Annotated in this window: 46 protein-coding genes, 1 other RNA gene and 2 pseudogenes (2 of these 49 cut by a window edge); 39 read left to right on the top strand and 10 right to left on the bottom strand. The window is 74.3% G+C overall.

Annotation, left to right across the window (positions count from 1 at the left end):
- The 9 genes from ACIGAQ_RS13245 to ACIGAQ_RS13205 all read left to right on the top strand — a co-directional run.
- Positions 1-11,332, top strand: partial view of an amino acid adenylation domain-containing protein gene (locus ACIGAQ_RS13245; protein ID WP_399782169.1) — the 3' portion only. It extends 1,493 nt beyond the left edge of the window; only the last 11,332 of its 12,825 coding nucleotides appear in the window; the start codon falls outside the window, past its left edge; the stop codon is at positions 11,330-11,332.
- A 141-nt stretch (positions 11,333-11,473) separates the two neighbouring features.
- Complete coding sequence (locus tag ACIGAQ_RS13240; RefSeq protein WP_399782166.1) at positions 11,474-12,025, top strand: O-methyltransferase; 552 nt, start codon at positions 11,474-11,476, stop codon at positions 12,023-12,025.
- 30 nt (positions 12,026-12,055) lie between these two features.
- Positions 12,056-12,373, top strand: coding sequence for a hypothetical protein (locus ACIGAQ_RS13235; protein ID WP_399782163.1), 318 nt, complete (start codon positions 12,056-12,058; stop codon positions 12,371-12,373).
- Positions 12,373-12,741, top strand: coding sequence for a hypothetical protein (locus tag ACIGAQ_RS13230; RefSeq protein ID WP_311687459.1), 369 nt, complete (start codon positions 12,373-12,375; stop codon positions 12,739-12,741). Before ACIGAQ_RS13235 ends, ACIGAQ_RS13230 begins: the two co-directional genes overlap by 1 nt.
- Positions 12,741-14,195, top strand: coding sequence for an FAD-binding oxidoreductase (locus ACIGAQ_RS13225; RefSeq protein ID WP_399782159.1), 1,455 nt, complete (start codon positions 12,741-12,743; stop codon positions 14,193-14,195). Before ACIGAQ_RS13230 ends, ACIGAQ_RS13225 begins: the two co-directional genes overlap by 1 nt.
- Positions 14,192-14,965, top strand: a complete 774-nt coding sequence (locus tag ACIGAQ_RS13220; RefSeq protein WP_399782156.1) for an SDR family NAD(P)-dependent oxidoreductase — start codon at positions 14,192-14,194, stop codon at positions 14,963-14,965. Before ACIGAQ_RS13225 ends, ACIGAQ_RS13220 begins: the two co-directional genes overlap by 4 nt.
- 149 nt (positions 14,966-15,114) lie before the next feature.
- Positions 15,115-16,077 carry a GNAT family N-acetyltransferase gene (locus tag ACIGAQ_RS13215; RefSeq protein WP_399782153.1) on the top strand — a complete coding sequence of 321 codons (963 nt, stop codon included), beginning with the start codon at positions 15,115-15,117 and terminating at the stop codon, positions 16,075-16,077.
- Between the two features lie 49 nt (positions 16,078-16,126).
- Entirely contained in the window at positions 16,127-16,972 is an 846-nt protein-coding gene (locus ACIGAQ_RS13210; protein WP_399782150.1) for an ester cyclase family protein, read from the top strand.
- Between the two features lie 64 nt (positions 16,973-17,036).
- Positions 17,037-18,674 carry an FAD-dependent oxidoreductase gene (locus ACIGAQ_RS13205; RefSeq protein WP_399782147.1) on the top strand — a complete coding sequence of 546 codons (1,638 nt, stop codon included), beginning with the start codon at positions 17,037-17,039 and terminating at the stop codon, positions 18,672-18,674.
- A 152-nt stretch (positions 18,675-18,826) separates the two neighbouring features.
- Here ACIGAQ_RS13205 and ACIGAQ_RS13200 read toward each other — a convergent pair whose 3' ends face one another.
- A complete protein-coding gene (locus tag ACIGAQ_RS13200; protein WP_311687471.1) occupies positions 18,827-19,315 on the bottom strand; it encodes a MarR family winged helix-turn-helix transcriptional regulator in 489 nt (162 codons plus the stop codon).
- A 119-nt stretch (positions 19,316-19,434) separates the two neighbouring features.
- Here ACIGAQ_RS13200 and ACIGAQ_RS13195 point away from each other — a divergent pair, with 119 nt between their 5' ends.
- The 7 genes from ACIGAQ_RS13195 to ACIGAQ_RS13165 all read left to right on the top strand — a co-directional run bounded on the left by ACIGAQ_RS13195 (position 19,435) and on the right by ACIGAQ_RS13165 (position 28,979).
- Positions 19,435-20,988, top strand: a complete 1,554-nt coding sequence (locus tag ACIGAQ_RS13195) for an FAD-dependent monooxygenase (protein WP_311687473.1) — start codon at positions 19,435-19,437, stop codon at positions 20,986-20,988.
- Between the two features lie 107 nt (positions 20,989-21,095).
- Complete coding sequence (locus ACIGAQ_RS13190; RefSeq protein ID WP_311687474.1) at positions 21,096-22,097, top strand: methyltransferase; 1,002 nt, start codon at positions 21,096-21,098, stop codon at positions 22,095-22,097.
- Between the two features lie 104 nt (positions 22,098-22,201).
- Positions 22,202-23,179 carry a zinc-binding alcohol dehydrogenase family protein gene (locus ACIGAQ_RS13185; RefSeq protein WP_399782143.1) on the top strand — a complete coding sequence of 326 codons (978 nt, stop codon included), beginning with the start codon at positions 22,202-22,204 and terminating at the stop codon, positions 23,177-23,179.
- A gap of 190 nt (positions 23,180-23,369) precedes the next feature.
- On the top strand, positions 23,370-24,347 hold the full coding sequence (locus tag ACIGAQ_RS13180) for a zinc-binding alcohol dehydrogenase family protein (protein ID WP_399782140.1): 978 nt from the start codon (positions 23,370-23,372) through the stop codon (positions 24,345-24,347).
- Positions 24,348-24,569: 222 nt separating this feature from the next.
- Positions 24,570-26,135 carry an MDR family MFS transporter gene (locus ACIGAQ_RS13175; RefSeq protein WP_399782137.1) on the top strand — a complete coding sequence of 522 codons (1,566 nt, stop codon included), beginning with the start codon at positions 24,570-24,572 and terminating at the stop codon, positions 26,133-26,135.
- Positions 26,136-26,334: 199 nt separating this feature from the next.
- Complete coding sequence (locus tag ACIGAQ_RS13170) at positions 26,335-27,375, top strand: methyltransferase (protein WP_399782134.1); 1,041 nt, start codon at positions 26,335-26,337, stop codon at positions 27,373-27,375.
- Entirely contained in the window at positions 27,276-28,979 is a 1,704-nt protein-coding gene (locus tag ACIGAQ_RS13165; protein ID WP_399783160.1) for an FAD-dependent oxidoreductase, read from the top strand. The genes ACIGAQ_RS13170 and ACIGAQ_RS13165 overlap by 100 nt, the downstream gene beginning before the upstream one ends.
- 320 nt (positions 28,980-29,299) lie before the next feature.
- On the opposite strand, the gene ACIGAQ_RS13160 is transcribed toward ACIGAQ_RS13165, so the two are convergent.
- A complete protein-coding gene (locus tag ACIGAQ_RS13160; protein WP_399782131.1) occupies positions 29,300-30,952 on the bottom strand; it encodes an FAD-dependent monooxygenase in 1,653 nt (550 codons plus the stop codon).
- 245 nt (positions 30,953-31,197) lie between these two features.
- On the opposite strand from ACIGAQ_RS13160, the gene ACIGAQ_RS13155 reads away from it, so the two are divergent.
- The 17 genes and pseudogenes from ACIGAQ_RS13155 to ACIGAQ_RS13075 all read left to right on the top strand — a co-directional run bounded on the left by ACIGAQ_RS13155 (position 31,198) and on the right by ACIGAQ_RS13075 (position 46,640).
- Positions 31,198-31,647, top strand: a complete 450-nt coding sequence (locus ACIGAQ_RS13155; RefSeq protein ID WP_399782128.1) for a DUF1772 domain-containing protein — start codon at positions 31,198-31,200, stop codon at positions 31,645-31,647.
- Positions 31,644-32,285 carry a hypothetical protein gene (locus ACIGAQ_RS13150; protein ID WP_399782125.1) on the top strand — a complete coding sequence of 214 codons (642 nt, stop codon included), beginning with the start codon at positions 31,644-31,646 and terminating at the stop codon, positions 32,283-32,285. The genes ACIGAQ_RS13155 and ACIGAQ_RS13150 overlap by 4 nt, the downstream gene beginning before the upstream one ends.
- The gene (gene asnB, locus ACIGAQ_RS13145; protein ID WP_399782122.1) at positions 32,282-34,162 is read left to right on the top strand and encodes an asparagine synthase (glutamine-hydrolyzing); all 1,881 of its coding nucleotides are present in this window, start codon (positions 32,282-32,284) and stop codon (positions 34,160-34,162) included. The genes ACIGAQ_RS13150 and asnB overlap by 4 nt, the downstream gene beginning before the upstream one ends.
- A gap of 342 nt (positions 34,163-34,504) precedes the next feature.
- A complete protein-coding gene (locus ACIGAQ_RS13140; protein WP_399782119.1) occupies positions 34,505-36,424 on the top strand; it encodes a BTAD domain-containing putative transcriptional regulator in 1,920 nt (639 codons plus the stop codon).
- Between the two features lie 306 nt (positions 36,425-36,730).
- Positions 36,731-37,102, top strand: a complete 372-nt coding sequence (locus ACIGAQ_RS13135) for a TcmI family type II polyketide cyclase (protein ID WP_311684866.1) — start codon at positions 36,731-36,733, stop codon at positions 37,100-37,102.
- Positions 37,099-37,530: a cupin domain-containing protein gene (locus ACIGAQ_RS13130; RefSeq protein WP_362274135.1), complete on the top strand. Its 432-nt coding sequence runs from the start codon at positions 37,099-37,101 to the stop codon at positions 37,528-37,530. The genes ACIGAQ_RS13135 and ACIGAQ_RS13130 overlap by 4 nt, the downstream gene beginning before the upstream one ends.
- Positions 37,527-38,807, top strand: a complete 1,281-nt coding sequence (locus ACIGAQ_RS13125) for a beta-ketoacyl-[acyl-carrier-protein] synthase family protein (protein WP_311684870.1) — start codon at positions 37,527-37,529, stop codon at positions 38,805-38,807. The genes ACIGAQ_RS13130 and ACIGAQ_RS13125 overlap by 4 nt, the downstream gene beginning before the upstream one ends.
- Complete coding sequence (locus ACIGAQ_RS13120; RefSeq protein ID WP_311684872.1) at positions 38,804-40,072, top strand: ketosynthase chain-length factor; 1,269 nt, start codon at positions 38,804-38,806, stop codon at positions 40,070-40,072. Before ACIGAQ_RS13125 ends, ACIGAQ_RS13120 begins: the two co-directional genes overlap by 4 nt.
- Positions 40,073-40,110: 38 nt before the next feature.
- Positions 40,111-40,374, top strand: coding sequence for an acyl carrier protein (locus tag ACIGAQ_RS13115; RefSeq protein ID WP_362274139.1), 264 nt, complete (start codon positions 40,111-40,113; stop codon positions 40,372-40,374).
- Positions 40,374-40,829: pseudogene (locus tag ACIGAQ_RS13110) on the top strand (SRPBCC family protein); the annotation flags it as partial. The gene ACIGAQ_RS13115 and the pseudogene ACIGAQ_RS13110, both read left to right, overlap by 1 nt.
- Complete coding sequence (locus tag ACIGAQ_RS13105; RefSeq protein ID WP_399783157.1) at positions 40,803-41,570, top strand: SDR family NAD(P)-dependent oxidoreductase; 768 nt, start codon at positions 40,803-40,805, stop codon at positions 41,568-41,570. The pseudogene ACIGAQ_RS13110 and the gene ACIGAQ_RS13105, both read left to right, overlap by 27 nt.
- A gap of 29 nt (positions 41,571-41,599) precedes the next feature.
- The gene (locus ACIGAQ_RS13100; RefSeq protein ID WP_311684876.1) at positions 41,600-42,349 is read left to right on the top strand and encodes an SDR family NAD(P)-dependent oxidoreductase; all 750 of its coding nucleotides are present in this window, start codon (positions 41,600-41,602) and stop codon (positions 42,347-42,349) included.
- A gap of 1 nt (position 42,350) precedes the next feature.
- Positions 42,351-42,677 carry an antibiotic biosynthesis monooxygenase family protein gene (locus ACIGAQ_RS13095; RefSeq protein WP_311684878.1) on the top strand — a complete coding sequence of 109 codons (327 nt, stop codon included), beginning with the start codon at positions 42,351-42,353 and terminating at the stop codon, positions 42,675-42,677.
- Complete coding sequence (locus ACIGAQ_RS13090; RefSeq protein ID WP_399782112.1) at positions 42,674-43,018, top strand: antibiotic biosynthesis monooxygenase family protein; 345 nt, start codon at positions 42,674-42,676, stop codon at positions 43,016-43,018. The genes ACIGAQ_RS13095 and ACIGAQ_RS13090 overlap by 4 nt, the downstream gene beginning before the upstream one ends.
- Positions 43,019-43,020: 2 nt before the next feature.
- A complete protein-coding gene (locus tag ACIGAQ_RS13085) occupies positions 43,021-44,280 on the top strand; it encodes a cytochrome P450 (RefSeq protein WP_362274142.1) in 1,260 nt (419 codons plus the stop codon).
- Between the two features lie 38 nt (positions 44,281-44,318).
- Positions 44,319-45,143 (top strand): SAM-dependent methyltransferase, encoded by an 825-nt coding sequence (locus tag ACIGAQ_RS13080; RefSeq protein ID WP_399782109.1) that lies wholly within the window; start codon positions 44,319-44,321, stop codon positions 45,141-45,143.
- Between the two features lie 6 nt (positions 45,144-45,149).
- A complete protein-coding gene (locus tag ACIGAQ_RS13075) occupies positions 45,150-46,640 on the top strand; it encodes a peptide MFS transporter (protein ID WP_399782106.1) in 1,491 nt (496 codons plus the stop codon).
- A gap of 36 nt (positions 46,641-46,676) precedes the next feature.
- Here ACIGAQ_RS13075 and rnpB read toward each other — a convergent pair.
- The 4 genes and pseudogenes from rnpB to ACIGAQ_RS13055 all read right to left on the bottom strand — a co-directional run bounded on the left by rnpB (position 46,677) and on the right by ACIGAQ_RS13055 (position 49,417).
- Positions 46,677-47,084, bottom strand: an RNA gene (rnpB, locus tag ACIGAQ_RS13070) — RNase P RNA component class A.
- A gap of 115 nt (positions 47,085-47,199) precedes the next feature.
- Positions 47,200-47,946 (bottom strand): annotated as a pseudogene (locus ACIGAQ_RS13065) (DMT family transporter); the annotation flags it as partial.
- Positions 47,947-47,998: 52 nt separating this feature from the next.
- Positions 47,999-48,826: an AraC family transcriptional regulator gene (locus ACIGAQ_RS13060; protein ID WP_399782102.1), complete on the bottom strand. Its 828-nt coding sequence runs from the start codon at positions 48,824-48,826 to the stop codon at positions 47,999-48,001.
- Between the two features lie 24 nt (positions 48,827-48,850).
- Positions 48,851-49,417, bottom strand: coding sequence for a Uma2 family endonuclease (locus ACIGAQ_RS13055; protein WP_399782099.1), 567 nt, complete (start codon positions 49,415-49,417; stop codon positions 48,851-48,853).
- A gap of 136 nt (positions 49,418-49,553) precedes the next feature.
- Here ACIGAQ_RS13055 and ACIGAQ_RS13050 point away from each other — a divergent pair, with 136 nt between their 5' ends.
- From ACIGAQ_RS13050 to eda, 4 genes are all read left to right on the top strand, one after another.
- Positions 49,554-50,321, top strand: coding sequence for a MerR family transcriptional regulator (locus tag ACIGAQ_RS13050; protein WP_311684894.1), 768 nt, complete (start codon positions 49,554-49,556; stop codon positions 50,319-50,321).
- Positions 50,318-50,896, top strand: a complete 579-nt coding sequence (locus ACIGAQ_RS13045; RefSeq protein ID WP_399782095.1) for a hypothetical protein — start codon at positions 50,318-50,320, stop codon at positions 50,894-50,896. Before ACIGAQ_RS13050 ends, ACIGAQ_RS13045 begins: the two co-directional genes overlap by 4 nt.
- Before the next feature lie 43 nt (positions 50,897-50,939).
- Positions 50,940-51,722: a peroxide stress protein YaaA gene (gene yaaA / locus ACIGAQ_RS13040; protein WP_399782092.1), complete on the top strand. Its 783-nt coding sequence runs from the start codon at positions 50,940-50,942 to the stop codon at positions 51,720-51,722.
- A gap of 64 nt (positions 51,723-51,786) precedes the next feature.
- Positions 51,787-52,458, top strand: coding sequence for a bifunctional 4-hydroxy-2-oxoglutarate aldolase/2-dehydro-3-deoxy-phosphogluconate aldolase (eda, locus tag ACIGAQ_RS13035; protein WP_399782089.1), 672 nt, complete (start codon positions 51,787-51,789; stop codon positions 52,456-52,458).
- Here the strand turns inward: eda and ACIGAQ_RS13030 are convergent.
- Genes ACIGAQ_RS13030 through ACIGAQ_RS13020 form a run of 3 tightly spaced genes read right to left on the bottom strand, consistent with a single transcriptional unit; the run spans position 52,433 to position 55,570 of the window.
- Positions 52,433-53,947, bottom strand: a complete 1,515-nt coding sequence (locus tag ACIGAQ_RS13030; protein WP_362274163.1) for a bifunctional RNase H/acid phosphatase — start codon at positions 53,945-53,947, stop codon at positions 52,433-52,435. The genes eda and ACIGAQ_RS13030 overlap by 26 nt on opposite strands.
- A 19-nt stretch (positions 53,948-53,966) precedes the next feature.
- Positions 53,967-54,710 carry a zinc ribbon domain-containing protein gene (locus ACIGAQ_RS13025; RefSeq protein ID WP_399783154.1) on the bottom strand — a complete coding sequence of 248 codons (744 nt, stop codon included), beginning with the start codon at positions 54,708-54,710 and terminating at the stop codon, positions 53,967-53,969.
- Entirely contained in the window at positions 54,707-55,570 is an 864-nt protein-coding gene (locus ACIGAQ_RS13020; protein ID WP_399782085.1) for a Nif3-like dinuclear metal center hexameric protein, read from the bottom strand. Before ACIGAQ_RS13020 ends, ACIGAQ_RS13025 begins: the two co-directional genes overlap by 4 nt.
- Before the next feature lie 199 nt (positions 55,571-55,769).
- Between ACIGAQ_RS13020 and ACIGAQ_RS13015 the strand changes: the two genes are divergently transcribed.
- Both ACIGAQ_RS13015 and ACIGAQ_RS13010 read left to right on the top strand, forming a co-directional pair.
- Positions 55,770-57,254: a hypothetical protein gene (locus tag ACIGAQ_RS13015; RefSeq protein WP_399782081.1), complete on the top strand. Its 1,485-nt coding sequence runs from the start codon at positions 55,770-55,772 to the stop codon at positions 57,252-57,254.
- A gap of 96 nt (positions 57,255-57,350) precedes the next feature.
- Entirely contained in the window at positions 57,351-57,518 is a 168-nt protein-coding gene (locus tag ACIGAQ_RS13010; RefSeq protein ID WP_311684908.1) for a hypothetical protein, read from the top strand.
- A gap of 74 nt (positions 57,519-57,592) precedes the next feature.
- On the opposite strand, the gene ACIGAQ_RS13005 is transcribed toward ACIGAQ_RS13010, so the two are convergent.
- Positions 57,593-57,671, bottom strand: partial view of a 3-oxoacyl-ACP reductase gene (locus tag ACIGAQ_RS13005; RefSeq protein ID WP_399783151.1) — the final stretch only. Its footprint extends 863 nt past the window's final position; 79 of the gene's 942 nt are visible here — the last part of the coding sequence; its start codon lies off the right edge, out of view — the gene reads right to left on this strand; it ends in the stop codon at positions 57,593-57,595.

The following is a 57,671-nucleotide window of genomic DNA, read 5'->3' as shown; positions in this document are numbered from 1 at the left end:
CGGCGCACCGGCGCCCACCAGCGGAGACAGGGAGAAGACACGCATGGAACGTCTACGGGGGCAGGCCGTCTGCCGGGGTCCTGAGCCCGAGCGGACGGGGGACGACCCGGTCGACGCGGTGCGCGCGCTGCTGGGCGCCGCCGGGTCGGCGCACGGCGGGGCCGTCGTCACCGTCGCGTCCGACGGCACGACCGGCTCCCGGTCGTATCCGGAACTGCTGGACGCCGCACGCCGGATGCTCACCGCGCTGCGCGAGCACGGGGTGCGGCGCGGTGACCCGGTGGTGCTGTGCGGGTTGCCGCTGGACGCGTTCTTCCCCGCCTTCTGGGCGTGTGTGCTGGGCGGGGCGCTCCCGGTGGCCATCGCCGAGCACCCCGCGCCGGGCTCCCCGGCCTTCGAACGCCTGGGGCAGACGAGCGCGTTACTCGACGGCCCGCTGGTCCTGACCGACGCACCCGGCGCGGCGGCCCTCGCCCACGCCGCGCCCACCCCGCGGATCGCCCTCGCGGAGGAGTGTCTCGCCGCGGCGCCCGCACGGGACCACGTCGAGCCCGAACCCTCGGACACGGCCCTGCTGATGCTGTCGTCCGGCAGCACCGGAGTCCCGAAGGCGGCACGGCTGACCCACGCCGGGCTCGCGGACTTCGCCGCGAGCAGCCGGCGGATCCTCGACGTCCGCCCGGACGACACGATGGTGAACTGGCTGCCCGTCGACCACAGCGGCGCCTTCCTCCTGTACCACCTGCTCGCCGTGTTCACCGGCAGCACCAACGTCCACGCCCCCACCGAGTACGTGCTCGCCGACCCGCTGCGCTGGCTCGACCTCCTCCACGACCACCGGGCGCGGCACGGCTGGGCGCCGACCTTCGCGTACCGGCTGGTCGCGGACGCGCTGGCCGAGCGGCCCGACCGCCACTGGGAGCTGGGCGGCCTGAAGTCGCTGGTGTGCGGGGGCGAGCGGGTCGTGCTGCCGGTGCTGCGCCGCTTCCTCGACGCGACGGGCCCGTACGGCGTGCGGGCGGAGCACATCGCCCCGGTGTGGGGCATGGCCGAGACGGTCACGGCCGTCACCTACGGCCGGCTGGACCGGCCGGGCACCGTGCACCGGCTGCTCAAGAGCAGCCTGGGCGGCGACCTGGTGCGGGCCGGGGAAGACGTGCCCGAGGCGGACTGCGTCACCTTCGTCGCCTGCGGCCCGCCGGCGCACGGCGTCACGCTGCGCGTCGTCGACGACCGCGGCGACCTCGCCCCGGCGGGCCGGATCGGCCGGCTCCAGGTGCACTCCCCCGCCCGCCTCACCCCCGGCTACGTCCGCAACCCCGACGCGGACACCGCCGCCTACCCGGCCGGGCCGGACTGGCTGGACACCGGCGACCTCGCCTTCCTCGACGGCGGTCAGGTCGTCATCACGGGACGGCGCAAGGACGTCATCATCCTCAACGGCCTGAACGTCTACTGCCACGAGGTGGAGGAGGTGGCCGCCGCCGTCGACGGGGTCCGGCAGGGGGAGGTCGCCGCGTGCGGGATCCCGTCCGCGGAGCAGGGCACGGAGGAGCTGGCGGTGTTCTTCGTCAGCCGCGGCGCCGCCGAGGACGACCGGATCGCCGCGGAGGTGAGGGCGGCGCTGTTCACCCGCCTCAGGCTCACCGCCGCGCACGTCCTGCCCGTACCGGAGGGCGAGTTCCCGCGGACGCCGGCGGGCAAGGTGCGCCGCGCGGAGCTGCGGGACCGGCTGAGCCGTGACGAGTCGCCGGGCGGGGCGGACACCGCCGTGCCGGGGCCGCGGCCGGGCCCGGAGGACGCCGGTGCGGTGCCCCGGGCCGCGGAGGTGCCCGGTGCCGTCGCGGCGGCCCGGACGGCCGAGGTGACCCGGGCCGTGGAGGAGGAACTGTCCGCCGTGCTAGGCCGTCCGGCCGCGGCGGACGTGCCGTTCTGGGAACTCGGCCTGACCTCGGTGCTGTTGGTCCGGCTGCGGAACCGGCTGACGGAGCGCCTCGGCACACCCGTATCGCAGACGGCGTTCTTCGAACACCCCACGATCACGGCCCTCACGACCCACCTCACGAACGCCCCGGCCGCGGAGCCGGCCCCGGCACCCACGCCCGGCGCGCTCCTCGGGGACGAGTGGGCTACGGCGCGGGCCGTTCCTGCCACGCAGCTCGGGAACGAGCCGGCTGCGGCGCCGGCCGTTCCTGCCACGCAGCTCGGGGACGAGCCGGCTGGGGCGCCGGTCGTTCCTGCCACGCGCCCGGCGAGCGCGCCGCCTCCCCCGGCAACCACGCCCGCCGCGCCCCCCGCGAGTGAGCCGTCCGCGACGTCTGCGCCCACGCCCGCCGCGCATCCGGCGCGTGGGACCACCCCGGCTGCGGCCGGGCCCGCTGCGGCGGCCGGCGACGACCACGACGACCACCCCGACAGCCCCCACCCACTCGACCGCAACGACCACCACGAACGCCCCGAACGCCCCGAACGCCCCGACCACCCCGAACGCCGTGTGGCCGTCATCGGGCTGGCCTTGCGGTTTCCCGGCGCGGGGACGGCGGACGCGTTCTGGTCGAATCTGCGGGACGGCGTGGACAGCGTGCGGGTGTTCGGCGAGGCGGAGCTCGCGGCGGCCGGGCTGACCGCGGAGCAGCGCCGTGCCCCGGGCCACGTGCCCGTCTCCGGGGTTCTGGACGGCGTCGAGGAGTTCGACGCGGAGTTCTTCGGGCTGAGCCCGCGGGAGGCCGGGCTCACGCACCCCGCGCACCGGCTGTTCCTGGAGTGCTGCCACCAGGCCCTGGAGGAGGGCGGCCACGCGGCGACCGCCCCGGGCGTGCGGGTGGGCGTGTTCGCCGGATCCGGCATGAACCTCTACGACCACCAGCAGCGGCCCGCGTCCGGCACACCGTACGACCCGGCGGACCCCGCGGCCGGCATGCAGTCGGCCATCGGGCGGGAGCCGGACTTCCTCGCCACGCGCGTCGCCTACCGGCTCGGCCTGACCGGGCCGGCGATCGGCGTGCAGACGGCCTGTTCCACGTCGCTGGTCGCCGTGCACCTGGCGGTCCAGGCGCTGCTCTCCGGCGAGACGGACCTGGCGCTGGCCGGTGCGGCGGCCGTGCACCTGCCCCAGGAGACCGGCTACCACAGCCACCCCGGTTCGATCCTGTCCCCCACCGGCCGCTGCCGGGCCTTCGACGCGGGGGCCGACGGCACCGTCGGCGGCAACGGCGTCGCCGCCGTACTGCTCAAGCGCCTGGACCGGGCGCTGGCCGACGGCGACACCGTGCACGCGGTGATCCTGGGCTCCGCGGTCAACAACGACGGCGCCGCCAAGGTCGGCTTCAGCGCCCCCGGGGTCGAGGGGCAGGCCGAGGTGGTGCGCCAGGCGCTGCGCAGGGCGGACGTGCCGCCGGAGACGGTCTCCTACGTGGAGGCGCACGGCACCGGGACCCGCCTCGGCGACCCGGTGGAACTGACGGCACTGGCACGGGCGCTCACCCCGGACGGCGACAGCGCCCCGGGCTTCTGCGCCGTGGGTTCCGTCAAGCCGAACATCGGGCACCTCGACAGCTGCGCGGGCATGGCCGGGCTCATCAAGACGGTCCTGATGCTGCGCCACCGCACGCTGGTGCCCACCCCGCACCTGACCAGCCCCAACCCCGAACTTCCCGTGCAGGACGGCCCGTTGCGGCTCGTCAGGGAGCTGGAGCCGTGGCAGGTCCCGGAGGGCGTGCCGCGCCGGGCCGGGGTCAGCGCGCTGGGCGTCGGCGGCACCAACGCCCACGTCGTCCTGGAGGAGGCCCCGGCGCCGCGCCCCCGGCCGGTGCCCGACCTGCCCGTCCTCGTGCCCGTCTCGGCCCGCGACGCCGAGTCGCTCGACGAGCTCACGGCCGCGCTGCGCGACCGGCTGCTGGCCCACCCGGACCTGCCGGCCGCCGACGTCGCCGCCACCCTGGCCCTCGGCCGGCCGCACCGCGCGGCACGCACCGCCGTGGCCGGCCGCACGGCCGGCGAACTCGCCCGGGCACTGGCGGACCGCCGGGACCCGGAGCCGGTCCCGCTCGGCCCGGTCGCCTTCGCCTTCACCGGCCAGGGCAGCGCCCGCCGCGGCATGGCCCGGGGCCTGTACGCCGCGCACCCCGCGGCGCGGGCCACGCTCGACCGCTGCGAGGAGCTGCACGTCGGGGAGTTCGGCGGCGGCCTGCTCACCGCACTGCTCACGCCCGGCCCGGACGGTTCCGGCGAGCAGGACGAGACCTGGCCCACCGACACCGCGCAGGCCGCCCTCTTCGCCCATCACGCGGCACTGGCGGACGCCTGGCGGGCGGCCGGCATCCGGCCCGGGCTGCTGCTCGGTCACAGCGTCGGCGAGTACGCAGCGCTGTACGCGGCCGGTGCCCTCTCCCTGGAGGACGGGCTGCGGCTCACCGCCTGGCGCGGCCGTCTGATGCGGGACCGATGTCCGGCCGGGGGCATGCTCGCCGTCCGGTCCGACGGTGCCACCGCGCACCGCGTCGCCGCTGCCGCCGGTGTCGAACTGGCCGCCGTCAACGGCCCGCGGGCCCACGTGCTGTCGGGCCCGCCGCAGGCGCTGAAGGAAGCGGCGCGGCTGCTCGACCAGGAGGGCGTGCGCTGGCGTGCGCTGCCGGTCGACCGGGCGTTCCACTCCGCGGGGGTCGACGACGCACTGGAGGCGTTCCGCGCGGTCGCGGAACGGGTGACGTACCGCGCGCTGCACACCCCGCTGGTGACCACCGCCGACGGGGAGCTGCGCCGGGCGGGCTGGACGGTCGACGTGGTGTACCTGTGCCGCCAGGCGCGGCAGCCGGTCCGTTTCGACCTCGCCATGGCCGCGGCCGCCGCGCAGGGCTGCCGGGACTTCGTGGAGATCGGCGCCGGGCGCACCCTCACGGGGCTGGGGCGGCACTGCGCACCCGGCAGCCGGTGGCTGAACGGGCAGGGCGCGGGGGACACGGCCGCCGAGCAGGCGCACGGCTTCCTGACGGCCCTCGGCTCGCTGTACGGCCGGGGCGCCGGCCTCGACTGGCAGGCGCTCACCGGCGGCGGGGGCCGGGTTCCGCTGCCCGGGCATCCGCTGCGGCGGCGTACGGTGCCGTTCGGGGGCGCGGCTCCCGCGGCTGCCGAGCGCGTGGCGGAGCCGGATAACGATGTCCTCGACTTCATACGGCAGTTGACCGCGGACAAACTCGGGCGTCCGGTGGCCGATGTGACACCGGACGGTTCCTTCTTCGAACTGGGCGCGGATTCCCTGTCGTTGATGAGCATGACGACCGAACTGGAGCAGCGGTACGGCGTCCGGGTCCCCGTCCGCGAGGTGTTCGACACGGCCGACACGCCGGGGAGACTGGCCGAGCGGGTCGCGGAGCTGCGGGGCGCCGAGGGGCGGCCGGTGAGCCGCGCGCCGGAGACGGTGGTGGAGGAGCCGGTCGTCCGGGAAGCGGTCGTCGCTCAGCAGCCGGTGGCGCCCGCCGCCGCGCAGGATCCACCGCGGTCGCCGAAGCCGCCGGAGTCACCGAAGCCGCCGGAGTCACCGGAGTCGCCGCAGTCGCCGCAGTCGCCGCAGTCGCCGCAGTCGCCGGATGGCCTGACCGCCCTGTTCGGGCAGCAGCTACGGCTGGCCGGACAACTCGTCGACCAGGTGGGCGGGATGATCTCCCGCCAGCTCGACGTCCTCGCGACGACCGCAGCCGGGACGGTTTCCCCACCGACCCCCGCCGCGACGGCACCGCAGCAGACCGCCGCCGGAACAGCACCGCCGCTGGCCGCCGCCGGAACAGCACCGCCGCTGGCCGCCGGGACGGCACCGCCCCGGCCCACCGCCGTGACCCCCGCCCCTGTTCCGCGCCCGCGCCCCGCTTCCTCGCCCGCCGCCTCATCCGCCGCCGGGAACACCGACTTCAGTCTCTACTTCTTCGGCGACTACCCCGAGGACACCGACCACGACAAGTACGGCCTGATCATGGCCGCGGCCGACTTCGCCGACCAGCACGGTTTCCACGCGCTGTGGTTCCCCGAGCGGCACTTCAACTCCTTCGGCGCGCTGTTCCCCAACCCCTCGGTCCTGGCCGCCGCCCTCGCCGCCCGGACCAGCCGGGTCCGGCTGCACGCCGGTTCCGTGGTGCTGCCGCTGCACCATCCGGCCCGGGTCGCCGAGGAGTGGTCGGTCGTCGACAACATCTCCGGCGGCCGGACGGGCCTGTGCTTCGCGAGCGGCTGGCACGCCACCGACTTCGCGCTCGCCCCGCAGCACTTCGGCCGGCACCGCGAGGTGATGTACGAGCACCTGGCGACCGTGCGGGACCTGTGGTCGGGGCGGCCGGTGAAGACGACCGCGGGTGACGGCACGCCCGTGGAGATCGCCCTGCATCCGCGGCCCGTGCAGGAGCGGCCGCCGATGTACGTGGCCGTCGTCGGGAACCCGGACAGCTACCGCCGGGCGGCCGCCGAGGATCTCGGCGTGGTCACCAACCTGATGACGCAGACGGTGGAGCAGCTGGCCGAGAACATCGCGCTGTACCGGCGCTGCCGTGCCGAGCACGGTCTCGACCCGGCGGCCGGGCGGGTGGTGGTGCTCGTGCACACGTACCTGGAGGAGGACGCGGAGCGGGCGCGGGCCGAGGCCTACCGGCCGTTCCTGTCGTATCTGCGCTCCTCGCTCTCCCTCTTCGACCAGGTCACCAACAGCCTCGGCTTCCAGGTGGACCTGGAGAACACCCCCGAGGAGGACGTGGAGTTCCTGCTGGGCCGCGCCTACGAGCGCTACTGCGCGTCCCGCGCCCTGATCGGCGACGAGCGCACGGCCGCCGGGACCGTGGAGCGGCTGCTGGCGGCCGGGGCGGACGAGATCGCCTGCTTCGTGGACTTCGGCGTGCCGAAGGAGAAGGTACTGGCGGCGCTGCCGGTCCTGGACCGGGTCCGCCGGGCGGCTCCCGGCACGGGCCGGCCACCGGAGTCCTCCCCCCTGCGGCGACAGTCGGCGCAACCGCCCACCGGGGCCGCCGTCCCGCGGCCCGAGCCGCGCCGCCGCCCGCTCACCCCGGCCCAGCGCCGCATCTGGTTCCTGGAGCAGCTGCACCCGGGCACCGCCATGTACCACGAGCCCAAGGCGATCCGGCTCGACGGCCCGCTGGACGTGGCGGCCCTGCGCTGGGCGCTGGACCGGGTCGCGGACCGGCATCCCGCCCTGCGCACGGTGTTCGGCGACAGGGACGGGGTTCCCTACCAGGAGATACGCGACCGTATGCCGCTCGACTGCCCCGTGGAGGACCTCACGGGTGCGACGGAGCAGGAGGCCCTGCGGGCGGCGCTCGCGGCGGACCACGGACTCGACCTGTCCACGGGCCCGTCGGTCGCGGCCCGGCTGCTGCGCCTGTCCCCGGAGCGCCACCTGCTCTTCCTCCTGGCCCACCACATCGTCTTCGACTCCTCCTCCACGGCCGTGCTGGCCCGCGATCTCGCCGCGTACTACCGCGCCCGCCAGGGCCGGGGCACCGAACCGGGCCCGCTGCCCGGCCTGCCGGAGACGGTCACCCGGCCGGACCCGGCCGCTGTGGACTTCTGGCGGCGTCACCTCGCCGGCGCACCCGAACTCACCCTCCCCACCGACCGTCCCCGTCCACCGGTCAGGTCGGGCGCGGGCGCGAGCCTCACGCACGCCCTCGACGCCGAACTCGCCGACGGCCTGCAGCGGTTGGCGGCCGGACATCGGGCCACCCTCTTCATGGCGCTGACCGGTGCGATCGGCGCGGTCCTCGGCCGGTTCGCGGGGCAGCGGGAGGTGGTGATCGGCACGGCGCTGGCGTCCCGCCCTCCGGGCGCCGAGGACCACGTCGGTCTCTTCCTCGACACCGTCCCGCTGCGTCTGGACCTCACGGGCGACCCGGACTTCCCGGCCCTGCTGCGCCGGGTCCGCGAGAGCAGCACGGCGGCGTACGAGCACAGCGGTGTCCCCTTCGACGAGCTGGTCGGCGCGCTCAATCCGCGCCGCGACCCGGGCCGCAACCCGCTGTTCCAGGTGATGGTGGAGTACGAGAACGAGGGCGGGGCGGAGTTCGACCCGCCCCACCTCACCGCGACCCTGCTCGACGTCCCGAGCGACCGCGCGCCGTTCGACCTCAGCGTCTACCTCACCCGTCACCCGGGCGGCATCCGTTTCATGGTCGAGTACGACACGGCCCTCTTCGACGAGGCCACGGTGCACCGTTTCGTGGACTACGTCGAGCAGGTGCTGCGCCGGGCGCTCGACACCCCCTCCGCGCGGCTGGCGGACCTCACGGCCCTCACCGCGGCGGACCGTGCGCTGCTGGCCGGTCCGGAGCACACCGAGCCGGCCGCGCCGCCCGGCACCCTGCACGAGCTGTTCGAACAGCAGGCCCGCCGCACACCGGACGCCGTCGCCCTGCTCGGCGACGACACCCGGGTCTCCTACGGGGAGCTGGACGCGGCGGCCAACCGTCTGGCCCACCTGCTCCGCGGCCGGGGCGCCGGGCGGGGACAGCGCGTGGCGGTCCTGCTGCCGCGCGGCCCGCGGCTGATCACGGCCCTGCTGGCGGTCCTCAAGACGGGCGCGGCCTATGTCCCGCTGGACCCGTCCCTGCCCGCGCCGCGGCTGGCCCTGCTCCTCGCCGACACGGCACCGGTGCTCCTCCTCACGGCCGAGGGCTCGCCCCACCCGGACACCGAACTGGCCGTGCTGCTGGTGGAGTCGGTGGACGACACCCTCCCCGCCAGCCCCGTGCCGGACGGTGCCGGCCCCGAGGACCCGGCCTACTGCATCCACACCTCCGGCTCGACCGGCCGGCCGAAGGGCGTGGTCGTCCCCCACCGCGGCCCCGCGCACCTGGTCCGCGGCCACCTCGCCCGGCACCCCGCGCTCCGCACCCTGCAGTGGACGTCACCGGCGTTCGACGTGAGCGTCCAGGAGATCTTCACGACGCTCGCCTCGGGGGCGGCACTCGTCCTCGTCGACGACGCCGTACGGCACGACCCGGCGGCGGTGGCGCGGACGGTGCGCCGCCACGAGGTGCAGCGCCTCTTCATGCCCTGCACGCCCCTGACGTACCTGATGGAGACGGCCCCCGAACTGCCCTCCCTGCGCGAGCTGTTCTCGGCGGGCGAGGCCCTGCGCCTCACCCCGGCCTTCCGCCGCTTCCTCGCCAGGCACCCGCGGTGCGCGCTCCACAACCAGTACGGCCCCACGGAGGCCTCGATCGTCGTCACGTCGCACCGCGTGGACCCGCAGGGCGAGGAGTGGCCCCCGATCGGCACGCCGGTGCCGGGAGCCCGCGTCGAGTTGCTGGACGCGGCGGGCCGGCCGGTTCCGGCCGGGGCGGTCGGCGAGATCCACATCGGCGGGGTACCGGTGGCCCACGGCTACCACGACCGCCCCGCCGAGACCGCGGCCGCGTTCGTCGACGACGGCAGGGGCGGGGTGCGCTACCGCACGGGCGACCTGGGCCGCCGGCGCGCCGACGGCACCCTGGAGTACCGGGGCCGGGCGGACGACCAGGTCAAGATCCGCGGTCACCGGGTCGAGCCGGGCGAGGTCCGGGCCGCGTTGACGGCCCTGCCCGCCGTCCGCGACGCGGCGGTGCTCGCGCGCCGCGACCACCACGGCGACATGGAGCTGGTCGCGTATGCGGTCCTGGGCGAGGGAGCGTCCTGGCCCGCCGTGCGCTCCGCGCTGGCGGCCCGGCTCCCCGACCACCTGGTGCCGCGCCGCTGGGTCACCCTGGACCGCCTCCCGGTGAACGCCTCAGGGAAGCTGGACCGCGCGGCCCTGCCGGAACCCGGGGACGCTCCGGCCCAGCCCGCGCGCTCGGAGCCGGCGACGGACCTGGAGAGGGCGCTGCACGACCTGTGGTGCGAGGAACTGGGCACCCGGCGGGTCCCGGTCACGACGCCGTTCTTCGAACTCGGCGGCCACTCGCTGAGCGCGATCCGTCTGCTGAACCGGATGCGCGAGGCGGCGGACGTCGACCTGACCATGGCGGACTTCTTCCTGGACCCCACGATCCGGGGCATCGCCGCCCGCGCCCGGGTCGTGGACACCGCGCCGATGCCCTCCACCCTGCGCCGCCTGTGGCGCCGTCACCACGCGCTCGCCGACCCGAGCGTCTACAACATCGCCCACCGCACGGACCTGCGCGGCGAGCTGGACCCCGAGGTGCTGCGCCGGTCCCTCCAGGACGTGGTGGCCCGGCATCACGCCCTGCGCGCCAGGCCGCTGCGCCGGCCGGACGGCTGCCACGAGATCGAGATCCTGGCCGAGGTGCCGGTGGACCTCCCGGTCACCGACCTGCGCGGGGCCGGCACGTCCCGAGAGCGGGCGGTCGAGGACTGGTGCGCCGCGCGGCTCTCCCTGCCCTTCACGATGGACGAGCCGCCGCTGTTCCGCTTCGCCCTGGCCCGTCCGGCGGACGACCACTGGGTCCTGCTGACGGTCTTCCACCACGCGGTCTGCGACGGCTGGTCCCTCGGCCTGATCCGGCGGGACCTGGCGGAGTTCCACCACGCGCGCAGCACCGGGAGGACACCTCAACTGCCGCCCGTGACACACCAGTTCACCGATTTCGCCCGGGCGGAGCACGGCCTGCCCGACGAGCGCAGGGAGGCCCTGGAACACTTCTGGCGCAAGGAGCTCACCGGCGTCCCCCTGCGCCCGTCCCTCCCCTACGACCACCCGCACCCGGGCACGCTGTCCGGCCGCGGCGCCCTGCACACCCGGACCTTCGACGACGACACCCCGGCCCGCCTCGCCGCCACGGCGACCCGCCTGGGCACCACGCCGTACACGGTCCTGGCGGCCACGTTCGCGACCTGGCTGGGCCGGGTGTGCGGCGCGCCGGACGACGTCGTCCTGGCGGCGTCCAGCGCGAACCGCCTCCCCCGCGACCGGGCGGAGACGGTCGGCATCGTGGGTGACGCGGTCCTGCTGCGGGCCCGCCTGTCCGAGGCGGGCTCCTTCGCCGCCCTGACCGCCCGGCTGGGCACCACCCTCTTCGAGGCCCTGGACCACCAGGAACTCCCCCTGACCGACGTGGTGTCCCTGGTGGACCCGGACCTGACGGAGACCCTGTTCCCGACGGTCCTGTTCACGGTGGTCACGACGGAGCCGCCGACTCTGGACCTCCGCGACGTGCACACCACCGTCCGCGCCCTCCCCGTCCACGGCGTGGCCCGCAACGAGCTCTACGCGGTGATCACCCCGGCGGCGGACACCCTCACGATCACGTTCGAGTACTCGACGGACCTGTTCACGGCGGAGACGGTCGCGGGATGGGCGGAGTCCTTCACCCGGCTCCTGAGCGAGGTGACCGCCCCCTGATCCCACCGCGGCAGCGGGTCTGGGGCGCGGCTGGAATCCCGCTCGGGAAGGCGTCCAGGCCCGTCGCCCACGGTGGCGGGCATCTGTGACGCTCGGCGGGGAGACGTCGCACGTCTCGACACTCGTGACGGGGAGTTCCGCATGTCCAATGCCGTTTCTTCCGCCGGTTCCCCGGTGGGATGTTCCGCCGCGCCCTCCCGGGAGACCGCCACCGCGACCCTGCTGCGGCAGTTGGTGCTGGCCGCCGGGCCGCTCACCGTGCTCCAGATCGGCTGTCCGGACGAGTCCTGCGCCGCGGGGCTCGCGGCGGCCATGAGCGAGAACGGACGGGGCCGGGTCATCTGCTGGGAGCCGGAGGGCGTACACGCCGAAGCCGTCGCGGCCGCCGTCGAGGAGACCGGACTCGGGCCGTACGCCCAGGTGCGGGCGGGCCGTCCCGAGCGGCTGCTGGCGAGCGTGCCCGGGCCGGTCGACCTGCTGTTGCTGGGCGGCCCGCCGGAGTCCTTCCTCGCGCTGCTGAAGCTGGTGGAGCCGCGGATGCTGCCCGGTGCCGTGGTGGTGGCGCACGGGGTGCGGGACGTGTCGGCGCGGTGCGCGGACTTCCTCGCCCACCTCCGCTTCTCCGGCGGTGACTACGTGTCGCTGCCGCTTCCCCTCGACGGCGGCGTGGAGATGGCCGTCCGCGCCGCCTGACGCCTTCGCGCATCCACCACCAGGAGTGCCATGTCCCCACGTCCGTTCGACCCGGAGCTGCTGCCCGAGGGGCATCCCGACAGAATCCCCGTCCCGCCCCGCCCCACCACCTCGGCCACGGTGTGGCGGGGGCTCGTGCGCTACGTCCTGCTGCCGTCGTACCGGGGCCTGGTGGCCCTCGGCTCCACGCACGTGGCCGGGCTCTGGCATCCGGAGTTCGGTCCCCTGTGCCGTGCGCCGCAGCAGGATCCGCCCTCTTCCAGGGCGCCTCGACCGGGCGTCGAGGGCCGGCCGGAAGCCTGGCCGGCACATCCCACTCCGCCCCCGGAGAAACAAGGAGATCAGTGATGAGCGACGCACGGCTGGTCGGCACCTGGACCACGCAGCTGGACGACGACGGCAGGACGGTCCCCGGGCTCGTCTGCTTCTCGGCGGACGGTCTGGTGGTCTCCACCCAGCTCAACACCAAGAACATCGGCCTGGGCTCGTGGCGTGTCACGGGCCCGGACAGCTTCGAGTACGGCTTCCACATCCTGGCCGCCGACCCCGAGGGCAACCACGTGGGCGAGGCGCACGTCCGGGTGTCGGGCGAGTTCGTCTCCGACACCGAGTGGCAGGGCACCGGCGGCGCCGAGTTCTTCGACCCGCAGGGCACGAAGCTGCGCGGGCACGCGGGCTCCAAGGTGACCGCCGGCAAGTTCGGCGTCGACGACTGATGCGTGCGGCGGCGCTGCGGGACCGGCTCGACGGCGACCTGGTTCTGCCCCACGAGCCGGGCTTCGCCCTGGCCCGACAGCTCCAGAACACCGAGTACGACACGGCCGAGCCGTACGCCGTCGCGTACTGCGCCTCCGAGCGGGACGTCGCGCTGTGCGTGCGCCACGCCCAGGAGCACGGGGTGCGACCGCACATCCGGGGCGGCGGCCACAGCTTCAACGGCTGGTCGACCGGTGCCGGACTGGTCCTCGACCTGTCGCGGATCAGCCACGCCGTGGCCGAGGGGCCCGAGGTGCGCCTCGGGGCGGGCGTGCAGTCGCTGGACGCGCTGGACACCCTGCGGCCCCAGGGGCGGCAGATCGTCACCGGGACGTTTCCCACGGTCTCCGCGGGCGGGTTCCTGACCGGCGGCGGCATCGGCTGGCAGACGCGGAAGTTCGGACTGGGCAGCGACCGGGTCACCGCGGCCCGCGTCGTGCTCGCCGACGGACGGACCGTGCGCTGCTCGCCCACCGAGGAGCCCGACCTGTACTGGGCGCTGCGCGGTGGCGGCGGCGGCACCTTCGGGGTGGTCACGGAGTTCCGGGTGCGGCCGGTCGAGGCGCCCGAGCTGACCGGCTTCGAGACGCTGTGGGCGTACGACGACGCCGTGCAGGTGCTGACCGCCTGGCAGGAGTGGGCCGTCGACGGCCCCGACGAACTGGGCACCTCGCTGGTGGTGCTGCCGGGCATGTTCGGGCCCGGCGGGCGTCCCGTGGTCAAGGTCTGGGGGGTGCACCTGGGCCCGGACGAGGTGGTGCACGCCGGCCTGGACGAACTGGCGGAACGGGCCGGGAGCAAACCGCTGAGCCGGTCCGTCGGTGCGCGGGGCGGGTACGCCGAGGTGATGCACGAGGCGCTGTGCGGCTCGAAGACGGTGGCCCAGTGCCGGCGGACCGGAACCGGCCCCGGCGCGGAGGGGCACCGGCATCCGTACACCCGGCAGAGCTACCGGCTGACCGGCCGGGCCGCGACCCGGGCGGAGTCGGCGGCGCTGCTCGACGCCTGGGACCCCGGGCTCGACGCGACGGGCCAGGAGCGCTATCTGCTGTGCATCGCGCTGGGCGGTGCGGCGAGCCGGGTGCCGGGCACCGCGACCGCCTACGCCCACCGGCAGGCACGGTTCCTGGTCGGCTACCAGTTCGCCTGCCGGGAGGTGGCCGCGAACCCGGCGGCGCCGGCACGGCTGACCGCGCTGGCCGACCGGGCGGCGACGGCGCTGGAACCGCTCGCCTGCGGCTCCTACATCAACTTCCCCAGTTCCCGGGTGGCCGGTGACTGGGAGACGGAGTACTTCGGCACGAACCGCCCGCGGCTGCGCGCCGTGAAGCGGGCCTACGACCCGGAGGACTTCTTCCGGCACCGGCAGAGCATCGGCCACCGTGCCCCGACGACGACCGAGGTGGAGTCATGAGGACGGATCTGAGGGACAAGGTCGTACTGGTCACCGGTGCCTCCTCGGGCATCGGCCGGGCCACGGCCGTGGCGTACGGGGAGGAGGGCGCACGGGTCGCGATCACCTACCACAGTGACGAGGACGGGGCCCGGGAGACCGCGCGGCGGGTGACCGAGGCGGGCGGGACACCGCTGGTGGTGCGCTACGACCTCGCCGACGAGCGGTGCATCCGGGACGCGGTGGGGCGGGTCGCCGAGGAGTGGGGCGGCATCGACGTGCTGGTCGCCAACGCGGTGGTGTGGAGCGAGGCGATCCCGCGGCCCGGGCAGCCGGTACCGCGCTTCGAGGACGTACCGGCGAAGCAGTGGCAGGAGGTGCTGCGCACGTCCGTCGACGCCGTCTTCCACACGCTGCAGGCGGCGCTGCCGTGGATGCGCGGGCGGCCGTGGGGCCGGGTCGTGATGCTCGGCGCGGGCCTCGCGGACACCGGCAAGGCCGGGGCCGGTGCGTACGGGGCGGGCAAGTCCGCGTTCTTCGGGCTGATGCGCAGCCTGGCCTGGGAACTGGGCCCCGACGGGATCCTGGTCAACATGGTGGTGCCGGGGCAGACCAGCACGGAGACCGTGCGGGCGCACGTGCCCCCGGGCTTCCTGGAGGAGAAGGGAAAGACCCTGCCGTCGGGCCGGATGTCGGCGCCCGAGGACGTGGCCCGGGCCGTGGTCTTCCTCGGCTCGGCGGCCAACGGCAACACCAACGGCGAGACGCTGCGCGTGACGGGCGGCGCCTGACGGCTCGCCGGCACCCGGCTCCGGCCACGGGCCCCGTCGCCTTCCGGGCACTTCCGGAGGACGACGGGGCCCGTCCCGTTCCCGCGCCGGTGCCCGGTGTCGAGTTGTCCTGGACGGTGCTTCGAGACGTCCGGGCCACGGTGTGGGGCATGGAGATTCGTAGTCTCGACGGCGATGAGCCGGCGGCCATCGCCGCGTTGCTTCCCGGGTTCCGGGAGACCATGAGCCTGGAGCTGCCCGGTGATCCGCCGGTGACACAGGCCCTGCTGGCGCGGCTGTTCCAGCGGCGGCACGGCACCGAGCGGATCGTGCTCGCCGCGTACGACGGGGGCGCACCGGCCGGGGTGCTGAAACTCGGCCTCGACCTGGGGGATCCGGGCGGGCCGGGGCACGGCTCGCTGTGGGTGTTCCCCGGCTTCCGGCGGCGCGGGGCCGGACGGGCCCTGGCGGACGCGGGGCTGACGGCGCTGCGGGAGCGGGGACGGGATCTGCTGCTGGCCGACGCGCCGAGGGCGGAGGCCGGCCGGCGCTTCGCGGCGGAGCTCGGCGCGGACCTCATCGGCGAGAGCGTGCGCCTTCGGCTGCGTCCGGCCGGGCCCGCCCACGCGGTGCTCCAGGCCGCGGCGGCCCGGCCGGTGCCCGGGTACCGGCTGGTCGCGTGGCGGGGAGCCTGCCCCGACGACCTGGTGGAGTCCTATGCGCGGGCCTGGAGCGCGCTGGAGGAACGGGTCAACGGCCAGGCCCGGGTGCGGCGTCCCTCCGCCGGCGACGTACGGGCGCGGGAGGCCGAGGCGGAGCGGGCCGGGCACCTGCCCCATGTGGTCGCGGCGCTGCCCGAGCACGGCAGCGCGATCGTCGGGTACGCCACCGCGTTCGTGCGCGGCGGTCCGATGGCGGACGTCGGCGAGACGCTGGTGCTGCCGGGGCACCGGCGGCGTGGTCTCGCCACCTGGCTGAAGGCCGGCCTGCTGCTCGGGGCGGCCCGGGACGACAGCCGTCTCGCGCTGTTCCAGGTCTTCAACGACACGGCCAACACGGCCGTGGTCGCGCTCAACCGCAAGCTCGGCTTCGAGGCCGACTCCCACTGGTCGACGTACGCGCTCAAGACCTGAGCGGCCCCCTGGCCCTCCCCCCTTTCCCTTGCCGAGCCGAGAGGACCCCATGACCACCGTGATCCCCGCCGGGCAGCGCACGCGCAACGCCGAGCTGGTCCGCGAGCTGTACGGGACGCTCTACCGCGAGCGCCGTCTCGAGGAGACGGGCCGTTTCTTCCACGCCGACTGCGTCGAGCACGACCCGGCGGACTGGCGGACGTCGGACGACGCGTTCCCGCGGCTGCGCGCGGACATCGACCACCTCGTGGCCGACAACGACCGGGTGATGCTCTTCGCGACCTGGACCGGACGCACCCGGTCGGGCGCCGACCTGCGGTTGCACACGGCCGAGTTGTACCGCCTGCGGGACGGTGGGGTGGCCGAGCACTGGAGCGTGGCCGACCGGGACGTGCTCGCCGCGCACGGCGTGGACCCCGGCCCCGAACGCGACGGCCGGCCGGCCGCCCCCGCCCCCGTCCTGCACGGCCCGCACAGCGACACCGAACGGGCCAACGCCGAGCTGGTGCTGGGCGCGTACCGCGACGTCTTCAGCGAGCACCGGCTCGACCTGGCCGAGCGCTACTACCACCAGGACTACCGGCACCACAACATGCGTACGGACGCGGTGCCGGACGGGCTCGACGCGTTCAAGGCGTTCTTCGCCGACAACATCGCGGCCTTCCCCGACCTGGTGACCACCGTGGACCACGTCGTCGCCGCCGACGACCGGGTGATGGTCTTCGTCACCTGGACCGGCACCCTCACCGGCGCCTGGAGCGGGGGCGGCCCCTCGGGTGCGCCCCTGGAGATGCGCACCTGCGACCAGTTCCGCATCGAACGCGGCAAGGTCGCCGAGCACTGGGAGGTCGTGGACTACCTGGCCCTGGGGCGGGCCGGGCTGCCGACCCCGTGAGCAGGACCGACGCCCGTTGCGAGAGCCGATGCCCGAGGCCCGACCCCCAGAGAGGGACTGTGCGATGACCACCGTGTCCGACCCGTCCGACCACGCGCCCGTACTGATCGTCGGCGGCAGCCTCGTCGGGCTGTCCACCGCCCTGTTCCTCGCCCGGCACGGTGTCCGGTGCACCCTGGTGGAGCGCCATCCCGGCACCTCCGTCCACCCGAGGGCGGTCGGCTACCACCCCAGGACCGGGGAGCTGCTGCGTCAGGCCGGGGTCGAGGACGCGGCCGTCCGGGAGGCGGCGGGTTTCGCCACCCACCGCACCCGTGCCGGGGTGACCTCGCTGGCCGGGGAGGTGCTGTTCAGCAAGGAGGAGCTGGAGGGCGACGACGAGCTGGGCGACCTCACGCCCTCCCGGCTGCTCCTGCTGCCGCAGGACCGGCTGGAGCCGCTGCTGCGGCAGCGGGCCGAGGAACTGGGCGCCGACCTGCGGTTCGGTACGGAGCTGCTGTCCTTCGCGGAGGACCCCCAGGGGGTGACCGCCGTCCTCGCCGACGGCGCCGGCACCCGTACCTTCCGCAGCTCCTACCTGGTGGCCTGCGACGGGCCGCGCAGCACCGTGCGGGAGGCGCTGAAGGTGCCCCGGCAGGGGCGCGGGGTGCTGTCCCGCCATGTCAGCATCGCGTTCGGGGCGGACCTGCGGCCGGTTCTCGGCGAGCGCCGCTACAGCGTGGTCCATGTGAAGAACGAGCAGGTCGCCGGCATCCTCGTGCATGACGACACGCTGACCGGCGGCACGCTGATCGTCGGCTACCGGCCCGAGGACGGCGAGAGCCTGGAGGACTTCACCGACGGCCGCTGCGCCGAGCTGGTGCGGGCGGCCCTGGGAGCACCCGGGGTGGAGGTGACGATCCGTTCGCGCTTCCCGTGGGACATGGCGGAGCAGGTGGCCGAGGGCTTCGTGCACGGGCGGGTGCTGCTCGCCGGGGACGCGGCGCACGTGGTGCCGCCGACCGGGGGGTACGGAGCCAACACCGGTATCGCCGACGCGCACAACCTCGCCTGGAAACTCGCCTTGGTCGTCGGCGGCGTGGCGGGCGCCGGCCTCGTCCGGACGTACGACGCCGAGCGGCGGCCCGTGGCGAGCTACACGGCGGAGCAGGGCTTCCTGCAGCTCGCCCTGCGTTCGGGCACGGCCACCCCGCAGCAGCGGGCCGTCGTCGCGGACGCCGTGACGGTGACGTCGGGCCAGGCGTACCGCTCGGCCGCGGTGGTCGCGGAACCGGGCGGCGCGGAGCTTCCCGTCGCCTCCGATCCGCGGGCGCTGCGCGGGGAACCGGGGACCAGGGCGCCGTACGTGATGCTGGCGCGGGACGGTGAACCCCTGTCCACGCTCGACCTGTTCGGGCGGGACTTCGTCCTGCTCACCGGGGAGCGGGGCCTCGCCTGGATCTCGGCCGCCGTCTCCGCCTCCGCCGAGCTGGGCCTGAAGCTCGTGGCCCGCCGGGTGGTGCCCGGCACGGACGGCGGGGCGGGCACGCTCGCCGACCCGGACGGCGCCTTCGCCGGGCGCTACGGCGGTCTGCGCCCGGAAGGCGCGGTGCTGGTCCGGCCGGACGGCGTCGTGGCGTGGCGGTCGGCGGGCGCTGATCCCGGCGGTGAGGAGACGGCGGTGCTGGAGTCGGTGCTGCGCGGGGTGCTCGACAGGGCCTGAGTCGCGGGCGGCACGCCCCCTGCCGCGGTGGGGGGCGCGTCACGCGCGGAGGTGCGTCCGTCATGGCCGGGGCCGGGAGTGTCCTTCACCTTCCCACCCCGGGCGGGCGCACCTTCGGCGCGCGCGGGGCGGCCGGGGCCGGTCCCCGGCGATCAGGCGGAGCCGGAGTCCTGCTGCAACTCGCCCACGGAGTCCACGTACTTGATGAGCAGGCGGGCGAACTCGAGCCGCTCCTGCTCCGGCCAGTCCTGGGTGATGCGCTCGAAGGCCGCCCGCTGGTGGCGCCGGAAACGGGCGAGCGTCTCGTGCCCCTCCGGGGTGAGCTGGAGGATCGTACGGCGGCCGTCGCGCTGGGAGGCCGCCCGGATCAGATAGCCGGCGGTGATGCAGTCGGAGACCATCCGGCTCGCCACGGAGGGGTCGACGGCGAGCCGCTCGCCCACCACGCCGACGGTGATCTCCTGGCCCTCCTGGTCGGGCCCGTCCTGAACGATGTTGAGGACGAGCGTCCTGGTGAAGTCCTTGCGGGACACCTGCTTCTCGACGTTCAGCACCTGCGCGCGCCGCAGTCGGGAGAAGGCGGGACCGACGGCGTCGAGCAGATCCGCCGCCCGCTGCGGGGGCTGGGTCGAAGTGTCCATGGCCGCATTCTAAGCGAGTTGATTGAGGCAGACGAGCATCTGTATGCTCTCAATCCACTGCATGACATTAAGCATATACCTGCTGGCGAACATATATCGCCTCATCCTCTGGAGGACCCGTGTCCCACCCCCTGCCCCCCGAGTCCGACCGCGACTTCGAGATCACCTACGACCCGGACGTCGAGTTCGACGTGCTGATCGTCGGCGGCGGTCCGGTCGGCATGCTGCTCGCCGCGGAACTGCGCATCAACCGCGTCCGCGCGGTCGTGCTCGAACGGCTCCCCGAGCGCACCCCGCACTCCAAGGCCTTCGGGCTGCACGCCCGCTCCCTTGAATCGCTCGACCGGCGCGGCCTGCTCAAACGGTTCCGCGAGGGCGCCCGCTCCTGGAACAACGGCCACTTCGCCGGCCTGGACGAGTGGGTCGACTTCTCCACCCTCGACAGCGCGCACGGCTACGCCCTGCTCTCCGAGCAGACCAGGACCGAACGCCTGCTGGAGGAGCGGGCCGCCGAGTTCGGCGCCGAGATCCGGCGGGGTCACGAGGTCACCGCCATACGGCAGGACGCCGACGGCGTCGAGGCCGAGGTGACCGGCCCCGACGGCTCCTACACCGTGCGCGCCCGGTTCGCCGTGGGCTGCGACGGCGGACGCAGCCTGGTCCGCCGGGAGGCCGGCATCGACTTCCCTGGCACCGGCGGCCGGGTCACCGCCCGCCTCGGCGACGTGATCCTCGCCGACCGCGAGAACGCCCCCATGGGCATGGAACGCACCGAACGCGGCCTGCTGTTCTGCGTGCCGCTCGACGACACCTACCACCGGGTGTCCACGTTCGACTTCGCGGCGGAGCGGGAGCCCGGCGCGGAACTGACCCTGGACGAGCTGACCGCGAGCCTGCGCGAGATCTGGGGCGACGACCTCGGTGCGCACGCGCCGCGCTGGCTCTCCGTCTTCACCGACTCCGCGTGCCAGGCCGACCGCTACCGCGAAGGCCGCCTGCTGATCGCCGGCGACGCCGCCCACACCCATTTCCCGGTCGGCGGCCAGGGCGTCAACCTCGGTCTCCAGGACGCCTTCAACCTCGGCTGGAAGCTCGCCGCCGAAGTGCACGGCTGGGCGCCCGAGGGCCTGCTCGACAGCTACGACCGCGAGCGCCAGGCACCGGCCCGCAAGGTGCTGGCCAACACCCGGGCGCAGATCGCGCTGATGAACCCGGACCCGTACGTGACCCCGCTGCGCGAGCTCTTCACCGACCTCATGCGCAAGGAGCAGGTCAACCGCCACCTCGCCGAGATGCTCAGCGGCGTCACCGTCCGCTACCCGATCGACGGCCCGGAGCACCGGCTGCTCGGCGACTTCGCCCGGGATCTTGAGCTGAGGACCGAGGACGGCGTCCGCCTCCTGCCCACGTACCTGAAGCGCGGCACCGGCGTGCTGCTGGACTTCACCGGCGACGCGCAGATCGGCCAGGTGTACGAGAAGTGGGCCGCGGGCGTGTCCTGGGCGGGCCGCCTCCAGCACGTCCGGGCCGCATGCGCCCAGGAGCCCGGACTGGCCGGTCTGCTGGTCCGACCCGACGGCTACGTCGCCTGGGCCGCGGACCGGGACATGCCGGAGGCGGAGCTGCGGGAGTCGCTGACCGCGGCCGTCACCACCTGGTTCGGCACCGTCTGAGGAAGGACCGGGACCAACCGGCCGGAGGGACGGACCCACCCGGGCGACTCCCTCGGCCGGCCCGGCACCTCCCCCACCCCCCACATGCACGGACGCGAGAGGACGACGTGAGCAATCCCCCCTGGTCGCAGGAGTTGTCGGAGAAGAGCGACCTGATCACCCCCATGGCCATCAGAGTGGCCGCCACCCTCGGACTGTCGGACCACATGGCCGCCGGAGCGGTCACGGCCGAGACGCTGGCCCGTGCGGCGGACGTGGACACCACCGCGCTGAGCCGCCTCCTCGGCCACCTGGTGAACGCGGGGATCTACCGCCCGCGCCCCGACGGCGGTTACGAGCCGACCGAACTCGGCACCCTGCTGCGCGACGACGTCCCGGAGTCGGGCCGTGACTGGCTCCGCCTGGACGGCCCGACCGGCCGGGGCGAGACCGCGGTGTTCCGGCTGCTCGACGCCGTGCGTTCCGGTTCCCCCGTCTACTCCGAGCTGTACGGGCGGGAGTTCTGGACGGACGTCGAGTCGGACGGCGCGCTCGCGGAGGCCTTCGCCCGGCGGATGGCGGCGAGCATGCGCTGGGTCGTCCCCGAACTGCTGGCCCGCGGCGACTGGCGGTCCGTACGGCACGTCGTGGACGTGGGCGGCGGCAGCGGCGACCTGCTCGCGGCGGTGGTGGACGCCACCCCGGACGCGCGGGGCACCCTGCTCGACCTGGCGGGGCCCGCGGCGGCGGCCGAGCGGGACTTCGCGGCCGCCGGCCTCGGGGAGCGCTGCCGTGCCGTGGTCGGCAGCTTCTTCGATCCGCTGCCCGCCGGCGGCGATGTGTACCTGCTCTCCAACGTCCTGCTCAACTGGCCCGACGACCGGGCGGCCGCGATCCTGCGGCGCTGCGCCGAGGCCGTCCGTCCCGGCGGCCGGGTCATGGTCCTGGAGGGTCTGCTCGACGTGCAGACCGACCAGACCGATCTGGATCTGCGGATGCTCGTCTACCTGGGCGGGCGGATGCGCACCACCGAGCAGCTGCGCGAGCTGGCGGCCGGGGCCGGGCTCTCGCTGCACCGGGTGACCGGCCTGGGACCGGTGCGCTCGCTCGTCGAACTCACACCGGCCTGACCCGCCCCCGCCCCCTCGTCACTCGCATCCCCGCAAGAGAAACCCCCTGCCGGGCACGCCGGGGCCACCCCGCTCGTGCCCGCGAGAGAAAGAGGACCACACCCATGCGCATCGTCCGACACCACGAGTTCGGCGCCCCGTCGGTGCTGCGGCTCGAAGAGACCAAAACCCCCGTCCCCGGCCCGGGCCAGGTGCTGATCCGCACCGAGGCGGTGGGCGTGAACTTCGCCGAGTGCCAGCGCCGTCAGGGCATCCCGGTCGGCGGCCCCGCCACGCTGCCCGGCTCGCCCGGCGGTGACGTCGCGGGCGTCGTGGAGCAGGTCGGCGACGGCGTCGACCGGGTCGCGGTCGGCGACCGGGTGGTCACCGGCGTCGCCCACGACGGATACGCCGAGTACGTCATCACCCAGGCCGACTGGCTGTTCGCCGTCCCCGAGGGGATCGACGCCGGCCAGGCCACCTCGCTGCCCATCCCCGGGCAGACCGCCTACCACGTCATCGCCACGGCGGCGAAGCTCCAGCCCGGCGAGTCCGTCCTGATCACCGCCGCCGCGGGCGGTATCGGCCACCTGCTGGTCCAGATGGCCAGGACCCTCGGCGCGGGCCAGGTCATCGCCGCGGCCCGCGGAGCGGAGAAGCTGGCCTTCGCGGCGTCGCTCGGCGCGGACGTCACCGTCGACTACGGCGAGGACGGCTGGGACGAGAAGGTCCGCGCCGCGACCGGTGGCCGGGGCGTGGACGCCGCCCTGGAGACCGTCGGCGGGGACATCCTCACCAAGTCCGTGAACCTGACCGCCCCGTTCGGGCGGACGGTGGTCTACGGCGCCGCGGGCGGCGAGCTGCCGGCCCTCGACGTCGCGGACATCTTCGACAACCGCATCGTCATGGGCTTCAGCATGTGGGGCGTGATGGGCGAGAAGCCGGACGTGATGGCCGAGGGCGCCCGGGAGCTGCTGGACATGGTGACGTCCGGCAGGGTCCGTCCCGTCGTCCACGCCGAGCTGCCGCTGAAGGACGCCGCGGCCGCGCACGAGCTGATGGAGTCGCGCTCCCAGCTCGGCCGGGTCGTGCTCGTTCCCTGACCCCCTTTCAGCCAATGCCTCACATCATCGATGTGCGGTTTGACAAATGCATGCTGAACAGCATGTAATAAAGATGCACGACAGCATGTAAGTGCAGTCGGTCAATCACTCCATGCAACCCGGATCCCTGGGCGGAGCCGCGCGACGCCTCGTCGGTGGCTCGACAACACCTCCTAGTTGGGAGAACACCATGCGCATCGTCCGCCACTACGAGCACGGCGCCCCCTCGGTGCTGCGTGTCGAAGAGGCGGAGAAGCCGCAGCCCGGACCGGGCGAAGTGCTGATCCGCTCCGAGGCCATCGGCGTCACGTTCGCCGAGGTCCAGCGCCGTCAGGGCATTCCGATCGGCGGCCACGCCACCCTGCCCGGCGCCCCCGGCGGCGATGTCGCCGGCGTCGTCGAGGCACTCGGCGACGGCGTCACCAACGTCCGCGTGGGGGACCGCGTCGTGGTCGACGTCGACCACAGCGCCTACGCCGACCACGTGACCGCCGACGCCGCCTGGGCCATCACCATCCCGGACACCATGGACGCCGCCGAGGCGACCCTGCTGCCCAGCCCGGCCCAGACGGCTTACCACGCCATCAAGGAGTCCGGTCAGCTCAAGCCCGGCGAGTCGATCCTGATCGACGCCGCCTCCGGGGGCGTCGGCCACCTCGCCGTGCAGATCGCCAAGGCGATGGGCGCCGGCAAGGTGATCGCCACCGCCAGCACGCAGGCCAAGCTCGACTTCGTCCGGGACCTCGGTGCCGACGTCACGGTCAACTACACCGACGACGACTGGGACGAGCAGGTCCGGGAGGCGACCGAGGGCCGCGGCGTGGACGTGGTCCTGGAGACCGTCGGGGGCGACATCCTCACCAAGTCCGTCGCCCTCACCGCCCAGTTCGGCCGGCTGGTCTTCTACGGCTCGGCCAGCGGCGACATCCAGCCCGTCCACCCGCTGATGCTCAGCCGCATGAAGACCGTGGCCGGCTTCGCCCTCTACGCCATGCTCTACAACAAGCCCGAGGCCATCGCCGCGGGACAGCGCGACCTGCTCGACATGATCGCCACCGGCAAGGTGCGCCCGATCGTCCACGAGCGGCTCGGTCTCGACGAGGCCGTCAAGGCACACGAACTGATGGAGGCCCGGGCCCAGCTCGGCAAGATCGTCCTCGTCCCCTGACCCGGGACCGGCCACCCGCCGCCTCCCGACCGATGTGACCGGTCGCGATCCACCCCCGCTCGGGGCCGGCCACCCGCCGTACGGCACGAGAGGCTCTCGTGCCGTACGGCGCACCCCACCGCAGACCACAGCGATCCCCCGACGGATCCCACCGCCAGACGACGCCGGCCACGGCCGGCGGGACGGGGATGGCACCCACTCCAGCCCGAAAGGCGACCAGCCGTGCCCTCCCGCACCACGGGGACCGACAGCCCGCTCACCGCTGCCGGATCCCCGCCCCAGACCCGCATCCGCCCCGTCATCACCGCCTGCCTGCTGGCCGTCTTCCTGGCCATGCTGGACTCGCAGATCGTGGCCACCGCGCTGCCCCGCATCGTCGGGGACCTCGGCGGTCTCGACGTGTTCTCCTGGGTGACGACCGCCTACATCATCGCCGCGAGCGTCACCACGCCCGTCTACGGCAAACTCGGCGACCTCTTCGGCCGCAAGAAGATCTTCCTGATCGCCGTCGCGCTGTTCCTCGCCGGCTCCGCGCTGAGCGGCGCCGCGCAGTCCATGGACCAGCTCATCCTGTTCCGCACCGTGCAGGGCATCGGCGCCGGCGGCCTCTTCGTCTCCGTGCTCGCCATCATCGGCGAACTGTTCAACCCGCGTGAGGCCGCCCGGTACTTCAACCTCTTCGGCATCGTCTTCGCGCTCGCCGCGCTGGCCGGACCGGCCGTCGGCGGCGCGCTCACCGACCTACTGAGCTGGCACTGGGTCTTCCTGATCAACCTGCCCGTGGGCATCGTGATCCTGGTGCTGGTCTCCACCTGCCTGCACCTGCCCCGCGCCGACCGGCCCGCGCGCATCGACTACACCGGCTTCCTCCTGCTCAGCGCCTCGATCGTCGCGCTCACCCTGGCCGCGAGCTGGGGCGGGGTGAAGTACGAGTGGCTGGACTGGCGGATCCTCGGTCTCGGCGCGGCGGCGGTGCTGCTCGCCGTGGCGTTCGTCGCCGCCGAGCGCCGCGCCGCCGAACCCGTCATCCCACTGCACCTCTTCCGTGACTCCACCTTCAGCGTCAGCGTGCTCGTGAGCGTCGCGGCGGGCGTCGTCTTCCTCGGCTCGGTCAACTTCCTCGCGATCTACATCCAGGTGGTGACCGGCGCCAGCCCCACGATGTCCGGCGTGGTGCTGCTGCCCATGATGTTCGGCCTGGTCGCCTCCTCCGTCGTCAGCGGCGTCGCGATCACCAAGACAGGCCGCTACAAGTGGTATCCCGTGCTCAGCATGGCCATCGGCGTCGCCGGGGCGCTGCTGCTCGCCACCATGGACACCGGGACGCCCCGTGCCGTGGTCATCGGCTACATGCTGGTCTTCGGCGTCGCGGCCGGACTGAACATGCAGGTGCTCACCATGGCCGCGCAGAACACCGCGCCCCGCGACGACATCGGCGCGGTCCACGCCACGGTCTCCTTCGCCCGCCAGCTGGGCACCACCGTGGGCATCTCCCTGTTCGCCTCGATCTTCTACAACCGGCTCACCGAGGAGATCGCCCAGCGGACGCCCGCGGACGCGCTGCGCGGCATCGACCCCGACGCGCTGAACTCGACCGAGACGCTGGACCGGCTCACCGAGCCCGTCCGCGACGCCGTGGAGCAGGCGTACGCCGCCGCGCTCACGCCCGTCTTCCTCACCGCCGTCCCGGTCCTCCTGCTGGGGCTGCTGGCCGCCCTGACCATGAAGAACCTCCCGCTGCGCGGCGAGGACCACCAGGGTCACGAGGCGGTCACCGAGGAGAGCTGACCCCGCTCCACCCACCGCTGGCCGGCCGTCCTCCCGCGCGGGAGGGCGGCCTGCGCGTTGTCCGCCCGTGTGCCCCGGCCGCCCTCCTTCAGCGCCCTTCGAGCCCGAATCGACGGCCCGCGACCATCGTCGGCACTGCACAGCCGTACGAGGCAGGACCCGGGCCGGGGAACCGGCAGAGGCAGAGCAGGAGGCTCGTGTGACAACGACCGAAGACCCGCAGACGGCCCCGGCGGTCGACCCCGGACCGCTGATCCGGCTGACCATCGCCGACTGCGCCGCCAAGGCGCTGCACAGCGCCGTGACCCTCGGCGTGTTCGGCGCGCTGGCCGCGAGTCCCGCCGACGCGGCCGAACTGGCCCAGCGCACCGGCACCCACCACCGCCTGGTCCCGGACTTCCTGGACGCCCTGGTCGGGCTCGGTCTCCTGCAGCGCGCGGAGGGCCGCTACCGCAACTCCCCGCTGGCACAGGCGTACCTGGTGCCGGACTCCCCCTCCTACCTCGGTGGCTTCATCGAGCTCACCAACGAGACGCTGTACGGCACCTGGGGGCGGCTCACCGAGGCGCTGCGCTCCGGTGAGCCGCAGCACCTCGACCCGGACAAGGGCGGCTTCGTCGGGGACCGGCACGAGGACCCCGCCAAGATGAAGCGGTTCCTGGCCGGACTCGACGCCTACAGCGACCGGATGGGCGCCGAGATCGCCCGGCGTCCCGAGTGGGGCCGGCACTCCTCGTTCGTCGACCTCGGCGGCGCGCGCGGCAACCTCGCGGCCGTGCTGGTGCGGGCGCACCCGCACCTGCGGGCGACCTGTTTCGACCTGGAGCGGACCCGGCCGCTGTTCACCGAGCACATCGGTGGCCTCGGCCTGGCCGAACGGGTCACCTTCGCCGGCGGCGACTTCTTCACCGACCCGATCCCGCCGGCCGACGTCGTCGTCCTCGGCCACATCCTGCACGGCTTCGACACCGCCCGGCGGCGCGAGCTGCTCGGCCGGGTCTTCGAGGCGGTGCGGCCCGGCGGCACCGTCCTCGTCTACGACCGGATGATCGACGACGACCGCAGCGACCCGGAGCGGCTGCTCAGCAGCCTGCACATGCGGCTGGTCAGCCCCGACGGCTCCGAGTACCGGGTCGCGGACTGCCAGGCCTGGCTGCGCGCGGCCGGCTTCACCGACGGCGACGCCCGGCCCCTGCTCGGCACCCACACCCTGGTCACCGCCCACAAGGAGGCAGCATGAAGCCGCACCGGACCCCCGTGCTCATCGTCGGAGGCGGGCTGACCGGACTGTCCGCGGCCGTCTTCCTCGCCCACCACGGCGTCCGGGCCACCCTGGTGGAACGCCACCCCGGCACCTCCACCCACCCCAAGGCCCGCGCGATCAACCCGCGGACGATGGAGCTGTACCGCGCGGTCGGCATGGAGGAGCGGGTCCGGGCCGGGCGCTCCCCCATCACCGGCAACACCGATCTGGTGCACGTCGAGAGCCTGGCCGGCAAGGAACGCGTACGGATGCCCCACGCCTCCCCGGAGGACATCGGGCGGATCAGCCCCACCCAGTGGACGCTGATCGACCAGAACCAGCTGGAGCCGATCCTGCGGGAACGCGCCGTCGAGACCGGTGCGGACGTCCGCTTCTCCACCCGGGTCGACGCGCTCCAGGAGACCGGGGCGGGGGTGCTGGTGGACACCACCGACCTGTCCACCGGGGCGCGTGCGCGGATCCACGCCGACTACGTGATCGCGGCGGACGGCAGCCGCAGCCCGCTGCGCGCGATGCTGGGCATCGGGGCGCACGGCCGGGGCACCCTCACCAACCTCGTCAGCTTCTTCTTCGAGGCCGACCTGACCGAGGCGCTGCGCGGCCGCCGGATCATCGCGGCCTACGTCAACAACCCCGAGGTGCGCGGCACGATCATCCCCCTCGACAACGACCGCCGCTGGGTCATCAACGTCTCCTTCTTCCCCGAACAGGGCCAGCGGGCCGAGGACTTCACCGAGGAACGCTGCACCGCCCTGGTGCGGGCCGCGGTCGGGGTGCCCGACCTGCCGCTGAAGATCGAGTCGGTGGACATGCCCGCGTGGGACATCTCCGCGCGCGTGGCCGACAGCTTCGCGACCCGACGGGTGTTCGTCGCGGGCGACGCCGCCCATGTCATGCCGCCCACGGGGGCCTTCGGCGCCAGCACCGGCATCCAGGACGCGTACAACCTCGCCTGGAAGCTGGCCCTGGTGCTGTCCGGCAAGGCCGGTCCCGGGCTGCTGGAGAGCTACGACGCCGAGCGGCGGCCGGTGGCCGAGGAGACCGTCCGGCAGGCGATGCTGCGGTTCGCGGTGCGGGAGGGCAAGCAGTACCAGGAGGTCGCCGCCGAGCTGCTGGACGAGACGACCATGACGTTCGGGTACTGCTACCGGTCCGGGGCCTTCGCCGTGGAGGAGGGGGCACCCGACGCGCTCGTGGAGGACCCCGCGCATCCCGGCGCGCGCCCCGGGGCGCGCGCCCCGCACCTGCGGCTCGACGGTCCGCAGGGGCCGGTGTCGCTCATCGACCTGTACGGCGACGGGTTCACCCTGCTCGTGGACGAAGAGGCCGGGCCGTGGACCGGCGCGGTGGAGCGGGAGGCCGCGCGGCTCGGTGCCGGCCTGAAGGTCGTCCGCATCGGCCGTGGCACCCGGCTGTGGGACCAGGACGGGTCCTTCCGCCGCCGGTATGGTCTGCTGGCCGGCGGAGCGGTCCTGGTCCGTCCCGACGGGTTCGTCGGCTGGCGCACGACCGCGGGGCGCAGCGGCGCCGTCGACCGGGCGGCGGTCGCGGCGCTGCGGGTGATTCTCGACCGGGAGTAGACGCCGGGAGTAGACGCCGGCGGTGCCGAAGGGGGTGCCTGGGGGTCGTCGGGCGGCTGCGGCGTGGTCGTGGCTCGTCGCGCAGTTCCCCGCGCCCCCTGAAGCACGCTGCGCGTGCACACGACGGCCGCGGTGCTCCGGGAAGGAGCACCGCGGCCGCTTCATCGGGCCTGCCCCGCACGCCCCTCAGGGGCGCGGAGACCGGCCACCCACCAACCCACTACGCGCGCAGCGCGTCTCAAGGGGCGCGGGGAACTGCGCGACCAGCCCCCACCGCCCCGCAGCCGCCCGGCAACCCGCCCCACCCCCGAACGGCACGCTCACGCACGCCGCAACACCGCATCGAGCACCGACGCCAGCGACCCGCCAGGGTCTCCCACCGCCCCACCCGACCGCCACGCGATGAACCCGTCCGGCCGGAGCAGCACCGCACCGGTCCCCTGGACGCCGTACCGGGCGAGGAAGCGCTCGGCGACCTCGGCGGGCTCCTCCGCGCCCACCCGGTGGAAGGACAGACCGAGCGCGGCCGCCGGCTCCTGCCAGGCCGTGCCGTCCGGGCCGGCGAGGAGCCAGAAGTCGCCGTCGAGGAGGTCGTGGAGGGGGACCTCCTTGCCCTGGCGGACCAGCGGGAGATGGGGGGCGCGGGTGCCGGGGCGGCCGCTCGGGGCGGTCGGGTCCTCGACCACCCCGGTTCCGTCGCCGCCCGTGCCGTCACCACCCGTGCCGTCACCACCCGTGCCGTCACCACCCGTGCCGTCCCCGCCCGTGCCGTCCCCGCCCGCCTCGCCGACGACGGCGTCCGACCGGTACACGTGCCCGAAGAGCACCGTGGTCTCGGGACGGTGCCGGGCCGCCGCCGCCTCGTCGAGGCCGCTGCGCTGGAGGTAGCGGATGACGCCCTGGTCGACGGTGAACTCCGCGACCGGCGCCCGCTCCTGCTCGTAGGTGTCCAGCAGCCCGGGACCCGCCTCGTGCCGCAGGACCCGCGCGAGCTTCCAGGCCAGGTTGTGCGCGTCCTGGATCCCCATGTTGCCGCCGAACCCTCCGGTGGGCGGCATGACGTGGGCGCAGTCACCGGCGAGCAGCACCCGCCCGGAGCGGAAGCGGTCCGCCACCCAGGCGGCGATCTCCCAGCTCGTCGCGGACTCCACCGTCACCGGCAGATCGGGCACCCCCACGGCGGCCCGCACCAGCTCCACGCAGTCCTCGGTGCCGTAGGCGCGGTGGTCGGCCCCGGGCGGCAGGCTCGGCGCGAGGACCCAGCGGTCGGAGTCCGCGCCGCCGAGCTTGCCGAGCACGCCCTTGACGGCCGGGTTGCTGACGAAACAGAGGAAGAAGGTGCGCCCCGCCACGTACGGGTCGAGGTCGGCGTGGAAGACGATGTTCATCTGCCGGCCGAAGACACCCGGCCCGTGATGGCCGATGCCGAGCGAGGCGCGGATCGGCGCCCGCGAGCCGTCGGCCGCGACCAGGTACCGCGCCCGCACGGTCCGTTCGGAGCCGTCGCCCAGGTCGCGCAGGACGGCCGTGACGCCGTCCGCGTCCTGGGTGAACTCCGTCATCTCGGTGGCGAACCGGATGTCCGCGCCCAGTTCCGCGGCCCGCTCGCGCAGCACCGGTTCGAGACGGTCCTGCCCGATCAGGGTCCAGCCGGTGGTGCCCACGTCGTTCGGGTCGTGGCGGAACGGGCCGTCGAAGCGCCCCAGTTCGGCACCGGTGAGCGACTCGGCCTGGAGGATGTCGCCGTACTGGGCGTGCGGGTTCTCCCGCGCCCGTACCGCGTCCTCCAGGCCGAGCGCGCGCAGCAGCTCCATGGTCCGCGGACTCGCGGCCTGCGCCCGGGGGTGCGCCGAGATCTCCGCGTGCCGCTCCACCAGCAGCGGCCGGATGCCCTGCCGGGCGAGGAACAGGGCCTGGGCCAGGCCCACCATGCTGCCGCCCACGATGAGTACTTCGGTCGTCTCGTCCGCCATACCGGCTCCTCGGAGGGGTGGGATCGCCTTCGGTTTCGGCGAGGCGATGCAACACCCGGCGTCTCGAACCGGGCTCGCGGCGCGGGCGAACGCAGGGCTCGCGGAAGGGCCACGCTCCCAGGCGGATTCGAGTGCCGTCCGAGGTGCGGCTGCCAGGTTCGAGCCGACGACAGGCCCGGGATGGGCGCGCGACGGGCCCGGACCGGGCCCCGGGGACGCGCACGGCGCGAAGGAGGGCGGAAGCGGTGGTGGAGGCTTTGAGTGTGCTGGTGCTGACGGGCACCGGCCTGGTGGCGGGGGTGCTCTTCGCGGTCGCGGTGAGCGTGATGCCCGCGCTGATCGCGATGACACCGGAGCGGTACGTGTCCACGCACGTCCTGCTCGGCAGGCGCTACGACCGGATCATGCCGTTCATCGTCACCGGCTCCACCGCCGTGGACGTGGGACTCGCGATCCGGACCTCGGGCGGCCCCAGGGTGCTGTTCGCGGTCGCCGCCCTGTGCATGGCCGGGGTGGCGGTGGTGTCGCAGACCCGGAACGTGCCGATCAACCGGGTCGTCAAGCGGACCCGGCCCGAGGACCTGGGCCCCGGCTGGCGGGATCCCCGTCCGGCCTGGCGCGGCTGGCACCTGGTGCGCACCTGCCTCGCGATCGGGGGGTGCGCGCTGACGGCCGCCGCGGTGGTGGCGTCGTGAGCCCCGTCGTCGTACGCGATCTGCCCGCCGGCGAGGAGCGGGCCGCGGCCGATGCCCGGATGCGGGAGCTGCTGTCCGCGCCCGCGCCGGGTCCGCTGGCCGAGCGGCTCGTGCTGCTGCACTTCACGGGGCGGCGCAGCGGGCGGCCCTACACCGTGCCCGCCGGGGTGCACGCCCTGGGCGATCTGCTGGTCGTGGCGACGGGCAGCGGCTGGCGGCACAACTTCGCGGGCGGCTCGGCGGGCGAGCTGACCTGGCGCGGGCAGCGGCGGCCGGTGCGGTTCACGCTGGTCGACGACGTGGAGCGGACCGCGCACGGCTATCTGGAGCTGTACCGCCGCTACGGCGAGGCGGCCCCGCGCCGGCTCGGCATCGCGGTGCGCGGCGAAGGAGCGCCGGGGCTGGAGGCGTTCCGGGCGGCGGTGACCCGGCAGGGGCTGTCGCTGGTCGAGGTCGCCCACCTGCCGGCCGACGGCGGCGCCCCCACCGCGGACGCCACCTCACAGGCGCCCACCACAGCCGCCTCCGCCTCACACGCTCCCACCACACCCATCCCCGCCTCCCCCGTCCCCACCTCCCCCGTCCCCACCTCCCCCGTGCCCACTTCGGACGCAGTGAACGAGAGGACCTCACGATGAGCGGAATCGCCGGCTGGGTGGACTTCGAGCGCGACCTGACACCGGAGGCGCCCACCGTGCGGGCGATGGCGCAGGCGCTCGCGCACCGCGGCCCCGACGGCTTCGGCGAGTGGATCGAGGGGCACGCCGCGCTGGCCCACCGGCGGCTCGCCCTGCTCGACCCGGGGCACCCCGAACGCGTGGCGCAGCCGGCCGTGGTGGAGTCGGAGGCCGGGAGCTCGGTGGCCGTGCTGACCCTGGACGGGGCGCTCACCAACCACACCGGGCTGCGCCGGGAACTGGCCGCCAAGGGGCACCGGTTCACCGGCGGCGGCGACGCGGAGGTGGCGCTGCACGCCTACCTGGAGTGGGGCGCCGCGTTCCCGGAGCGGCTGGAGGGCCTGTTCGCCCTGGCCGTCTGGGACGTGCGGCGGCAGGAACTGCTGCTGGTGCGCGACCGGTTGGGCGTGAAGCCGCTGTGCTACTTCCTGACCCCGTCCGGGGTGGTCTTCGGCTCCGAGCCCAAGGCGCTGCTGGCCCACCCCGCGGTCCGGCCGGTCGTCGACGGCGACGGGCTGCGGGAGCTGTTCGCGCACAGCCGCAAGCCGGGCACCGGCGTCTTCCGGGGCACCCGCGAGGTGCTGCCCGGCCACACGATGACCGTGCGCGCCCCGGGTACGGGTCACCGGCGGTACTGGTCGCTGCCCGCCCGGCCGCACACCGACGGCCCGGACACCACCGTCGCCACCGTGCGCCGGCTGCTGTCGGAGGCGGTGGCCACGCATCTGCGCGCGGACGTGCCGGTCGGCGCGATGCTCTCCGGCGGGATCGACTCCAGCGCGCTGACCGCGCTCGCGGCCCGCGAGCGGCGGGCGGCCGGGGAGGTGCTGCGGTCCTTCTCGGTCAACTTCTCCGGCTACGCGGAGAACTTCGAGCCGCACCCGACCATGCGCGCCACCCCGGACGCGCCGTACGCGGCCCTGGCCGCCGAGCACATCGGCACCGAGCACACCGAGATCCTGCTGGACACCGCGGCGCTCGCCGATCCCGAGACGCACGCCGCCGCCCTGCGCAGCCAGGACGCGCCCTCCCCGCTCGGCGACATGGACGTCTCGCTGCTGTTGTTCTTCCGGGCCCTGCGCGCCGCCGGGATCACCGCCGTGCTCTCCGGGGAGACCGCCGACGAGGTGTTCAACGGCTACTTCTGGGCGTACGACCCGGACCACAGCAACTCCACGACCTTCCCGTGGGTCTCCTTCGAGCGCGGGCACGACGCGGCGGCGGGCGGTCTCGGCTGCTCGCTGGTGGACCGCACGCTCCGCAAGGAGCTGGACTTCATGGGGTACGCCGACCAGCACTACCGCGACGCGCTGACCGAGGTGCCGCACCTGGCCGGGGAGGGCCCCGCCGAGCGCCGGGCGCGTGAGGTCACGTATCTGGCGCTGACCCGCTGGGCCCCGACGCACCTGGACCGGGCCGACCGGATGAGCATGGCGCACGGGGTGCAGCTGCGCCCGCCGTTCTGCGACCGGGCGCTGGTGGAGTACGTGTACAACGTGCCGGCCGAGCTGAAGCGGGTGAACGGCCAGGAGAAGAGCCTGCTGCGGGCCGCCGTGGCCGACCTGCTGCCGGAGCGGGTGCTCAACCGGCCCAAGAGTGCCTATCCGACCGTCCAGGAGGCGGCCTACGGCGCGTTCGTGCGCCGGCGCTTCGCGGACGTGGCCGCGGATCCGGCGGCACCGGTCACCCCGCTGCTGGACGCCGAGGCGACCCGGGTGGCGCTGGACGCGGGGGCGGCGCCCAGCGGCGCCTTCGCCTGGGTGGAGCGGGCGAGCATGGAGATGGTGCTGCAGCTCAACACCTGGCTGGCGGAGTACCGGGTCCGGCTGACCCTGTGAGCCGTGCGGGACGCCACACCCCCGGAGAAAATGTGCATCTTGTCATCCATGTGCGTGGCGCAATATGATGCCGGGACACGGAGCGGAAAATGCGGCAATTGCCAGAGGTGGAGTTTCCAATTCCACCTCCGGAAGCCCGCAACGCCATTACTGGATTCAACTTCTTTTTACGCGGAACTGGTTCGGGTAAAGGGAAAGCAATCTCTCCCCACATCCACGCCGGGGATGTTTCGCTAAAAAATGAGCGACGCAGGAAGGTGAAACAACCGATGGCCGCCGCCACCCCACTCAGGCGGCGCACTCAGGGGGAATGCAGTGATAGAGATCGGTCTGCTGGGCTCCATGCGAGTACGCAGGAACGGAGAGGACGTCACACCGTCGGCTCCGAAACTGCGTCAGGTGCTTGCCCTGCTGGTGCTCAATGCCAACTCGCTGGTCAGCGTGGACCAGCTGTGCGAGGAGCTGTGGGAGGACCACCCGCCGCTCAGCGCGCTGACCACCTTGCAAACCTACATTTATCAACTGCGCCGCAGACTGCTGCTGGCCACCGGACAGCACGGCGCACCCTTCGGATCCCGTCCGCCGCACGGCTGCCCCGCACTCCTGACCAGGGTCGGCGGCTACGAACTGCGCCTGCACAAGCAGGCGGTGGACGCCTACCGCTTCGACCAGCTCAGCGAACAGGGCATGGCGCAGCTGCGCGGCGGCGACGGGGACGAGGCCGCCCGCACCCTGAAGAACGCCCTTTCCCTGTGGCAGGGCGGAGCACTGGTCGACATCAGCACCGGACGCCGGCTGTCGGCCTGGTCGACCCAGCTGGAGGAACGCCGCAAGAGCGTTCAGGAGCAACGTTTCTCCTTGGAGCTCGAACTCGGCCGCCACCACGCCATGCTGGACGAACTGTCCGAGGCCTTCCGCGCCCACCCCACCCACGAGGCGTTCGCCGGACAGCTGATGCGGGCCCTGCACCGCTGCGGACGGAGGCCGGACGCCCTCAACACCTTCCGCACCCTGCGCAGCCACCTCGTCGAGGAACTCGGCCTGGAACCCTCCGCGCAGCTCCAGCGGCTCCACCAGGAGGTGCTCGCCGACCGTGGCCACCTCAGGGGTCCGGCCGCCACGGCCAAGGCGGACACCGCGCCCGGCGGACGCCGGCTCGCGCCCGGTCCGGCCCAGCTCCCCGCCGACACCGGCGACTTCGTGGGACGGGAGCGTGAACTCGACCAGCTGGAGACCTTCCTCGGCAAGGACCGGGCCAGCACCGGCATGCGCGTCGTGGAGGTGCACGGTCCGCCCGGCGTCGGCAAGAGCGCCTTCGCCGTGCGCGCCGCGCACCGGCTGCGCCCGCGCTTCCCCGACGGCCAGCTCTTCATCGACCTGTCCGCCGTCGGCGAGGGCTCCCAGCAGCTCGCGGACGTGCTGTCGGCCTGTCTCACCGCCTGCGGCATCCAGCGCGAGAAACAGCCATCCGGGCTGGACGAGCTGAGCCGGCTCTTCCGCACCTGGACCGCGGACCGTCGGGTGCTGGTGGTGGTCGACGACGTGCTCACCGCCTCCCAGGTCCGGGCCGTCCTGCCGGGCGGCTCCGGCTGCGCGGTGATCGCCACCAACCGCTACCGGGCGCACAGCCTGTCCACCGGCCGCAAGATCGTGCTCCCGGCTCTGTCCCCCGAGGAGTCCCTCCAGCTCTACGACCGGGTCGCCGGGGAACGCTCCCGGCAGGAGGACCCCGCCGCCGTGCAGGAGCTGATGGGGCAGTGCGAGGGACTGCCCCTGGCGATCCGGGCGGTGGCCGGCCGGCTCACCGCGCGTCCCGGCTGGTCGGCGTCCCGGCTGGCGCTGAGGCTGCGCGGCAACCACCGGATGCTCCTCGAACTGCCCGCCGGGACGCAGTCGCTGATGACCACGGTGGCCGCCAGCCACCGGCATCTGCCGGCCCCCTCCCAGGAGTTGCTGCGCCTGCTGCTCCAGCGCGAGCGGCCCCGCTGGAGCCTGGACGAGGTGGTGGGACGGCTGCGCCCGGGCATCGGCGACGCCGAGACGCTCCTCGAATACCTCGTCGACGTCCACCTCGTCCAGGAGCACGTGACCGCGGACGCCGAGCTCCTGTACTCCGTGCCCCGGCTCACCCGGCAGGCCCTGATCCAGCTCCTGCGGGGCACGGCCGCGAGTGACGTACCGAACGGCCGGACAGCCGGCACGGGCGTCGTCGGCCGCACCGGCGCCCGCGTGACCCTGATGAAGAGAGCGGGCGTCCGCTAGGCCGTGTCCGCGCAGTCCCTCCTGCCCCCGGGCGGACCGAGGGACTGTGCGGACACGGCCTGAAGCCGGCGACGCCGGGCACCAGGAGCCACCCGACGGCCCGCCGCACCCCAGGTGCGGCGGGCCGTCGCGCTGCCCTGGCGCCACGCCGCCCGTACCCGTGCCGCCGTGCCCGTCGCCTTCCCGGCGGTCCTCCCCCGGCCGGACCCCGCGCCAGGCCCGTCAGCGGTTCTCCAGGCGCCTTCGAGGGTGCCTCGACCCCCGCCGACCAGGGTGAACACAGAACCGACAAGCCGGGAGGACATCGTGCACCGCACGCTGATCGTGGCGAGGATGGACCTCGCCGACGCCGAGGGCGTCGCGCAGGTCTTCGCCGATTCGGACCGCACCGAACTGCCGCATCTGGTGGGGGTGTCGCGGCGGACGCTGTTCGCGTTCCACAACCTGTACTTCCACCTGGTGGAGGCCGACCAGGACATCGCGCCGAACCTGTACAAGGCGCGCAGCCACCCGCTCTACGAGGAGATCAACACCCGGCTCGGAGAGTTCATCTCGCCCTACGACCCGGACTGGCGCGAGCCCAAGGACGCCATGGCCGTCCCCTTCTACTCCTGGACGCCCCAGCAGGGCCCGCGGACCGGCGCCCCGCGCTCGGCGAACCTGGGCGGTGCCCGATGAGCGCCCCCGCCACCACCCGGGTCTCGGCGGACGAGGTCGCCGCCAACACCAAGCGCGGCGGCGACATCCGCGTCACCCTCAGCCCCAGGACCGTGGGCTGCACCTCTGGCTTCGGCGGCGTGCTGCGACTGGCCCCCGGCCACCACGTCACCGAGCACTACCACCCGTACTCCGAGGAGTTCCTGCACGTGGTGCGGGGTCGTCTGGAGATGACGCTGGACGGCGGCACCCCGGTCGAACTTGCCCCCGGCGACTCGCTGCTGGTGCCCATCGGGGTGCGCCACCGCCTGGTCAACACCGGGTCCGTGCCGGCCGAGGCGGTCTTCCACCTCTCCCCGCTCGCGCCCCGCCCCGACCTGGGCCACGTCGACACCGAGGAGCCGCTCGACGCCTCCGCGGGCAACCCCGACGTGGGAGCGGCCCGATGACGGCGCCGCACCGGCGCGCGGTGATCACCGGGGTGGGCGCGGTCGCGCCCGGCGGTATCGGGCGGGACGCCTACTGGGACCTGCTCACCGCCGGCCGCACCGCCACCCGCCGCATCAGCCTGTTCGATCCGGAGGGCTTCCGCTCCCGGGTCGCCGCCGAGTGCGACTTCGACCCGCTCGCCGCCGGACTCACCCCGCAGGAGACCCGCCGGATGGACCGGGCCGGCCAGTTCGCGGTGGTCGCCGCCCGTGAGGCCGTCACGGACAGCGGCATCGAACTGCCCGGCGCCGACCCGGAGCGGGTCGCGGTGAGCATCGGCAGCGCCGTCGGCTGCACCATGGGCCTGGAGGAGGAGTACGCGGTCCTCTCCGACGGCGGCCGCGACTGGCTGGTCGACCACAGCTACGGCGTCCCCCACCTGTACGGCTACATGGTGCCCAGCACCCTCGCCGTCGAGGTGGCCCGGCAGGCCGGCGCCGAGGGGCCGGTCGCGTTGATCTCCACCGGCTGCACCTCGGGCCTGGACGCCATCGGACACGGTGTGCAGCTGATCGAGGAGGGCTCGGCCGACGTCGTGCTCGCCGGCGCCACCGACGCCCCGCTGTCGCCGATCACCTCCGCCTGCTTCGACGCCATCAAGGCCACCACCGCCCACAACGACGACCCCGCGCACGCCTCCCGGCCCTTCGACGGACGGCGCGACGGCTTCGTCCTGGGCGAGGGCTCCGCCGTCATGGTGATCGAGGAACGGGAGTCCGCCCGGCGCCGAGGCGCCACCGTGTACGCCGAGATCCTCGGCTTCGCCGGCCGCAGCAACGCCTTCCACATGACCGGCCTGAAGCCCGACGGCCGGGAGATGGCCGAGGCCATCCGGGTCGCCCTGGACCGGGCGCGGCTCGATCCCGGCGCCATCGACTACGTCAACGCGCACGGCTCGGGCACCAAGCAGAACGACCGGCACGAGACGGCCGCGTTCAAGCGCAGTCTGGGCCGGCGGGCCCACGAGGTGCCGGTCAGCTCCATCAAGTCGATGATCGGGCACTCGCTGGGCGCCATCGGCTCCCTGGAGATCGCCGCCTGCGCCCTGGCCCTGCGCCACCAGGTCGTGCCGCCGACGGCCAACCTGTCCACGCCCGACCCCGAATGCGACCTCGACTACGTGCCGGTGACGGCCCGTGAGCACCGCATGGACCGGGTGCTCAGCGTGGGCAGCGGCTTCGGTGGCTTCCAGACGGCGATGGTCCTGGGCCGGCCCGGACACGGGGAGGCGGCATGAGCGCCTCCGGCATACGCCCCGGCCGTCGCGGCCGGTCCGTGGTCACCGGGCTCGGCGTGGTCGCGCCCACCGGGATCGGCGCCGCCCGGCACTGGGAGTCGGTGCTCGCGGGCAAGAGCGGTCTCGGCCGGATCACCCGCTTCGACCCGACCGGCTACCCCGTGCGGGTGGCGGGCGAGGTGCCGGGGTTCCGCGCCGCCGGACAGGTGCCCGGGCGGCTGGTCCCGCAGACGGACCGCTTCACCCACTTCGCGCTGGCCGCGGCCGAGGACGCCCTCGCGGACGCCGCGGCCGACCCGGCGGCCCTGCCGGAGTACGAGATGGCGGTGGTGACCGCCAGTTCCTCGGGCGGCACCGAGTTCGGGCAGCACGAGATGGAGAACCTCTACCAGAAGGGCTCCTCCTGGGTCGGCGCCTACCAGTCCATCGCCTGGTTCTACGCGGCCACCACCGGCCAGGTCTCCATCCGGCACGGCATGCGCGGCCCCTGCGGGGTCATCTGCGGTGAGCAGGCCGGTGGTCTCGACGCCCTCGGCCAGTCCCGGCGGCTGCTGGACACCGGCTCCCGGCTCGTGCTCAGCGGCGGCACCGACGCCTCGCTGTGCCCGTACGGCCTGGTGGCGCAGATGTCCACCGGGCGGCTGTCCACCGAGGACGACCCCGCCCGGGCCTACCTGCCCTTCGACGCGGCCGCCTCCGGCTTCGTCCCCGGCGAGGGCGGCGCCATTCTCGTCGTGGAGGGGGCCGAGTCGGCACGCGCCCGCGGTGTCCCGGTCTACGGCGAACTCCTGGGCTACGCGGCCGGCTTCGATCCGACGGCGGACGGCACGACGGCGCGGCACTCCGTGCCGGTGTCCGTCGTGCGGCGGGCCCTGGCCGACGCGGCGCTCGCCCCCGGCGACATCGACGTGGTCTTCGCCGACGCCTCCGGCGTCCCCGCCGAGGATCTCGCCGAGGCCCGCGCCCTCACCGAGGTCTTCGGCCCCGGCGGCGTTCCGGTGACCGCGCCGAAGACCCTCACCGGGCGCCTGTACGCGGGCGGCGCGGCACTGGACGTGGCGACCGCGCTGCTCTCCCTGAGCGCCGGTGTCGTCCCGCACACCGCGGGTCTCGGGCGGACGGCCCCCGGCTGCGAGATCGACCTCGTCCTCGACCGGCCCCGCCAGACCGACCCGCGCACCGCCCTGGTCCTGGCCCGCGGCCACGGCGGCTTCACCTCCGCGCTGGTCCTCGGCGCGGGCGACCGCGGCGCCCCCGGCAAGTGACCGGCCCACCACCCACGACACACGAAAGGCGGCTTCCCATGGCGGAGTTCACCTTCGACGACATCCGGCGGATCCTGCGCGCGAGCGGCGGCGTCGACGAGCAGACCGACCTGGACGGCGAGCACTTCGCCGACACCGCGTTCACCGACCTCGGCTACGACTCCCTGGCCCTGCTGGAGCTCGTCAACCGCATCGAGCGCGAGTACGGCATCGAGATCCCCGACGGCGACCTGGCGCACACCCACACCCCGCGCGAGGCCCTGGCGTACGTCCAGGCCCGGCTCACGGAGGCCCACGTCTGATGGCAGGACACACCGACAACGCGATCGTCGTCGAGGCACCGATGGACCTGGTGTGGTCGATGACGAACGACGTGGCCGCCTGGCCGCGGCTGTTCAGCGAGTACGCCTCCGCCGAGATCCTGGGCCGGGACGGCGACACCGTCACCTTCCGCCTCGCCCTGCACCCGGACGAGAACGGCACGGTCTGGAGCTGGGTCTCCGAGCGCACCCCCGACCCGGCCACCCGGACCGTCGTGGCCCGCCGGGTCGAGACCGGCCCCTTCGCGTACATGGACATCCGCTGGGAGTACGAGGAGGTGCCCGGCGGCGTACGGATGCGCTGGATCCAGGACTTCGCGATGAAGCCCGGCGCCCCCGTCGACGACGCCGGCATGACCGCGAGGCTCAACCGCAACACCGCCGTCCAGATGCGGCTGATCAAGGCCAAGGTGGAGACCGCGGCCCGGGCCGGGGACCAGCTGCGGGGCAAGCGCGTCCTGGTGACCGGCGGCAGCCGTGGCATCGGGCGGGGCATCGTCCTGGCCGCCGCCCGGGCCGGCGCCGACGTCGTCACCTGCTACCGCACCCCCGGCGCGGCCGTCGCCCGCCTGGAGGAGGAGCTGGCCGGCACCCCGGGCAAGCACCAGGTGCTGCGGGCCGACGCCGCCGACGCCACGGACGTGGACCGGCTGGCCGCCGCGTGCGAGGCGAGCCTCGGCGGGCTGGACGCCGTCGTCAACAACGCCGCCGCCTTCCGTCCGCAGCCGTACGCCGACCTCGGCCCCGCCGAGTGGGCCGCCACCCTCCAGGGCAACCTCACCGCCACCCACCTGGTCACCCAGCGCACCCTGCCGCTGCTCTCCGCCGGCTCCTCCGTGGTCAACATCGGCTCCACGGTCGCCTTCATCGGCATGGCCGGCGGCGTCCACTACACCGCCGTCAAGGCCGCGCTGGTCGGCATGACCCGCTCCCTGGCCCGGGAGCTCGGGCCGCGCGGCATCCGCGTCAACACGGTCTCGCCCGGCCGGATCGCCACCGAGGCACTCGACGAACTGCCCGCCGAGGAGGCCGAGCGGCAGCGCGCCGCCTTCGCCTCCTTCACCGCGCTCGGCCGGCTCGGCACCGTCGAGGACATCGCGAGCACGGTGCTGTTCCTCGTCAGCGACCACGCCGGCTACGTCACCGGCCAGAACATCCACGTCGACGGCTGCGTCTGAGCCGCGGCCCAGCCATGGAGGGAATCCAAGTGGAACTCGCACTGCACGGCAGGAAACTGCTCGTCACCGGCGGCACCCGGGGCATCGGGCGGGGCGTCGTCCTCGCCGCCGCCCGGGCCGGCGCCGACGTCCTCACCTGCCACCGGCAGGAGAGCGAGGCCGTCGACAGCCTGACCGCCGCGCTGAAGGAGACGGCCGGCGACCACCATGTGATCCGCGCGGACCTCGCCGACACCGCCGAGGCCGACCGGCTCGTCGCCGAGGCCAAGGACCGCTTCGGGCGGCTCGACGGGATCGTCAACAACGCGGGCGTGATCAGCCACATCCCGTTCGCCGAGCTGCCCGCCGACGAGTGGTCGCGGATCCTCGACACCAACCTCACCGCCGCCTACCGGATCATCCAGCAGGCGCTGCCGCTGCTCGGCGCGGGCGCCTCGGTGGTCAACATCGGCTCGCGCGGAGCCGCCGCGGGCATCCCGCTGCGCGCCCACTACACCGCCGCCAAGGCCGCCATGATCGGACTGACCCGCTCCCTGGCCAAGGAACTCGGCCCGCGGGGCATCCGGGTGAACGTGGTCGCCCCCGGCGTCATCGAGACGGAGGCCTTCGCCACCATGCCCGCCGAGCGCGCCGAGGGGCTGCGGGCCACGTACTCCCGCAAGACCGCGCTGGGCCGTCTCGGCACCGTCGAGGAACTCGCCGGCCCGGTGCTGTTCCTGCTCTCCGACGCCGCCGCGTACATCACCGGCGAGACGATCGACGTCGACGGGGGGATCTGACATGCCCGAGTCCGCCGGGAACGTGTTCCGGGTCATGCTGCGCATGCAGATCAAGCCCGGCATGGAGCACGACTTCGAGAAGGTGTGGCTGGAGGTCGGCGACTCGGTCACCACCCACCCCGCCAACCTCGGCCAGTGGCTGTCCCGCAGCACCGAGGAGGACGGCGTCTACTACATCGTCAGCGACTGGACGAACGAGCCGCTGTTCCGCGAGTTCGAGACCAGCGACCGGCATCTGCAGCACCGTCAGAAGCTGCACCCGTACCGCAGCGGCGGCTCCATGACGACCATGCACGTGGTCGCCGCCCTGTCCGGCGCCGCGTCGTGACCGGCGGCGCCATCGAGGTCGTGCTCTACCACCTGAGCGACGACCCGGACCGGGTGCTGCCCGCGTACCACGAGGCCAGCCGCCGGATGACGGGCACCGCCGGCCTGCTCGGCAACAAACTGCTGCACGCGGTGGGCGATCCGCGCTCCTACGTCGTGGTCAGCCGCTGGTCGGACTGGGAGGCGTTCACCGCCTGGGAGACCGGCGCCGCCCACAAGGACCAGACCGCCCCGCTGCGGCCGCTGCGCGACACCGGCCGGGACCGGCCCTTCGAGATCTACCGGGAGCTCGCCAGCTACGCCGGCGAGCGCACCCCCGCCGACGCCACGGAAGGAGTCTGAGCATGGCGGACACACGGGCCCGGCAGACCGCCCCGCCCCTCGACCTGTTCACCCCCGCCTTCCACCAGAACCCGCACGAGGCACTGGCCGAACTGCGGCGCGCCGCACCCGCCGTGCCCGTGACGACGCCGAACGGCCTGCGCACCTGGCTGGTCACCGGATACGAGCACGCCCGTGCCCTGCTCGCCGACCCGCGTCTGAGCAAGGACATGCGGGTCGGCCGGGACCTCATCCCGCGCAACTTCACCGACCCGGACAAACAGCGGGAGTTCCTCGCGGAGTCGGGGGAACGCAGCCAGTTCCCGCACGTCCTGAGCGTGCACATGCTGGACAGCGACCCGCCGGACCACACCCGGCTGCGCCGGCTCGTCGCCCGGGCCTTCACCGCGCGCCGGGTCGAGTCCCTGCGTCCGCGCATCACCGGCCTCACCGACGAACTGCTGGACGCCATGGCCCGGCACGAGCGGCTGGACCTCATGGAGGCGCTGGCCTTCCCCGTGCCGTTCACGGTCATCTGCTGGCTGCTCGGCGTGCCCCCGGACGACCGGGCCGCCTTCCGCCGCTGGTCCAACCTGCTGGTCTCCGGCGCCGGCACCGAGGAGGTGCGGGAAGCCAGCGCGTCGATGATCGCGTACCTGAAGGCGCTGATCGAGTCCAAGCGGGCCGAACCGGCCGACGACATGCTCACCGACCTGGTGCACGCGCGGGACGACGGCGACACGCTGTCGTCCGACGAGCTGATCTCCATGGCGTTCCTGCTGCTGGTGGCCGGCCACGAGACCACGGTCAACCTCATCGGCAACGGCGCCCTGGCCCTGCTCACCCACCCGGCGGTGCGCCGGCAGCTCGCGGCGGACGCGTCGCTGTGGCCCGCGGCCGTGGAGGAGTTCCTCCGCCACGACGGCCCGGTCACCAACGCCACGTGGCGCTTCACCACCGAGCCCGTCCGGGTCGGCTCCGTGGTGATCCCCGAGGGGGAGTTCGTGACCATCTCGCTCGGCGCCGCCGGCCGGGACCCGGCCCGCTACCCCGACCCGGACCGCCTGGACATCACCCGCGCCCACACCGCCTCGGTCGCCTTCGGCCACGGCATCCACCACTGCCTGGGCGCCCCGCTCGCCCGGCTGGAGGGACAGATCGTCCTCGGCCGCCTCTTCGCCCGCTTCCCCGCGCTGCGGCTCGTGGGCACCGCGGACGAACTGCGCTGGCGCAGCAGCCTGATGATGCGCGGCCTCGAAGAACTCCCGGTGTTCACGGCGTGAGTGCCGACCCCGCCCCGCCCCTACTGGAGGAGACACCCGTGGAACGTCAGGACACCGCGACGGAACGCCCCGCCTGGGCCCCGCCGGAGGTCGACATCGACACCCCGAGCATCGCCCGGGTCTACGACCACTGGATCGGCGGCACCCACAACTTCCCCGTGGACCGGGAGCTCGCCCGCAAGGTCGCGGCCGGCAACCCGGATCTCCCCGCCACCCTCCGGGCCAACCGGGCCTTCCTGCGCCGTGCGGTACGCGAGCTGTCCGCCCTCGGCATACGGCAGTTCCTCGACATCGGCTCCGGCATCCCGGCCGAGGGCAACGTGCACGACGTGGCCCTCGCCGCCCACCCGGACAGCACGGTCGTCTACGTCGACATCGACCCGGTGGCGGTCGCGCACGGCCGGGCGCTGCTCGCCGACGAGCCCCGGGTGGCCGTCTTCCAGGGCGACCTGTACAAGTCCGAGGAGATCCTGGACGCCGAGGACACCCGCCGCCTGATCGACTTCGGCCGGCCGGTGGCGCTGATCCTCGCCGCCGTCCTGCACTTCGTCCCGGACGACGATGATCCGCTCGCCCTGGTGCGCCGGTACACCGAGCGGCTGGCACCCGGCAGCGCCCTGGTGATCTCGCACGCCGGCGCGGAGGAGGTGCCGAGGGCGGCACCGGAGGCGGCCGAGCAGTACCGGGGTGCGGTGAGCCAGGTGATCTGGCGCGACAACCGGGAACTCGCCGCGCTGTTCGAGGGCTGGGAGCTGGTGAGCCCCGGCGTGGTCCGCGCCCCGCTGTGGCGTCCCGAACCGGCCGAGACCCCCGACCCGGGGCTCGCCATGCTGGCCGGGGTGGCGCTCAAACCGGGCGGGTGACCTCCGGTGGACACGTCCCTCACCCCGCCGGGCGCCTCGCCGGCGGCCGCCCCCGCCACGGTGGTACGGGCGGGGAACGGCCGCCGGCCCGGCTTCGGCACCCTGCTCGCGGTCGACCTGTGGGAGCGGTTCAGCTTCTTCGGCATGGCCGCGATCCTGGTCCTGTACCTGACCGCCGCCGAGGAGCGCGGCGGCATGAGCATGGCGCCGCAGTCGGCCACCGCGGTCTTCGCGGCGTACATGTCGCTCTGCTTCCTGGCCGGTCTGCCGGGCGGCTGGCTCGCCGACCGGGTGCTGGGCGCGCGCCGGGCCGTGCTGCTCGGCGGGACGCTCATCACCTGCGGCCACGCGGTCCTCGCGGTCCCGGCGCCGGGCACCCTCTACGCCGGGCTGCTGCTGGTCGTCGCGGGGACCGGCCTGGTCAAGCCGGCCATGGCGGCCATGGTCGCCGGGGTCAGCGGGGACGGGGAGGGCCGCCGCGAGGCGGCCTTCGCGCTCTTCTACATGTGCATCCAGGTCAGCGCGCTCGTCGCCCCCGTCGTCACCGGGCTGGTGGCCGAACGCGTCGCCTGGCACCTCGGCTTCGCGGCGGCCGCCTTCGGCATGACGGCGGGCCTGCTCCAGTTCGCCCTCGGCCTGCGCCGCTACGGGGAGGTGGGCGCGCGTCCGACCCGCCCGGTGCCGGGCCCCGAGGCGGCCGCGCTGCTCCGGCGCGCCGCCGGGGCCACGGCGGCGGTGGGCGCGCTCCTGGTGGTGCCGGCGGCGTGCGGGCTGCTGCCGCTGACCGCGGTGCTCGCCGTCCTCGGCCTGACCACGGTCGCTCTCCCGTTCTGGTACCTGCGTTCGCTGCGCCGGAGCCACCCGCCGGAAGGCCGCCGGGCCCATCGGCTCACCGGCTTCACCGCGCTGATGGCCGCCTCCACCGCGTTCTGGATGATCTTCGCGCAGAGCGGCTCGGTGCTCAGCCTCTTCGCCGAGCGGCACACCGACCGCGACCTGCTCGGCTTCGAGGTCCCGGCCAGCTGGTTCCAGTCCGTGCACCCGCTGTTCGTGCTGCTGGTCGCCCCGCTCTTCGCCCGCCTGTGGCTGCGCGCCGGGCCGCGCGTGGACGTACCCGTCAAGTTCGCGGGGGCGCTGATCGCGGCCGGTCTCAGCTTCCTGCTGATGGCCGTCGCGGCCCGGCTCGCCGAACACGGCCCGGTCGGCCCGCACTGGCTGCTCCTGGTCTACCTGCTCTACTCCTGCGGGGAGATCGCCCTCGCTCCGGCCGGCCTGGCTCTGGCCGCCACGGTCGCCCCGCCGGGCAGCACCAGCCGCCTGCTCGCGGTGAACGGCATGTTCGGCGCCGTGGGCGTGGTGGTGGGAGGCCAGCTGTTCCGCCTGACGGCGGTCCTGTCGCCGACGGCCTACTTCCTGCTGCTCGGCTCCCTGGTCCTGACGACCGGCACGGCGGTCGCCTGCGGCACGCCACGCCTGCGGCGCCTGCTGACACCGTGAGGCACGGCCGGACCGGCCACGACGAGCGGGGAGCGGCAGACGAGTCGGGCTGTACGCCGGGTTCTGTTCCCGGGGTTCCTCGCGGAGCCCCGGGCGACGGCCATCCATCTAGGGCCGGCGTTGCCACCGGCCTCGTGCGGTCTACCCGCGGACTCGGGCGGGCAGCCCTCGAACGTCCGCGCAGAGCGCCTTCTACAACGCTCCTCTTGACCTTGCTCCGGGTGGGGTTTACCTAGCTGCCTGAGTCACCTCAGGCACTGGTGGTCTCTTACACCACCGTTTCACCCTTACCCAGCACCGAGGTGCTGGGCGGTTTGCTTTCTGTGGCACTGTCCCGCGGGTCACCCCGGGTGGCCGTTAGCCACCACCCTGCCCTGTGGAGCCCGGACGTTCCTCGGGGAGTTCCCCGTCAGGGGGACTCCACGCGGCCGTCCGCCCGGCTCGTCTGCCGTGTCGACCATGGTACCCGCCGTGGCACGGGCCGCGGCGCCGCCGCCGTGGCCAGGACCGAGCCCGCCAGGATCAGGGCGAAGGCGGCCAGCACCGTCGGGGTCAGGTGCTCGTCCAGGAAGACGGCGCCCGCGGCCACCGCGACCGCCGGGTTGACGTACGTGATGACCGACGCGCGGGTCGGGCCGACCTCCTTGATCAGTTCCAGGAAGGCCACGAAGGCGACGGCCGTGCAGACGGCGCCGAGGGCCGCGAGGGCGGCGAGGGTCCCGGGCGAGGGGAGGGCGGCGGGACGGGAGGCGACGGCCGCGGGGGCGTAGACCAGGGCGGCCAGCGCCAGGCAGGGAGTGATGAGGTGCAGCGTCGGGACGTCCTTGAGGTGACGGCTGGCGATCAGGGGGGCGGTGGCGTAGCCGACGACCGTCACCAGGACCTCCGCCAGCGAGAAGGCGTCGCCACCGGTCAGGTGCGGGACGGTGAGGACGCCCACCCCGGCCAGGCCCAGCGCGAGGCCGGAGATCCGGCGGGCGCCCAGTGACTCGGCCGCGCCGAAGAAGCGGGCGAGGAGGACTCCGACGATGGGGACTCCCGCGATCAGCAGGCCCGCGGTGGAGCTGGAGAGGTGGCGTTCGGCGTCGGTCAGGGTGTACCACGGGCCGACGATCTCGATCACCGCGAAGGCCAGCATCGGCTTCCAGTGCGTGCGCACGGTGCGCACCAGGCCCGGCTGGCGCAGGGCGAAGGGCAGCAGGAGGGCGGCGCCGAGCGCGCAGCGCGCGAACACCACGGCCGACGGGGACAGTTCGTCCACCGCCACCTTGATCAGCAGATAGGGGACGCCCCAGACGACTCCCATCAGGGCGAACAGCAACCAGCCGCGTGCAGTCATGGGACGAGTCTCGGCCGTCTCACCCCGCCGTGTCTTGAACGCTGTTGCGGTACGCCGCCGGGGTCACGCCCAGCACGCGGCGGAACCAGCGGGTGAGGTGGGCCTGGTCGGCGAAGCCGACGAGGCCGGCGACCTCGGCGGGGCGCAGGCCGGACTCCAGCAGGCGGCGGGCGCGGGCCACCCGGTGCTGGGCGAGCCAGGCGTACGGCGGTACGCCCATGGTCGTGCGGAAGGAGCGCAGCAGTTGGTAGCGGGAGAGGCCGAGGTCGGTGGCGAGGGCGGCCAGGGACGGGGGGTCCAGCAGTTCGTCGGCGAGGCGGTCGCGCACGGTCCGGGCGATGTGGCCGGCGCCCGGCACGGTGTCGCCCGCCGCGCGGGCCGTGGAGTGGCGGTGGGCCAGTGCGGTGAGCAGCCAGGGCAGGCGGGACTCGGCCTCCAGCGGGTCGGGGTGGGCGCTGATGTCGGTGTGGGCGGCGCGCAGGGCGGCGGCGAGTTCCGGGTCGTGCAGCACGGGGTCGCGGAAGTGGGGCGGGCCGCCGAGGGTGCCGTCGGCGAGCAGGGCCGGGTCGGCGTACAGGGCCTGGTAGGCGTAGCCGTCACCGGCGGCCGGCCCGCCGGTGTGCATCTCGCCCGGCTCCAGCACGACGATCGACCCGGGGTAGGAGTGGATGTGCCCGCCCCGGTAGGCGATGACCTCGGACCCGCCGACGGTGACACCGACGGTGAACTCGTCGTGGGCGTGGGGCGCGTAGGTGTGCCGGTCGAAGTGCGCGGTGAGCAGGTCGAGGGGCGGCCCGGCCCGCCCCAGCCGGGCCCGGGTCCAGCTGGCTCGCTCCCGCATCCCCATGACACACCCCCCGGCCCCAGGGGATCAGAGCAGGTCCGCGGTGTCCAGATCGAAGGCGAACGGTTCCGGGAGGGTGACGGGCTTGCCGAAGGCGGCGGTGGCGAGACGGCGGTAGTCGTCGCGCTCCGGCTCGCTGAACAGCGTCGTCGCTCCGGCGTCCCGGTCCACGAGCAGGTAGAGCGGGATGCCGCCACGGGCGTAACAGCGGCGCTTGGCGACCCGGTCGACCTCCGGCCTGATACTCGTCACTTCCAGCACCATGCTGACCCCCGCACAGGGCATCCAGGCAGGCGCCCCCCGGAAGAGCCTCGGCCCGCCGGCGATGATCGTGCCGTCCGGGACCACATGATCCTGGGCGCAGCCGGGCGCGTTCCCCAGCTTCAGCCCCTTGTTCCCGGAGAACTGGACGTCGCGTTCGCTCCGGAGGAAGAGCTGGCGCACGAGCCGGCTGATGCAGTGCTCGTGGTGTCCGTCCGGCAGCGGGGTGAGGACGAATTCCCCTTCGACGAGTTCCGCCCGGAAGCCCTCCGGCGTGTCCAGGCGGACGAACCAGTCCGACAACAGCTTCTGCGTGTACGGGTCCGGTGTCATGGTGTAACCGCTTCTCCCTCGCTCGCTCGGCGTCAGCAGGATGGAGCCTTCCAGGGACACGAGCGGCGAGAGCGCCCCGGTTACCCCGACCGTGTGCGCTTGACCCTGTCGTAGCGGCAACGTTTTCACTGGTGGCATGCGGATCGGAGAACTCGCCGCGGTCGTGGGGGTCACCACGCGGGCCGTGCGGCACTACCACCATCAGGGGCTGCTGCCCGAGCCGGAGCGGCGGGCCAACGGGTATCGGGAGTACACCCTGCGGCACGCGGTCGTGCTGGCGCGGATCCGGCGGCTGACGGAGCTGGGGCTGGGGCTCGCCGAGGTGCGGGACGTGCTCGCGGACGACGCCGGCAAGGACCTGGTCGAGGTGCTGACCGAGCTGGACGCGGACCTGGCACGGCAGGAGGAGGCCGTCCGCGAGCGGCGCGGGCGGTTGCGGGCGCTGCTGGAGGCGGAGGGCGGGCTGCCGAAGGAGGGGCCCGTCTCGCCCGAGCTGGCCGCGCTGTTCGCCGGGACCGCGCATCTCACGGACAGCCCCATGGCGGCCAAGGACCGCGAGATCATCGCCTTCCTGGAGACGTCCATGCCTCCGGGGGCACGGGAGCGGATGGTGGCGTCGATCGGGGAGGCCCTGGGGAGCCCGGAGGCCGTCGCGCGGGCCGGTGAGGCGTACGCGCTGCTGGACGCGCTCGCCGACGCCCGGCCGGACGATCCGCGGGTCGAGGCGGCGGCCCGGGCGCTGGCCGGCTGCATTCCCCCGGGGCTGTTCCCGGACGCCGGGGAGGTCGACGAGGACGACGGCGTGCTGCGCGCGTTCTACGCCGACCTGGCCCCGGCGCAGGCCGAGGTGATCCGCCGTGCGCTGCGGATCCTGGCCGGGCAGCGGCGGGAGGAGGGGCGATGAGGGCCGTGCGGAGGCTGGTGGGGCACGAGGTGCGGGTGCTGGTGAGCCTCGTGCTGTGGATGGCGCGGCGTACGCACGGGACGAGGGGCGGGACGGCCTTCGGGTACGCGCGCGGGCAGGGCGCGATGATGGCGGGCTTCGCGTTCGTGTGCGTGGTGGAGACGGTCGCGATGTCGGTGCTGCTGCGGGACTTCCCGACCGTGCACGCGGTGTTCCTGTTCCTGGACGTCTACGGCGTGGTCGTGGTCGTCGGGCTGCACGCCTCGTCCGTGGTGCGCCCGCACGTGCTGGACCCGGACCGCGGGACCCTGCGGATACGGCGGTACGTGCACGTCGACCTGTGCGTGCCGCTGGACCGGATCGCCTCGGTGCGGCGCGAGCTGCGCATGACGCACGAGCGGGTCGAGGGCGAGCTGAACGTCGAGGTCGGCTCGCGGACGACCGTCACGCTCGAACTGACCGAGCCGGTCACCCATCTCTCCTTCCTCGGCCGGCGGCGCGAGGTCCGGGTCGTCCGCTTCCACGCCGACGACGCCGACGGCCTGGTCCGCGCCCTCCGCCCGGCCCGGGTGTGACTCCCCCGTACGCTGTCGGCGGAGTTCGATCGAAGGAGTACGCGTGCTTGTCCTGCTGCCGCCGTCCGAAGGAAAGGCCTCGTCCGGCCGGGGTGCGCCGCTGAAGCCGGAGTCGCTGTCCCTGCCGGGGCTCGCCGGGGCCCGCGAGGCGGTCCTGGCCGAGCTGGTCGAGCTGTGCTCGGGCGACGAGGACAAGGCGCGCGAGGTGCTGGGCCTGAGCGAGGGACTGCGGGGCGAGGTCGCGAAGAACGCCGGGCTGCGGACGGCGGGGGCGCGCCCGGCCGGGGAGATCTACACCGGCGTGCTGTACGACGCGCTCGGCCTGGCGACCCTCGACCCGGCCGCCAAGCGGCGCGCGGCGCGGTCGCTGCTGGTGTTCTCCGGGCTGTGGGGCGCCGTGCGGGTGACGGACCGGATCCCGTCCTACCGGTGCTCGATGGGCGTGAGGCTGCCGGGGCTCGGGGCGCTGGGCACGCACTGGCGTACGCCGATGGCCGCGGTGCTTCCCGAGGCGGCCGGGGACGGGCTGGTGCTGGACCTGCGGTCGGCCGCGTACGCCGCCGCGTGGAAGCCGAAGGGCGAGGTCGCGGAGCGGACGGCGACCGTGCGGGTGCTGCACGCGCCGACCCGGAAGGTGGTCAGCCACTTCAACAAGGCGACCAAGGGGCGGATCGTGCGGAGCCTGCTGGCCGACGGGGCCGCTCCGCGCTCGCCCGCCGATCTGGTGGAGGCGCTGCGGGACCTCGGCTACGTGGTCGAGGCCGGGGCGCCGACGAAGGCCGGGCAGGCGAGGGCGCTGGACGTGCTGGTGGACGAGATCCACTGACCGCGCGTTGCAGAGCACGCAACGCCCTTTGCGAGCTCTGCATCCCGGCGGCAGGATGAGCCTCATGACCTCGTCCTCCGGCTCCTCCGGCTCCTCCGCGCTGCCCGCCTCCGTGCTGGACCTCGCACCCGTCGTCCCCGTGGTCGTCGTCGGGGACGTCGGCGACGCCGTACCGCTGGCGCGGGCGCTGGTCGCCGGGGGGCTGCCGGCGATCGAGGTGACGTTGCGGACGCCCGTGGCCCTCGACGCGATCCGGGCCATCGCCCGGGAAGTCCCGGAGGCGGTGGTCGGGGCCGGGACGGTGATCAGCCCCGGACAGGTCGCGCAGGCGGTGGCGGCGGGGGCCCGGTTCCTGGTCAGCCCCGGCTGGACCGAGGGGCTGCTGGAGGCGATGCGGGCGTCCGGCGTGCCGTTCCTGCCGGGGGTGTCGACCACGTCCGAGGTCGTGGCGCTGCTGGAGCGCGGCGTGCGGGAGATGAAGTTCTTCCCGGCGCAGGCGGCGGGCGGTACGGCGTATCTGAGGTCGCTGGCGGGGCCGCTGCCGCAGGCGCGGTTCTGCCCGACCGGCGGGATCGGCCCGGACTCCGCCCCGGACTATCTGGCGCTGCCCAACGTCGGGTGCGTGGGCGGCAGCTGGATGCTGCCGCCGGACGCGGTCGCCGGCGGCGACTGGGGGCGGGTCGAGGAGCTGGCCCGGGCGGCGGCGGGGCTCAGCGCAGGTGGGACGTGTCGTTGAAGAGGCGGACGCTGGCGTTGCCGTCCGCGTAGTACGCCACGGCCGACAGGGACGCGGCCGACAGCTCCATGCGGAACAGGGACTCGGGCGGGGCGCCGAGGGCGAGCCGGACGAAGGTCTTGATCGGGGTCACGTGCGTGACGAGCAGGACCGTGCGGCCCCGGTGGGCGGCGATCAGCTTGTCGCGGGTGACGGCGATCCGCTCGGCGGTCGCGGCGAAGCTCTCGCCGCCGCCGGTGGGTTCGGCGTCCGGGGAGGCCAGCCAGGCGTTCAGGTCGTCGGGGTGGCGTTCGCGCACCTCGGCGAAGGTGAGTCCCTCCCAGGCGCCGAAGTCGGTCTCGCGCAGCCCGTCCTCGATCTCCACGTCCAGCCCGAGCCGGGCCGCGACGATGCCGGCGGTCTCCCGGGTCCGGGCGAGGGGCGAGGACACGACCGCCTGGATCGTCCCGCGCCGGGCCAGCAGGGCCCCCGCGCGTTCGGCCTGCTCCCGCCCCACGTCGGAGAGCGAGGGATCGGTACCCCCACTCCCCGAGAACCGCTTCTGCGGCGTCAACGGCGTCTCCCCGTGCCGCAGCAGCACGAAGGTGGCGGGAGCCCCCATGTCAGCGGGCGCCCACCCGGGGGCGGCGACGACCTTGGTGACCCGGGCGTCGGCGTCGGCCTGCGCGGCAGAGCCCGGCTTCGGGGTGCGGCCGCCGCCGGAGCCCTCGGCCTCGACGGCGTGGGCGCCGGCGTCCGCCGTCCCGGTGCCGCCGACCGTCACGGCCCGCGCGGCGCGCGCGTCGGCGGCGGCCGCCGCCGGGCGGACGGCACCCCCGGGCCGGTCGGTTCGCGCGTCCGTCCCGGTCAGCGCCGCCTCACGCCCCTCGCCGTCCGCCAGGCCCGTCGCCTCGCGCGCGGAGGACGGCACGGGGTCCGGCCCCGAGCCGGTGGTCGGCGTGGCAGCGCGTCCGGCCGCCAGGGCGTCCCGCACCCGCGCCGCCCCGGCCGTCGCGTCTCCGGGCGGCTCCGGCGAAATCGTCGTCGCCCCGGCCGCCGTGTCCAGTTCAGCCGTCGAAGACGACTCCGACCACTGCTCTCCCTTCGCCCCGGCGTCCATCGCCTCGTTGGCCAGCCGGTCCGCGTGCTTGTTCCGCTCGCGCGGGATCCACTCGTACGTCACCCGCCCGGGCGGGAAGATCCGGGCCGCTTCGGCCGCGAGGGGCTTCATCGCGGGGTGCTTGATCTTCCAGCGGCCCGACATCTGCTCGACGACGAGCTTGGAGTCCATCCGGACGCGGACCGTGGCGGCGGGGTCCAGCTCGTGGGCGGCGCGCAGGCCGGCCAGCAGGCCCCGGTACTCGGCGACGTTGTTCGTGGCGACGCCGATGTACTCGGCGGCCTCCCGCAGCGTTCGACCCGTCGCCGCGTCGCTCACCACGGCCCCGTAGCCCGCGGGCCCCGGGTTGCCCCGCGACCCGCCGTCCGCCTCGACGATGAACTCCCGCACCGGAACGGCTCCCCGCGGCCTAGAGACCGGACTCGGACGTGCGCACCAGGATGCGGCGGCAGTTCTCGCAGCGCACCACCGTGTCGGGCGCCGCCTTGCGGATCTCGTTCAGCTCGGTGATGGCCAGCTCCTGGCGGCAGCCCTGGCAGCTGCGCGCGTACAGCTTCGCCGCGCCGATGCCGCCCTGCTGCCCGCGCAGCTTGTCGTAGAGCTTGAGCAGGTCGTCGGGGATGGACCCGGCGATGACCTCGCGCTCCTTGGTGACCGTGGCGACCTCGGCGTCGATCTCCTCGAAGGCCGCGTCACGCCGCGCGGTCGCGTCGTCGACCTTCGCCTGGACCGAGGAGACCCGCTCGGTCAGCTCGGCCACCCGCTCCTGCGCGGACTCCCGGCGCTCCATGACCTCCAGCACCACGTCCTCCAGGTCGCCCTGCCGCTTGGCGAGCGAGGCGATCTCGCGCTGGAGGTTCTCCAGGTCCTTGGGGGAGGTGACGGCACCGGAGTCCAGGCGCTGCTGGTCGCGGGTGGCGCGCTGGCGCACCTGGTCCACGTCCTGCTCGGCCTTGGTCTGCTCGCGTGCGGTGTCGCTCTCCTCGGTCTGCGCGGCGACGAGCAGGTCGCGCAGCTGCGTGTGGTCCTTGGTCAGCGACTCGATCTCGGCGTGCTCGGGCAGCGACTTCCGCCGGTGGGCCAGCTGCTGGAGGCGGACGTCGAGGTCCTGGAGGTCGAGAAGGCGGATCTGGTCGGCGGGCGCGGCGTTCAGTTCGGGGCTCCCAGGGGGTCAGAAGTGGTCGAGGCCGCGTGGGCGGTCCAGGGGTCGGTGACCGTCTTGGAGACGTGGACCCGCAGGTCCCATCCATGCCGGTCGGAGATCTCGTCGAGCTGGCTCGCGGCCAGCTCGCACCAGGGCCACTCGGTGGCCCAGTGCGCCGCGTCGAGCAGCGCGAGGGGGCTGTGGGCGCGATCCGCCAGAAACTCGGCCGCCGGGTGGTGGCGCAGGTCCGCGGTGAGGAAGGCGTCGACGCCCGCCGCGCGCACGTGGTCGAAGAGGCTGTCGCCGGAGCCGCCGCTGACGGCGACCGTGCGCACGAGCGCCTCCGGGTCGCCGGCGACGCGGATGCCCTGCGCGGTGGCGGGCAGCCGCTCGGCGGCGCGGGCGGCGAGCTCGCGGACGGTCAGCGGGTGGTCCAGCGCGCAGACGCGGCCCAGGCCCCGCCGGCCCTCGGGGTCGGTGGGGTCCGGCACGAGCGGCCCGGTGACCCTGAGGTCCAGGGCGCCGGCGAGGGCGTCGGAGACGCCCGGGTCGGCGGTGTCGGCGTTGGTGTGGGCGACGTGCAGCGCGATGTCGTGCTTGATGAGCGTGTGGACGACGCGGCCCTTGAAGTGGGTCGCCGCGACCGTCGTCGTGCCGCGCAGGTAGAGCGGATGGTGGGTGACGAGCAGGCCGGCGCTCAGCTTCACCGCCTCGTCGACGATCTCCTGGACCGGGTCGACGGCGAACAGCACGCGCGTGACCTCCTGGTCCGGGTCGCCCACGACGGTGCCGACCGCGTCCCAGGACTCGGCCCGCTCGGCGGGCCACAGGGTCTCCAGCGCGGCGATGACTTCAGACAGACGGGGCACGGGTGCAAGGCTACCCGCCTGATCTGTGGCGTTGAACCGCCGCCGCCCCTGCCCGCCCGCCCTCGCCCCGCTCAGCACAGACGCCCCCTTTCCCTCAGGCGAATCGTTCCTGGAACACCCTTATGTGTGAAGTGGGGTGCCAGGGAATTCCCCGCCCGTTCGTGCGAAAACTACGTTCGTCACTGGAGGTGACCGAACGATGACTGCCTGTGCGATCGAGCCTTCGGCGGGGCACGAGGACGGGGACGACGCCGCGCCAACCGGCTGCACGCTCAGCGCGGACGGCCAGTACGGCGCGCGCCTCGCGTCGGCCGGCGACGCCTGGTACCCGGAGCGCTGGACCCTCGACGGCCCCGAGCCCTACGCGGTGCCCCTGCCCCGCAACCAGCCGGAGGAGCCGGGGACCGAGGTGCAGCCGATGGGCGACGGGCGGGTCCTCATCCACCGCCGGGTGGCCGGACGGCACGCCTTCTCGCTGCTGTACCCGACGGGGCCCGGCACCGGCGAGCTGCCGCTGGGGGCGGTCGAGTGCCCGGACGACGGCGCCCGGCTCCGGCTGCTGCCGCCCGCGCCCGGCGGGGAGAAGGCGTACGCCCTGGCGGTCGGCCCGCGCTCGACGTCGGTGTGGCTGGTGGCGGGCGGCGCCTTCGGGCCCGAGAAGGTGGCGGAGCTGCCCGGCCGCGGCTCGGGCGGGGTCTGGCTGGACCGCGCCGGGCGGCTGCTGGCCCTGGACCGGGAGACGGGCGGGCGCACCAAGGCGGTCGTGGTGGACCTGGAGCGCGGGGGCGAGGTGTCGCCGCTGCTGCAGATCGCCGCGGACAGCGACGACCGGCTGCTGCTCGCCGATCACGACAGCGGCCTGCTGATCGTCCGCTCCGACGCGCCCTCACCGGGGCACGGGCGGCTGGGCTGGGGTGTGCTGGGCAGCACGCTGCCGGTGCGGTTCCCGGAGTGCCTGCGACTGCGGGACTGCTCCCTCACGCCGTTCGCGATCCAGCCGGGGCAGGTGCTGACGCCGGAGAGCTGCGCGGTGGCCCTGCGGGTCGACGGGCCCGCGGGCAGCTGGGTGGGGGTGTGGCGGCCGGCCGAGCGGCGGATGCACCATCTCCCCGCGCCCCCGGGGTGGTTGACGGGGACCGGCCTGTGGACGGCGGACGGGGTGCTGCGGCTGCCGTACGCGACGGCGGCCGTGCCGTGCGGGGTGGCGCGGGTGCGCCCGCCCGCGCCCGCCCTGCCCGATACCGGCACCGCGGCGTCGCGTCCCGGGCCGGAGACCGGCACGGCGCCGCCGTCACCGCCCCACGACCCCGAGCCGGCGACCCCACCCCCCGACCCCGGGTCGACGCACCCGCTCCCCGACCCCGGGTCGACGCACCCTCTCCCCGACCCCACGTCGGCGACCCCTCTCCCCGACCCCGGGTCGGCGACCCCGCGCCACGGCCCCGCGCCGACGGCCCCTCTCCCCGCCCGCGGGTCGGCGACCCCACTCCCCGACCCCTGGTCCCCGCGCCCGGACCCCTGGTCCTCGCGGCCCGATCCCGCGTCGGCCCCGCGTTCCGGTCCCGGGTCGGCAGCCCCGCTTCCGGAAGCGCCCGACGACCGGCCCGCCCCGCCTCCGGCGCCCGCGGTCGCCCGCCCGGTACCCCTTCAGGAGGCGCCGTTGGGACGCCTTGTAACGAACTAGTGCCGGTTGGCGTGGCCGCCTGGATTCCGGCTGTGGGGCGTTGGTTAGACTCACCCGGCTGTAAAAAAGATCATTTGACGGGGTGAATTCCATCCGATGAGCGACGCCAGCCAGAACCAGCCGCCTGTTGCCGACGTCCAGGAAGCCTCCACCGGCCACGGCCGGCACCGTGGCGAGGTTTCCACGCAGGACAGCGAGACGGCTCCGCGCGGACGCCACCGCAAGCCGGTGGCGGAGACCGAGCAGGCCGTGTCCGCGGCCTGACGGCACGTCAGTCACCAGACGGCGAACGGCCCCTCCCGCCACCCGGCGGGAGGGGCCGTTCTCCGCAGCGGGGATCACCCGCGTTTCAGCCCCAGCACCTCCGCCGCCGCGAACGTCTCCCCCGCCGGCCGGTCCGCGTAGTACGGCCCGAGC

The sequence above is a fragment of the Streptomyces sp. NPDC085932 genome, assembly GCF_044540525.1.
Lineage (GTDB): Bacteria > Actinomycetota > Actinomycetes > Streptomycetales > Streptomycetaceae > Streptomyces > Streptomyces levis.
This window is presented reverse-complemented; position numbering and strand designations above follow the sequence as displayed.

Excerpts from the sequence above, each read along its gene's own strand:
- asnB (WP_399782122.1), top strand. The coding sequence starts at position 32,282 with ATGAGCGGAATCGCCGGCTGGGTGGACTTCGAGCGCGACCTGACACCG.
- ACIGAQ_RS13055 (WP_399782099.1), bottom strand. The coding sequence starts at position 49,417 with ATGACACCGGACCCGTACACGCAGAAGCTGTTGTCGGACTGGTTCGTC.
- ACIGAQ_RS13230 (WP_311687459.1), top strand. The coding sequence starts at position 12,373 with ATGAGCGACGCACGGCTGGTCGGCACCTGGACCACGCAGCTGGACGAC.
- ACIGAQ_RS13215 (WP_399782153.1), top strand. The coding sequence starts at position 15,115 with ATGGAGATTCGTAGTCTCGACGGCGATGAGCCGGCGGCCATCGCCGCG.
- ACIGAQ_RS13050 (WP_311684894.1), top strand. The coding sequence starts at position 49,554 with ATGCGGATCGGAGAACTCGCCGCGGTCGTGGGGGTCACCACGCGGGCC.
- ACIGAQ_RS13095 (WP_311684878.1), top strand. The coding sequence starts at position 42,351 with ATGCCCGAGTCCGCCGGGAACGTGTTCCGGGTCATGCTGCGCATGCAG.
- ACIGAQ_RS13045 (WP_399782095.1), top strand. The coding sequence starts at position 50,318 with ATGAGGGCCGTGCGGAGGCTGGTGGGGCACGAGGTGCGGGTGCTGGTG.
- ACIGAQ_RS13235 (WP_399782163.1), top strand. The coding sequence starts at position 12,056 with ATGTCCCCACGTCCGTTCGACCCGGAGCTGCTGCCCGAGGGGCATCCC.
- eda (WP_399782089.1), top strand. The coding sequence starts at position 51,787 with ATGACCTCGTCCTCCGGCTCCTCCGGCTCCTCCGCGCTGCCCGCCTCC.
- ACIGAQ_RS13160 (WP_399782131.1), bottom strand. The coding sequence starts at position 30,952 with ATGGCGGACGAGACGACCGAAGTACTCATCGTGGGCGGCAGCATGGTG.
- ACIGAQ_RS13225 (WP_399782159.1), top strand. The coding sequence starts at position 12,741 with ATGCGTGCGGCGGCGCTGCGGGACCGGCTCGACGGCGACCTGGTTCTG.
- ACIGAQ_RS13185 (WP_399782143.1), top strand. The coding sequence starts at position 22,202 with ATGCGCATCGTCCGACACCACGAGTTCGGCGCCCCGTCGGTGCTGCGG.
- ACIGAQ_RS13060 (WP_399782102.1), bottom strand. The coding sequence starts at position 48,826 with ATGGGGATGCGGGAGCGAGCCAGCTGGACCCGGGCCCGGCTGGGGCGG.
- ACIGAQ_RS13120 (WP_311684872.1), top strand. The coding sequence starts at position 38,804 with ATGAGCGCCTCCGGCATACGCCCCGGCCGTCGCGGCCGGTCCGTGGTC.
- ACIGAQ_RS13210 (WP_399782150.1), top strand. The coding sequence starts at position 16,127 with ATGACCACCGTGATCCCCGCCGGGCAGCGCACGCGCAACGCCGAGCTG.
- ACIGAQ_RS13015 (WP_399782081.1), top strand. The coding sequence starts at position 55,770 with ATGACTGCCTGTGCGATCGAGCCTTCGGCGGGGCACGAGGACGGGGAC.
- ACIGAQ_RS13220 (WP_399782156.1), top strand. The coding sequence starts at position 14,192 with ATGAGGACGGATCTGAGGGACAAGGTCGTACTGGTCACCGGTGCCTCC.
- ACIGAQ_RS13140 (WP_399782119.1), top strand. The coding sequence starts at position 34,505 with ATGCGAGTACGCAGGAACGGAGAGGACGTCACACCGTCGGCTCCGAAA.
- ACIGAQ_RS13010 (WP_311684908.1), top strand. The coding sequence starts at position 57,351 with ATGAGCGACGCCAGCCAGAACCAGCCGCCTGTTGCCGACGTCCAGGAA.
- ACIGAQ_RS13130 (WP_362274135.1), top strand. The coding sequence starts at position 37,099 with ATGAGCGCCCCCGCCACCACCCGGGTCTCGGCGGACGAGGTCGCCGCC.
- ACIGAQ_RS13200 (WP_311687471.1), bottom strand. The coding sequence starts at position 19,315 with ATGGACACTTCGACCCAGCCCCCGCAGCGGGCGGCGGATCTGCTCGAC.
- ACIGAQ_RS13125 (WP_311684870.1), top strand. The coding sequence starts at position 37,527 with ATGACGGCGCCGCACCGGCGCGCGGTGATCACCGGGGTGGGCGCGGTC.
- ACIGAQ_RS13180 (WP_399782140.1), top strand. The coding sequence starts at position 23,370 with ATGCGCATCGTCCGCCACTACGAGCACGGCGCCCCCTCGGTGCTGCGT.
- ACIGAQ_RS13085 (WP_362274142.1), top strand. The coding sequence starts at position 43,021 with ATGGCGGACACACGGGCCCGGCAGACCGCCCCGCCCCTCGACCTGTTC.
- ACIGAQ_RS13205 (WP_399782147.1), top strand. The coding sequence starts at position 17,037 with ATGACCACCGTGTCCGACCCGTCCGACCACGCGCCCGTACTGATCGTC.
- ACIGAQ_RS13240 (WP_399782166.1), top strand. The coding sequence starts at position 11,474 with ATGTCCAATGCCGTTTCTTCCGCCGGTTCCCCGGTGGGATGTTCCGCC.
- ACIGAQ_RS13115 (WP_362274139.1), top strand. The coding sequence starts at position 40,111 with ATGGCGGAGTTCACCTTCGACGACATCCGGCGGATCCTGCGCGCGAGC.